The following is a 53912-nucleotide window of genomic DNA, read 5'->3' as shown; positions in this document are numbered from 1 at the left end:
CTGCGGCAACGTCGGCACTAGGACGTCCTGTCCGTCGAAGGGCCTGACAGTGAAGTCGTTCTTTGACTTCATTGGCAAGAGCGAAGCGACTCGAGGGGCTAAGCGCTGACACTGGACCAGCTCCACTGACACTGACGCCCCGCGGAAAGCGAAATCAACACCCAGGTTTAACAGAGCCTTTACAAAAAGCTCGAAAGTTCCCCTTTCACCCCTTTCCATCTTCTGTTCCCAGCCTGAAATAGAAATCCCCTGCCAATTTATATACTTAAACTCATTGTAACAATCCTGTTCTTTTCCTGAAAAATTTCAATGCTATGATGTTATCGTCTCCATCTGTGCAAATGACCAATTTAATCAAAGAGAGTGGAACGAATGCTGAATTTAAAAGAAGCTGTTGAACAATTATCTGGATATGGCATTTCGGCCAGCGAAAAGGATGTCATTCGCTGGATAGAGGATGGCCATATGAATGCCGAAATAAATAAACAGAGAAGAAATACTACCTACAAATTAAATATTAAAGACCTGACAGATTTCGTGATCAAAAAATATGCAGATGACTTTTCTAAAAGAATGGAAGCCTCAAATCGGGAAAAGCGGGAGCTAGAAGAGAAAATAGATTTAATCCATACCCGTTTGCAGATTGAACAGTCCAAAGTCCGTACGTTGAAAAAACTTCTGAATAGCCAAATTGAGTCATCAGGACCGGACATTATCCACTTTAGTGAACTGCTTGGTTTAAAGCAAGATTCAAACAGCCAGTCAATAAAAAAAGAATTCAAAAAGCTGCTGAAAGCCCTCCATCCTGACAGAGGCGGTGATGAAAGGCTGTTCAAAGTATTCCATGAACATTACGAGAACCTGAAATCGTGATAGATGTTTGGTTTTATCCCGATTGGGCTTTTAAAAAAGCGAAATAATCCTAGGTGGAGTCATTATAATTCTAGTTGGGGTTATTTTAATGCTAGTTGGAGTCAATATTATGCTTGTTGAACTCAATATAATGCTAGTTGAACTCAATATAATACTAGTTGAACTCAATTAATGCTAGTTGGAGTCATTATAATCCCAGTTGAACTCAATATATTCCTTGTTGAGGTCCTTATAATCCCAGTTGAACTCAATATAATCCTTGTTGGACTCATTATAATCCCAGTTGAACTCAATATAATCCTTGTTGAGGTCATTATAATCCTTGTTGGACTCAATTTAATGCGTTGGAGCCAATTTAATGCTAGTTGAACTCAATTAATGCTAGTTGGAGTCATTATAATCCCAGTTGAACTCAATATAATCCTTGTTGGAGTGATTATAATCCTCGTTGAACTCAATATAATCCCAGTTGAACTCAATATAATCCTTGTTGGACTCAATTTAATGCGTTGGAGCCAATTTAATGCTAGTTGAACTCAATTAATGCTAGTTGGAGTCATTATAATCCCAGTTGAACTCAATATAATCCTTGTTGGAGTGATTATAATCCTCGTTGAACTCAATATAATCCCAGTTGAACTCAATATAATCCTTGTTGGACTCAATATAATGCTAGTTGAGGGTAAACAAACCAATTCGGAAAACTTAACCCTGTTTGTGCACAATAAAAATAACTTTATTGATGGTTGGGGTAAAATATTGACGGTTGCCCTATTTTAAAAACAAAGAATCAGCGGAAAACCCGCTGATTCTTTATTTTTTGCTATAAAATCTGTCCCTCACCCTCTTCAGCCTTGCATGATAATTTAGAATATCAAGCCGGGCCTTTTCTGCTTCGGGTGCGATAGGACGTAGGTTTTCGATGTCCCAATAATCGATGATGACATCAAGAACCTGATCGAAATACTCAAGCGGACCATAGTTCGCTTCCTTTGCAATGATTGACATCCGGTCTTCGAAATCGGGCATAACAGCGCCTGGCATCTGGAAATTCATGATGACCTTCCCTAGATAGTAACAATAATTCGGTTCAAGCTGCAGGTGGTACCTGATCACTTCACGGTAAAAAGCATAGTGCAGGGTTTCATCCTTCGCAAGCCTGCGCAGCAATGTCGAGAGATCCCGATCATAAGGGCCTGCCACCTTTGCAACGTTATTATAGAAGACCATTGTCGCCAGCTCTTGCATCGATGTGTACACCATCGTCTCAAAAGGCGTATGGAAGTCAGGGTCCCAGCCGTTTTCAAGTGTCTGCTTATGGAGCTGATGCAATCGCTTCGGGTCGACATTCCTTGTCAGCAATAAATACGTTTCCAGCAGGTTTGAATGCTGGTCTTCCTCGGCCGTCCATGTATGTACAAAATCCTTGATGACAGTCAAAGAACCTTTGAAAGTTTGATCAAGGTAAGAAGTGAACCACGGCAAATTGACCTCTGTCAGCAAAGCTGTCTCGATTGCGGTAACCACCGATGGCGGCAGCGTTACCTGGCTCTTATCCCATGGAACGCGGCGGAAATCGATTCCCTTATCCCATGGCAAAAATTCATGATAACCCCAATCGATTTTTTCAGACCGTTTCTTGTGCTCTTCATATAACTCAATAATCCTCGGCTCCAGTCGAAAATCCAAATGATTCGTTAACATCCAGTGTCCCCTCTCCTTTTTAGATACTGATTTCAACCGAAATATAACTTGGTATTATGACCTGTTCCTAATTACTATTCTAGCATTTTTCCCACTATCTATCGCCTCTAAACACTCAAGTAAACAGAATTGGTCCCTTTGTCATAATCGAATCGCTACAAATTCTCCATAAATAAAACAGGAAATTAAACATTTTACACTATATACTTAGGAGTATAAGAAGGAGGGACGTCATGAAGAAACTCATTTTCCTAATCATGTTCATCATGATTGGCGCATTCGTCAGCGGCTGCGGCAATGAAAAAACAGAATCCGCCGGATTATCTCTGCCTGATACCCAGGGTAAGGATATCGCTTTTGAAAAAATGGAGCAACCAGCCCTTGTATTTTTCTTTACAGGCATTGAATGAGACTACTGTAAATCGCAGCTGGTCGAGCTGCAAAACCACAAAGATTCATTCAGCAAGTTCCCGGGGAACATATACGCCTTGAGCGTTTCATCTGTAAAAGAACATAAGGATCTGAAAGAGAAATTAGGCTTAGATTATCCAGTGGTATCGGATGAGGATTTAGAGCTGATCAGAAAAGCGAAGCTAGTGGATCCACAGGCTCCTAAATCTGTACGCGGTTTCGCTGTCCTTGATAAAGATGGCAAAGTGCTGCACTCCCAACAGCTGGATCCATTCGGTGAAGAAGCCGCGGGTATCATCCCTTATGCTGCTGATATCGTAAATGGAAAAACAGAACAAAAATAAAACCACCCGATTGGGTGGTTTTCACGTTAATAAGGCTTTTCCTGATAAAAATAATTGGGAAAAACGGTCTTATTGTTATAGGACTGATGAAAAATATGGGTGGCAGCAGGTGAAACTGGAGGGATCAGCCATGTCCAATCACCGGTAGTCTCCCGGCCGGCTCCTTTTTCTTTTTCCTCAAATACCTTGAATTGATTCGCGGCAGTATGATGGTCCACGATCGTCACTTTTTCCTCATTGAAGGAATGCAGGACGCTCGTGTTCAATTCAACCAGCGCACGGTCTTTCCATAAAGAGGAGTTCTTTTTCATGTTGAGACCCATTCTGTCAGCAATCAGTGGCAGCATATTGTATCTGTTATCATCTGCCAGGTTCCTCGCGCCAATTTCTGTTCCCATATACCAGCCATTGAAAGGTGCTGCCGTGTACTCTATCCCTCCGATTTCAAGCTTCATATCAGAAATGAATGGAACTGCATACCACTTTAAACCAAGAGACTGGAACCATTCATACTCCGGGTGCCTGAGCGAGACTTCAAGGAGAATACCATCCGGAATGTCAAACAGGCTGGGAGTACCTCCATCAATTTGGATCACTAGGGGCAGGACATCGAAGTTTGTCCCCTCCCCTTTCCATCCCATTCTTTCACAGACTCTGGTAAATTCCAGGGAATGAGGATCACCCAAGGATCCATGTTCTGTTTTGTACCCAGCATACCTGACTAATTGATGATTCCAGATCCGCACCGAATGCCCGTTCATTTTTTGCCGAAAGATCGTAATCGTCGGGCGGATTTTCCCTTTGTTGGAAGCATAATCGATATGATGGAACAATGCATCCCTCATATCTTCAGCAGTCTCCAGCTCCCTCGCGTCAAAAACTTCAAGACTATCCCAGAACAAGCGCCCGATACAGCGATTGCTGTTCCGCCACGCCATTTTCGCGCCGTGTTTCAGTTCTTCATAAGTATGTATGTAATAACCCTCTTCTTTTATTTCTTCTTTAATTTCGTGAATCCTTTTCTCTATCTCAGTTTCAGGTTTATTCAATTCTGTATAACATGCCCGAATAAACCGTTCAGCCTCAGAAATTAAGCCATTTTCCATTCCGTTACCTCCCGGGGGACTTCATCAGGACAATTGTACCACAAAAAAATACTTAACTTCAGTCCATGGACTAGCCAACCTGCAGTGGCAACTTACAAAAATCGCGATTTTGGATTTTGTCAGCTACTTTTTCACCATCCAAACACGTGGCGCTTCTCTGATTTGGCCGGATTATACAACCTTCGAAGCAATTTGATCATTCTAAAACTGTTCAAAAAGGAGACCACACTCGATTTGGAATGAAACTTTTCGTATGCGGCAAAGAACTTTAAACAGATACAAGCTTGGCAAAAAAGCAAAAGCACTGATGGCCCCAGTGCTTTTGCTTCGTTTCATTTCTCATGAATGCTGGTATTATTTTTCAACAACATTCACTGCAAACAACTGTTTATTCCTATAGACGATGACAGTTATCAAGCCTAGCAGCAGGCCTGAAAGGACAAAGATGCCCCTGACTCCTGACAAGTCTGCCAGTATGCCCATAAGCAAAGATCCAACACCAAAAATTCCTGTCCCAATGGCTCCTAAAGAAGAATAAACCTTAGGAAGCTGTTCTTTGTAAACACTGGATTGGATTACTGTTTGCTGGGGAATGCCTTTTATTTGGCTGAATATCCCCACACTGAAAGATAAAAGCAAGGCAATGAAAGGATCATGGACGAGACCGAATAGTAATGTGACGATGAAACCTGCGAATGAACCTGCTAATATAAATGCTGCCAACCTTCTCTCGACAAACGCAGAATATCTCCAACAAAAGACACTTCCTGCAATCATTCCAAAAAAGAAAGCCCCGTTGATAAATCCCCACCACTTTTCATCTGCATGCAAAGCTTCATTGACAAAGACTAAGAGGATGGCGGAAATCCACACCGTCGTAGCAATGGTTTCGAAAAAGTCAATCCAGGCAATCCTTTTTAACACCGGTGTTCTGAATAATACTTGCCAGCCCTCCATGATCTGTGCCCACTTTCCTTTTGGCGCATGAGAACGACACCTGACATTTTCAAGCAAACATACCAGGAAACTGGATAGTACGAACAAGCTGCACGCTAGCCATATGATTTGCTGAGGATGTAACACGATTAAGAGCAAACTCCCTACAAACCACATCAATGCCTGGATCATTTGCAGAACGGTTTCAGTAACAGCATTCGCTTTCAATAAATGTTCTGGTTCTACATAAAAAGGAACCAAAGCCTTCATGACCGGATTTGCACACCCATCGAGAAGAGCGATCAATCCTATGAAGAAAAAAATCAAGTAATAATTTGTTTCCGTTAGATGGGTGAACATCAACCCCATTATGATTAGCAATAGAGTTTTACCAATCTGAGACCCTGCCATCATCCATTTCAAGCTTAGTTTTTCCATTAAAAGCGGTGTCAGCAAACTGGAAATAAACATAGCAGTAGTTATGGTGAACGGTACCATTGAGGATGAAGCTGCAGATCCTGTCAGCTCAAAGATCGTCTTAATCACACTGACAATATAAAGCACATCGCCGATGTTAGCGAGAGACTGCCCTACCACCAATAAAGCAAAATTCCTATTCAATTTTATATTATCCCCCTATCAATTCAATTGATGATTGATTGAATAGGAAGATATCAGATTGGATTATTCATACAAAGATTCCCCTTCCATCACGCTGATCAATCCGGGGGATATGGATTCATCACAAATTTCCCAGGAAGCATGCTTTTCCGGATTCATGCTTCTTTAACATAGTTTTTTAAATTATACCATCATAAGCCAGGCGGACCGAGTAATAGCGGACTATAGAACATCTGATCGTGATCGATTGAATATTCTTTGCGTCGAGAAGCACAGCCAGTCTCTTCCACCAGGTTTTCATCTCGCTGAAAGCTGGTTCCAGCTGCGGGGAAAGGACGCACCTAAGATTTATGGCTGCTCCTGACACCCTCACCTGGTGCCTTAATATCCAGCTGCCCGAAGATCAATATGAGAGAGGAAGTCATCCTCTCTTTGCCAACTTGTTTTCATCGAGTTTCAACCGTACGTGTCCAGATAAGCTTTCAAGTATTTTCCGGTGATGGAGTCCTCACAACTCAAAAGATTCCTCGGGACTCCCTCAAATATAATCTTGCCCCCATCTTTTCCGGCACCGGGTCCCATATCTATGATCCAATCGGCTTGACACATGACATCCAAATTATGTTCTATGACAATCAATGTGCTTCCATTCGCCAATAGCTTGTCGAACACATCCAGCAGCCTGTCAACATCTGATAAATGCAACCCTGTGGTTGGTTCATCCAAAATGTATACTTTGCTGGGGGCATCCAATTCAACCGCTAATTTGAGCCTTTGGAGTTCACCGCCTGATAGAGTGGATAAAGGCTGGCCCAGCGAAAGATATCCCAATCCAACATCCTGTAATTTTTTCAAAACAGAAACGATCGGCTGGCCAGAAAAAAAATCGAGTGCCTCATCAACGCTTGATGATAAAATATCACTAATATTTTCCCCTTGATAAAAGTAACCCAGAACTTTTTGTGTAAAGCGTTTTCCGTTACAAACTTCACATACACTCGTTATTGGGTCCATGAAAGCGAGATCCAGCTCTACTGCACCCAACCCCTTGCAATTCGGGCAAGCTCCCTTTGAATTAAAACTGAAAAGTGATTCCTCGCAATTATTTTCCTTCGAGAAAATTTTGCGTATCTCATCAAAAATACCGGAAAAGGTTGCGATGTTCGAACGTTTAGATGCAGTTATGGCCTTTTGGTCAATTACAACGCAATCAGGGTAATGTTTAGGCAAAATGCGATTGATAAGTGTACTTTTCCCTGATCCCGCGACACCTGTAACAACAGTCATCACATTATGGGGTATCTTGACGCTGATATCAACAAGATTGTGCAGCGAAGCGTTTTTTATGGTAAGCCAGTCTCTTGGGCTCCTAATATGGTCTTTTAAAGTATGTCTGCGCTGTAAATATCTCGCTGTCAGGGTATTGGAACAAAGTAATTGTTCTAAATTGCCTTTAAACATGACTTGTCCGCCATTCTGTCCAGACTCAGGTCCAATTTCAATCACCCAGTCAGCATTTTTAATAATATCTGGGTCATGTTCGACAATGAGGATTGTGTTTCCTTTTTCTTTAAGGGTTTCGATGATTTTATTTATCCTGTTAATGTCATGCGGATGAAGGCCAATGCTTGGTTCATCGAATATGTAGATTAATCCTGTAAGGCTGCTTCCCAACTGGCGTACCATTTTAATCCGCTGTGACTCACCACCGGAGAGACTGGAAGTTGCACGGTCCAGTGTCAGATACCCTAATCCAATGCTGACCATGTACGATAATTGAAGTGAAATGGAGTTTTTAACCGTCTGTACCTCTGATTGATTTACGTTTTTTATGAAATCGATTAAGTCCGTTATAGGCATTTTCGCGCATTCCGAAATGTTCTTGCCATTTATCCTGCAGCTCAACGTTTTCGGATTCAGGCGACTGCCTGAACAGGCTGGACATTCATCCTCAAAAATAACCCGTCCGAGATCATTTTGGTATCGTTTGGAATCACGTGAAACCTTTGAAGAGAACGTTCTCTTAATTCGTGGTATCACTCCTTCATAAAGAGACGTAGGCGGCCAATCTTTTGTCGGATTTGATGGTTTGAATCCAGATTCATAAAGCAAAGTATCCAGTTCATCCTGTGTGTAATGCTTCAATTTCTTATCATTATCAAAAAGTCCAGTATGGACATAACGTTTCCAGCGAACACCTCCAGGATAAAAAGTAGGAAACAGTATAGCTCCCTCATTTAAAGACTTTTCCATATCCAATAATTGATCGATCCTGAAGTTTTGTACCTTACCTAACCCCTGGCACCTTTCACACATCCCTTTTGGATTGTTGAAAGAGAAAACATCAGAATACCCGACAAACGGGATACCTGCTCTCGAAAATAACAGCCTCAGCAAGGCATACAAGTCTGTAACAGTGCCAACAGTTGATCGAATATGTTCCCCTAGCCTTTTTTGGTTGATAACGATGGAGACAGACAAATTTTCAATCGAGTCAACATCAGGCTGGCCATAGTGAGGGAGGCGATTCCGGATGAAACTCGAGTACGTTTCATTCAACTGTCTTTGTGATTCTGCTGCTACAGTGTCAATTGCCAGTGCTGATTTACCAGAGCCAGATACACCAACAACTGCAGTGATTTTGTTCTTGGGTATTTTAATGTTTACATTTTTTAAATTTTTCTCTCTTGCTCCGATGATTTTGATTTCCTCTTGATCTTGTGGCATATCTTTTCCTCCTTGTATCCGCCTTAACTTAAGTATATAGTGAAATCATGACAGAATTTGTCAAGGTTTATGGGAAGGGATATGAAATGAAAAAGACGAGGATCCTATTTAATTTACTCTTTTATGTAAATGAAAAACGACGATTTACAGCAAAGGATGTTGCACAAGAATTTGGCATTTCGATCAGGACAGCCCATCGATATTTATTGGAACTTGAAGAGATGGGAGTGCCGCTATATACAGAGCCAGGCAGGTATGGCGGCTATCGTGTGCTGCCTGAGAGAACGCTCCCACCCGTATTTTTGAATGAAAATGAAGTCCTATCCATATTTTTTGCATTTCAATCACTTAAATTCTATCAATCACTTCCATTTGAAGTCGATATAGAATCCGCTTCAAGAAAGCTTTTTTCCGGCCTTCCCGCTGACAGGAAAGAACAAATAAGACAAGTCGATTCCAGGTTGATTTTTTGGAACCGTAAACGGGATGCGGAAACTCCGTTGTTGAAAGATCTGATTGAACATACTATCCAGAAGTCGATCATAGAGATCGTCTACTCAATGACAAAGGGAACGACTTCCAGGAAAATCGCACCTCTTGGACTATATTCCTATGATGGCTTCTGGTATGTGCCGGCATATGATTATAAAAAAAGAGAAATTCGTCAATTTCGTGCAGACCGCATACTTGACATAGAGGATACTGTGGAACTTCACGATTTAAAATTCAACTTATATGACTGGCTTCACTCTTACGAATTGACCAACCCTGTCCATCTCTATGTAGAACTTACAGACGAAGGGGTCCGCCAAAGTAGGAACAATCCCTTTATGGAAACGGAAATCCGGGAAAATCAGGAAGGGAACGGAGGGTTTATCGATACGACCATTGATTACGCAGATATTGAATTTACCGGAAAATTCTTTCTCCAGTTAGGAACCCACGCCAAAGTAATCGAACCGGCTGAGATGAAAAAATATATTTGCCGGGAAGCCGAGAACATATTGAAACTATATAATCAGAAGTGATGTCTTGTGCCAAATCTCCCATCACACCCCCAGAGATTAAAATGAATAAAAGCCATGATAAAAACATGGGTGGATAACCTCTCAAGATTGCAGAGAATTCCCCTTCAAAACACACTCTTATCAACAGGATAATAAGGACCTTCGATCTTAAAGATACTGTCGGAATGGAACGGTTTGAGGAAAATTCTAATGAATCCTTCGTTGACAAGGATTCTTAATTTATGGCTGTTTTTTAAAGATTGTAGTTCTCTTCATCATTTTAAGAGAAGCAAATAATTCGAATAATTGATTGGAACGAAGGAGCGAGGTTCTTCGAAAATGGGAAAGCATTTTCTTCGTGAGTGGGTGAATGCACAGTAGCTCACTAAGTATATATCCGGATCAGCGGAAAAGTTGAGGGTCTTACAGGCGGATTTCGCAGTGGAAGCTTAACTCACGCCCAGCGGAAAGCAAAGCACCTGAAATGGAAATCAACGGCTCCGTTACACCTCCAGCCAATATAAAAAACTGTAAACAACCCGAGTTCCATCGTGGCTGTCTACAGTCTGAGGCATCAGCAGGTACTGATGCCATTGCAATCATTCAAAAAGTGGTTGAAGCCTCGTTCAATTGTTCGGCAGATAAAGTAACACGTTCAGTCGCTTGTCCTATTTCTTCAATAACGGCTACCAGATGTTTCATCTTCTGGTCGACCTCTGCTGTACCGGTGAGGTTCTCATCCATTGAGGCAACGATTTCAAGGAAGGCTCCCTTTGTTGAAGTGGATTCCTCCTTCCCCATCTGGACGGCGTCCTGGACATTCCTGAGCGATTTCACGACAACGTCCATGTATTGATTTGATGTGGTCACAATGGCGTCAATTTCGCTGATGGACGTTTTGGTCTGGTCTGCCAGTTTCCTTACCTCGTTTGCAACAACAGCAAATCCTTTGCCATGTTCACCGGCTCGGGCCGCCTCAATCGCAGAGTTCAATGATAATAGGTTCGTCTGGTCTGCAATTTTATGGACAAGTTTTACAAACTCGGTGATCTGCTTCAGGGATTGGTTGAGCATATTGATGCTTTCCTCTGCTTGCTTGGTCAAATGATCGATTTCGCCGATATGCCCCGACAAAGTAAACATCCTTTTCTCACCCTGGTCAGCCAGTTCTTTTGTTTCGATTGTTTTCCCATTGTTAACGGATACTGTCTTATTGACATCATGGCTGTCCCGTACAAGGACGTTGACGGAAGCGTTTGTCTGCTCACTCAGGGCAAGCAGCTCTTCACTGATGAGCAAAATTTTATCTTTTACTTCTTGTTTGACTCGTCCATATTGTGCCTCGCGTTCCCGGATGTTCTCGTTTTCATATGCCTCAAGGACTAGCTGGGTCTCAAAGCTAAGCACCCTTGTAATTGAACGCAGGAGCTGCTGCTGTTCATCCGGCTCCTCAATATTCTTGAATACAAGAGAAAACAAACTGTTCTGGAGGTTCTGGAATGCGGACAAATACCAGCGCGGCTGCAGCCCGATCATGAAATGTCTCTTTGCCACCTGCTTACGGATTGTGAGGAAGTCGTCATCAATCTTGCCTGCGAACAATTCTATCAGATGCTTCTCCAGGGTGCTCCTTAATCGATCGACCGTGCTGTGCGACTTGATGATCTTTCCAAGCTCCTCCACTTGCAAAATGGTGTCATAAAAAGCTGTGACAACGTCAGTGATGCTCTCTTTGACGACAGGCTGGAACTTTGCGATTGTCCTTAAATCTCTTTCCTGAAGGTCGATCATCTTCAATTGCTTTAGGGTGTCGGGTTCTGTTACTGTTATTCTGTCTTCAAGGCCAACGCCCGCTTCATCTGCTGTCGATGTCCCTTTTTTACTGAATACAAAAAATTTCAATGCTACTCCCCACTTCTTCTATAGTTAACAAACTGCCCTCTATCAAAATAGTACTTTTTCCCTATGTTTTTGTCGACTTATAATGTGCAGAACTTAAGTGATTTCACACTATTGTCGAATTTCACAAAAAAATAAAGAAGAAATGATGTGATCACTTCTCCTTAAGCTATTCCCTCTATATAATGGATTACCTCGAGTTTGCGTACTCAGTCCTTTTTGCTTCTACTTTATTGCCTCCGACAGACAGCCATGTCACGAAAATCAGCATGAGCACCACACCGAGCAGTTGGTAGATTTCCAGCATCCTTTCGAACCAGATGACGGATATAACCATCACAGTTAATGGCTCCATGCTTGAAAGGATACTTGTCTCAACAGCAGTGATGTATTTCATGCTGCTAAGGAACAGGACGAAAGCAATCGTGCTGAACAAAATCATCACCAAGAGGATAAAGCTCAGTTTTGGATCGCCAAGCATCTGCCATTCTGCCGACTTCCAGACCTGATTCATAATCCCAAGCATGACACCGCCTATGATCATGCTCCAGCCGACGATGATGAGAATGCTCCACTCCTTCATCAGTCTCGCAGGATATAAAGTATAGAAAGCAAAGGTTAGACCCACTGCCACTCCCCACATCAGCGCTTGCGGACTCACCAGCAAAGTTCCCAAAGAACCGTTCGTCAGCAATAAGAAAAGACCAGCCAGTGTACCAGCGATGCCGATGACCTGATAACGAGGCGGCATTTTTTTATTTACCAGCGAAACATAAAGGGCAACAAAGATCGGAGCTGAAAATTGCAGCAAGGTTGCTACAACTGCATTGCTCGTTTCAATCGCATAAAAGAAAGTGTATTGCAGGCCGACCATGCCGAAAATGCTGAACACTATCAGCTGATTGCGCCAATACGCCGTCTTCCACAGCGCAAAAATATCTTCTTTTTTATATGCCAGATAGACTAATAGGCCAATTCCGGCAATCACCAAACGAATCACCAGGATAAAAGGTACCGAGAATTCAGTATTCCCCAATATCCATTCAACGATTGAGCCAGTCATCCCCCATAGCATCGAACCAATGACAATCATCAGGATTCCCTTTAAACGCAGCATGACTCCGTCACCCTCCTTTTCTGCGATTCTCGTTGACTACTATCCTATCATATCAGTAAATCATAGTGCTTTCTATCAGAAAAATCCAATGATAATTCCGTTGAAATCCAACTTTAATTCGAAGCAGTATCCAATCAGTAGGTGATCCATGCGCCTTCTTGAATCCCTTGAAATTTCATGTCCATCCACCTGCCTCTCTATCGCTGAACCTAGCAAGATACATGACATCCCCTTCTCAATCCCCATTTATTCAGCTGGATGGTTTTTCAACCTGCCGTCAATTGGGTAATATAAAATCGACAAACACAAGAGGTGATAAAATGCTGAATAGCTATTATTCTGAAGTAGCAGTACCAATTGAGGCGCCTTATGGTTTCAGCCCAGTAAATGGAAAGGGACAGGATTTCACTTTCGACAGAGACGATCGATTTAAGGACTATCAGATAAAGAAAGATGGCAGGACCTATACCGTCACTCTCGATGATCAGGGACAATGGCATTTCATCACATCATTTGTTTGTGATTCGCTTGATGAATTAAAGCTTTCGCGACAAATACTCCGGCCGCGATATTTAAAAGAAGAGCAGCTTCCCTTAGTAGATTTGCTTAACGAATTGGATCTCACCCCGAACTATGAGGGACATGATAAAGCATATGGACATGTACTGGCACTTGCCGAAAAGCTGGATCTGATCCCGGCATACGAACAGGCAAGGATAGCCAACTATGATGGCAACGACGACCCGACAATCATCAAGAAAATCCATTTTATCGAAAATGACTTTAACGGAGAGAAAACAAGGTTCATATCCGGCTTTGAAACCCGCTCATTCGCGACGCTAACAGAAAACGAATACTATGCGAGGGAAATTCACCTGCCCGGCAACGCAAGGAATTACCTGAAGCTTTTCCTCTATTTTTCAAGGTACGGCAGTTTGCCTTCCCAGCAGATGATGCCCAGATTCCTTGCGAATCTGTGGGCATCTACGCAAAGCTTGAATACGGATGCCAATCCCGCCCTCTACAAAGAAGAATCAATCCACCTCCATAACGAAAATAATAGCAGCAACGAATGATAGGATTGGGATTTTTCAATATGAAAGAATAATGTTGTTTTAACAATAAAGCAGGGAACTCTGTTAGATTTGGAGTTCCCTTGTTTAAGAAAAGCTTTGACTGTTGAAGAAGGTTACATTGAGTTCTTGTAATGAACTAAATGGCCAGTCCTCTCTGGTTAAGAAAACCACCCCAACTCAAATAACTTGCTCTTTCATTTTTGAGTCAATTATAGAACTGACGGCATATTTTGCGAAGATTGCTTGTAAAAAAACCTTTAGGAAAGGATGTGTTAAATTTGATATTCCTCTCCCGGCATGCCGGGAATACCCTTTGCTCCCGCTAGAGTCTTCGTGCCCTCCTTTTCACACTCACAAAGAATCAAAATCGATATTCTTCTTTAACATAGCTTCAGGGAAAAGCAGATCGTGATTAACAATGGGGCTCCCTCGAATAAAAACCATTCAAAATGCGCACCTTATGTTTGTTCGATCATCAAACAAGGGGTGTTCATTATTGGAGTGGTTCGGCCGCAGCAACCAGTCTTTTGTTTTTGAGATGTTTTCAGCAAGCCATTTGATCGTATTAGCCATCTTCATCTTCGTTTCAGCAGTCCTCTTTCTCTATCGGAAAAAATTGAAGGGGAACAAATGGAGAAAAACAGAAGTGGCAGTTTGCTTCTCACTTATTTTGTTTGAAGTGATGAACCAGACATGGATGTATATGAATGGGGTGTGGAAACTGGGTCGCTCCTTGCCGCTTGAACTGTGCAACCTTGCCCTCATTCTATCAATCATCTTGCTATTGACTAGAAAAAAGCCGATTTTTGAATTATTATTTTTCATAGCCATTCTAGGCGCTACACAAGCAATCCTGACTCCGGCGCTCACATATGACTTTCCCCACTTCCGGTTTTTTCACTTTTTCTATGCGCATATGATGGTCGTGTGGGTGAGCTTGTATTTCACATGGGCAAAAGGCTTCTACCCTACATTCCAATCTGTATTGAAACTGCTTGTCTTCATAAATCTGCTTCTTCCTGTTATCTTGTTCATTAATAAAGCCGCAGATGGAAACTATTGGTTTTTGCGGCATAAACCGCAAAGTCCAAGTTTACTGGATTTACTTGGCCCCTATCCTTGGTACATCTTTTCTTTGGAAAGCCTGTTAGTGATTTTTACCATGGTCACATGGAGGGTTTTACGGAAATGGGAGAAATGGAACCGTGGCCGTTCGTATGCTGATTATTAAGCTGCCGGTTTTCCTGCCAACATAAAAAGAAAAAGCACCGGCTGGTGCTTTTTCTTTAACAGTTACTTCCTGTTTTCCAATGCTTTCACTAGTTCCACGCCCATCAGCTCTGAAGAAAACGGATCGCGTGCTGTGACGAGTTGCTCGTCTCCCCAGACAACATGCCCGGTTTTTTCAAGATCTCCTCGGTCGTATTTTGCAATCCTACTCAATTCCTGTTCAAGGCTGAAAGGAAGGTTCTCCAACAATCCTTCTGGTTCCATGGCATCAGGAAAGCCAGTTACCTTTTTGCCTGCGATCAGGTACTCGCCATTATCCCGCTTCAGGAATGCCAGCGGAGCAGGCCCATGGCATTCCGCTGCCACGATTCCACCGTTGTCATACAGAAAGTTGAGGATGCGATGAAGGTCCTCGTCTTCAGCAAGATCGTACATAGCCCCGTGGCCGCCAACAACGAGAACAACATCATAGTGTGCCGGATCGATATTGGAAAGCTTCATTGTATGATCTGCTTTTCCAGAATCATATATTTTTTTGTACTCGCCAGATGGATCGTATTGCTCACTGATGCTCACTTTATCCAGGACCGGCTTGCCTCCAAGCGGTGAAGCAAGGTCGACCTGATGCCCTGCCTCCTCCAGCGCAAGCATCGGGGCGAATAACTCCTCAGCCCACCAGCCGGTTTCATAGTGATCGTCTTTATAGCCGCTTGATAGAACAGCCAATACTTTTGCCATCTAAAAAACCTCCTTCTGTTTTTCACAATGAACTTTTCCCCTATAAAGCGGTTTTTACTCGTGACAATTTTTTTCAAATAATACATGATGAGACCTTGGCAGTAAGATTCTCCTTTTCATTCGTATTCACATTGCTTCGGGACTGTAAAACCTGGTAAAGTGCTGCTTATTCTTTCATATGTCGAGAAAGCCCATCCATATCGGCAGGAAATCTTCATCGCATCCTGGAAGATAAAATCCGTCCAATGTAAAAACATATGGAGCGGCACCATTGAATGCAAATGGGGCAAAACCTCCAGCATCAGGATTTGAGTCATAGTATCTTTTTGGCAACTATCCAACTTCTATATCCACTTTCCCTACCACCTTTATAAAAGGGCAGTAACAACTATCTGCACGATACCATCAAATACTTCAAAAAAGAGGCACCTGATGCTGATTCATGTAGTATATTGTTTGGATTCTTGCAACTTTACAAATTCCGATAAATTATGCGATTAATTAAAAAGAAAGTCAAATCCTGCGCTTTCCCGAGAAATAATTTATTTCATGTTCAACAAAATCAAGAAGTCAATAAAAAGAGCAAATCAATATAGATTTGCTCTTCGTCCATCATTTTCGGTGCTCAAGTGATGCTTCTGCAACAAGTTTTCTTTGGTCCTCCGAGATTTCCACGATGGTCAGGCTTGTGCCATCGATATACGGCGGATTCCAAATTTCCCGGATCGATGCCCCCCTGCAAAGAAGATACAGGGTTTTAATCACAACTCCATGGGTGACGATTAGCACGTTCCCATCCGGGATGTTTTTTTCAAGATCATCAAGGAATAATGCCAGCCTGTTTTTAACATCCGCGAACGTTTCCCCGAGCTTAGTTACATAAGCATCGGGCTGATTCCAATATAAATCGAACTCTTCTGGAAATTTTTCTTTGATTTCGCTTTCCGTCATCCCCTGCCATGGTCCAAGGTGGATTTCCATCAGCCGCTCGTCTGTCGACAAAGGAATCTGCCGCCCTCCTTTGATCAGTTTCGCCGTTTCCATTGTCCTCAGGCTTGGAGAGGAAATAATCTGGCTGAACTCGGTATCATCCAGCCACTCTCCCAGCAAAACCGCATCGTTGATTCCTTTTTCCGTGAGGCTGGAATCAAGGCGTCCCTGGCTTCTTTTTTCGACATTCCATTCTGTTTGACCGTGTCTTACCACATATAAATGAAGCATACCCTCACTCCAAACATCCTATTTCATGAAAAAAACTTCCGGCTATAGATTCCATCGTGGGTCTCATTCTGCGGGGATACAAGGCAATGAAGCATGTCGAGGGGCCGGAAGATTTACGAAGGTCGATCACCGGATTCAGTATGACGAAGTTTTTTTCCGAGAACAAATTGTTCAACTCCGAGAGAATCCCCTTGGAACCAACAGGAATAATGACCACATCTTCAAGGCGGCAAATCTGGTCAAAAAGTGATAACGGGGCAATGTCCCCTTCCCTTTCGATGAGCTCCTGTCCAACAAGCGGAGAGCCAATTACGGCAATATCTGTTTGCTCATGCATAGTGATCCTGCGTTTTCCCAAGCTGTTTTTCCTTTTGCCCAACACAGTGATTCCCAGCGCAGACTGGTCAAGGGGAAAATTGCTTTCCGTGCTCCCGGTTATCTTCAAATCCTTTCTTCCCAGTTCATCCATCCCAGTATGTATCCCTTTCAGAAGAAGCTTCCAGGCATCTTCGCCGTTAAAATTCTGTACAGTGACGGCAAATGGTTCAGCTCCCGCGGACAGGCATTCCATTGCCGCCACCCTGAAAGAATAATAGGCAACCGTTTCGTAAGGGACACGGACCGCATCCCTCTCCTTCTTCCCGATGGCACCGCTGTTGTCGCAAGCAACTACAATCGATTCATCTTCATTCATCTGGATTTCTATTATATCTCTCATTTGATCCTCACTTTTATTTAAATTTTACCAATATATCCCTTTTTTTCAGAAGTGTGTTTTCCACGATCCTTGCAATCTTTGGAATGACCACAAACGCCAGTACAGCATTCAAGGTTGATCCAAGCAAAAGCGAAGGAACAATTGCCAGATAAAAAGCTTCCCCCAGGATGAACATAAATGGAACGGGAGCGGCAATGCTGTTTCCAGCAATGAACAAAAGGCTAGCCAGCCAACGTCTCCCTTTACGATACAAATGGGAATACAGGAATGCCAGCAGTGCCATTTCCATTGCGACCAGGAAATGGAGCGGGCCAAGAGGCATCCCGCCAAACAAAGCAGACAGCAGGTGGCCTAGCCCCCCAGCTGCTGCTCCAGCCGGTCCGCCAAGGAGTGCAGCGGCAAGCAATGCCGGGAATGAATCGAGAGCCACGCTTCCAATGATGGCAGGAACCTTGATTGCGGCTCCGACAGCTGAGAGAGCGGTCAGCATCGCAATCCAGGCGATTTTCTTATTGCTCACCGGCTTTTTCCTCCTTGCGCTTTCCTTCCCTGAAAACCTTTGCGCTTCGAACGTATTCGACATCATTGACATTCAGGCGGAAGTTGATGACCCTCGCAAGAGCGAAGAAATAATCCGATAGGCGGTTCAGGTATTGAAGCGCAGTTTCAGATGCATCCGGATCCGCTTTCTTTAAAGAAACGACTAATCGTTCGGCTCTCCTTGTGACAGTGCGGGCAAGGTGAATGGACGCGGACGCAGGGGAGCCGCCTGGCAGGATGAACCGTTCAAGCTCCGGAGCCTCCGCGATCAACTCGTCAATTTTCCTTTCCAGGTATTCCACCGACTGCTTTTCAAGCTTCTTTTCCCGCTTTTTCGAGACATTCGCTAAATCCCCGCCACAGTCGAACAATTCATGCTGGATTTTTTCCAGGTCCTCCAGTACATCCTCAAAAAGCGAAGGGTCCAGCTGTGTGATGGCCTGGCCGACAAAACAGTTCACCTCGTCCACAGTCCCGTAAGCATCGACACGGACATCATCCTTATCAACCCTTCCGCCAATGATACTCGTTTTTCCTTTGTCTCCTGTCCTCGTATACAACCTCATTTCAAGCACCTCTTTATTTTAATTTTTGACGGATTCCATACCAGATGATATCCGCCTGTTCTGAAGCTGCCACCATATCCTGATAAATCCATCCCGCGAGATCGCGCCATTTACGATCACCAGCGGACACTGGGACAATCCCCTTTGACATATCCGTCCCGATCAAGACAACCCTCCGCCCGCTTAGCCCCCTTTCCCATTGGGACAATGCTTCCAGCCTGGCTTGCCACTCCTCCCTGATATGCTGCAGGCCGGCCTGGGTCGCCTGCTGCTCCAGCCAGGCTTCAACTCCTTCATAAACAACGATGGGTTCCGGTCCTGGTTCCTGGATGGAATCTCCCTTATAAGCCGAAATCCATCTATGTTTTTCCCTCTCTAGCTGATAGACTTCCCTGACCCATTTGGCTTTGCCGTTAAAGGCACCTCCCGTAACGAAATGCAACGCTCTCCCCTCCTTAGGCCATCTCTCTTCCAGATTAATTCATATCCATGCCCATGAGGGATGCTCCATTCCCAAAAAACTTTTTCTTCTGGAGCATACCGGACCAGCAAATGGCGGATCACTCCGCCATGTGTGACGACAGCAGACCGTTCCAAGCCAGCGGAGAGACAAATGGCAGCTACTTTTGAAAAGCCTTGATCCACCCTGTCAGAAAACTCGGTGAACGACTCACCACACGGGAGTCTGGTCTGGAATGGAGCATGCAGCCATTTTTGATAGGCCCGATCATCCTTCAATTCCTCATAGGTCTTTCCCTCCCAGTCGCCAAAATTCATTTCCCTCAGTTCCGTCAGAGCCTCAAGAGTACAACCGGGAAAAAGGATCTTTGCTGTTTCCAGGCACCTGCCCAGATCACTGGAAAAAACATGTTCATAGTACTCTGGGCACTCCCAAAGATTCCCTTCCGGACAAAGAGGGGAATCCGTCCAGCCAAGATATGCTTTTCGCTTATTTTGCACGGTCATCCCATGACGGAATAGTGCAATAGCCACAATGTCATCCAAAGCAACACCTCCGCTCCTTCTGTACTGGCGCCAAGAAGGTCCCCTGTCATGCCGCCAAACCAACTAACGATCTTTTTCCGTAAGAACAGCACAATAAGGACTATCGCAAGGATAAAAGATCCCGCAGGCACCAGCTGGCCGCCAGCCGCCGCGAACGCAAGATAGACAAGCAAATACGCAGGATATATGAGCAGCGTCCTTCCTGAAGCGGCATTCCTGAAAAGGACCCCGAGGCCCTCGTTTCTAGCAGGTTTTACGGTGACAAGTAGAAAACCCATCGCAAGCTTACCGAAAACAGGGATCATGGCGACAAGCAGGTAGCTTTCTGTTTGGATCTTAAGGACGATCTCATAAATGAAAAAGAACTTCATGCTCAGCAGAACAAGGACGGATAAGACCCCAAAAGCGCCGACCCTTGGATCCTTCATGATTTCAAGCCTTTTTTCATGGCTGCGGTAGGAAAAAAACGCATCGCTGGCATCCATCCATCCATCAAGATGGATCCCCCCTGTCAGGATGATGGCAGCAAGCCAAACTGCAAATGCGGCTGCAAGCGAAGTGAATGGAGTCCACTCCAGGACGGCATAAAGCAGGAAAGCATAAATACCGCCCTGCAGCAGGCCGAGCAGCGGGAAGGTCCTGATGCTTTTATCCAGATGTTCCTTGTCCATCGGCAAAGCAACGTTCACCGGGATGGATGAGAAAAACTGCAGATTGATCAGGAATCCATTAAGCCATTTCATGGTGCTTCCTCCAGCTGAAGACAATCTCTTTCAGCCTTTCCCAATCGAGATGGTTTTGTAAATGTTCCGCAAGCTCGTCGTACTTTAGCTCCTTCAAGCTCCTGATGTGGATCGTGTCCTGCAAAGGGAGCCCTTTTTCCTCACGAATCCAGTTCAGCCAGCAGTTCCTCCATTCATCATTATGAAAAAGATGATGAAGATAAGTGCCGATTACACGTCCGTCTTTTCCATAATACCCTTCCTCAGTTCCATCCTCTAAAAGGAGGAGGCTTTGCCCGCCATGAGGGTGGGTAGCGGCGGTCCTTCCCAAATGGATTTCATAGCCTTGCACGATTATGTCCCTGCCAATGGAAGGAACCAGCTTTGCCACAGTTCTGACCGTCTTTTTGTCTGCTGAAAAGGTTGTCTCCGCAGGGATGATCCCAATACCATCTTCCCGGCAATGAACGGACCCCGTATCGCTCCCGAGTGGATCGGCCAGCTGCTCGCCAAGCATTTGATAGCCGCCGCATATCCCGGCAATATAGCCGCCCCTCCTGGCAAAGGACCGCATCCAATTATCGAGTCCTTCCCGTTTGAAATACTGTAAATCCCGGATTGTGCTTTTCGTCCCTGGAATGATCACCGCATCCGGGCTTCCGATTTCAGATAGCCGGGCTGCCCAGCGGATGGAAACATCCGGCTCGAAATAAAAAGGCTCGATGTCACTGTAATTGGAGATATAAGGAGGCTTGAGCACAACGATCTCGAGTCCGTCCTTATAGGCGGATGGCGGAAGAGACAGGGAGTCTTCGCCGTCAATCATGTGATTTTCCAGGAAAGGAAGCACTCCCAGAACCGGGATTCCCGTCCTGTCTTCAAGCCATTCGACTCCCTCCTCGAATAAAGAAAGATCGCCCCTGAACTTATTGATGATCACTCCCTGCACTCTCTCCCTCTCTTCCGGTGGCAGCAGCTCCAATGTTCCGACAATGCTGGCGAAAACGCCGCCCCTGTCGATGTCAGCGACGAGGACTGCCGGAATATCCGCGAGTTCAGCGACTTTCATGTTCACAAGTTCGCGTTCCTTCAGATTAATCTCGACCGGGCTGCCCGCTCCCTCCATGACAACCACTTCGAACTCTTCGGCGAGCCGGCCAAGAGCCAACCGGATCGTTTCGATTCCCTTCTCGTAAAAAGAATCCCGATATCCCCTGCCAGACAAAATCTCTTGCGCTTTTCCAAGCAGGACCACTTCTGATTGCTGATCGGATTTCGGTTTCAATAGGATCGGGTTCATCCAGACGGTTGCTTCGATTCCCGCGGCCTCTGCCTGGATACCCTGGGCTCTCCCGATTTCCTTTCCGTCCATGGTCACATAGGAGTTATTGGACATATTCTGTGACTTGAAAGGGGCTGCCTTGATGCCTTCGTTGGCGAAGGCACGGCAAATCGCGGTAGCAATCAGGCTCTTGCCTGAATCCGAAGCCGTACCAAGTACCATGATTCCTTTCACGGGGTTTCCCTTCCTTTCTTTAAAATCGGAATCCCAGATTCAACGATATAGGCGAATTTCGATTTTCGGACGATCGTTTGATGGATCTGGCCAAGCAGCCTCATGTACGTGAACACCATTTCATGATCCGCCACCGTCCCATTGAGTACCTCGTTGCTGACAACAATAAGCGTATGAGTTCTGCCGGCTATTCCTTCGATTGCGCCGGCAATTCCATTATGGACCTGCAACTGGAAATCCTCGTGTCTCCACCGATCACCGCCATGGAAAAATTCATTATTCAACAAAGTTGTCAGGCAATCAAGAAGGACCACATCGCCACATGAAAAGGAGCTGGAGAGCTCAGCCAGGTTCCTTGGCTGTTCCCATGTCGTCCAGTTTCGCCCGCTGTCCCTGCGGTCCTGTTTATGACGGATGATCCGTTCCTCCATCTCACGGTCACTCGACTGGCCTGTTGCAACATAATGGAGCTGCACGCAGCACCGCTCCGCAATATCGATGGCAAGCTTTTCGGCGAAGCTGCTCTTGCCGCTGCGGACACCTCCGCTGATGAAAATCAAAGCCGACTGCCCAGCCATCCTTCCACCTCCTCCATCAGTCTTTTGTTATCTTCAGGACTTTTGACTGCAAACCTCAGCCAGGCACCATCAAGTCCCGGAAAGTTCATAGTATGCCGTGGAATGATCCCTTGCTGCAGCAGGAACTGAAAGAAAGGCAGCTGGTCTCCCAGTGCTGGATCCTTCAATAAATAAAAGTTCGCCTTGGATGGCGAGACCTTAAGCCCTCTTTTCCTGTAAAAGTCAAAAAGCCTCTGTTTTTCTGATTCAATCAATTGAATGGTCCTTGCTATATATTGTTCACTATCAAGGCACCATTCACCTGCCTTCAATGCTATTGAATTCATGCCCCACTGCGGCTGCCAGCGGGCTAGTTCCCTTATGACCTCCGGAGCGGCCAGCAGGTAGCCAAGCCTTAATCCAGGGATAGCGAACATCTTGGTCATCGACCGGATCACCAGCAGGTTCTCATATTCTTTTATGTATGGGACAATTGGTTCGTAGCCGGGAACGAAGTCGTAGAATGCTTCATCCACGATCAGCAGGCAATCATGCTTCCTGCATTCCTCCACTAGATGCAGGATTACTCGCCGCGGAAAATAAACGCCTGTCGGGTTATTCGGGTTGCATAGGAAGAGAGCATCTGAGTTTTGGAGTTTGCTCGATAGGACACTTTCCTCCAACTCCCAGCTGCCAAGGTCCAGCTGGTGATAATGGACCTCACAGCCATTGACACTGCATGCTTCTTCATATTCCGAAAAGGCTGGCTGGACGATTACCGCCCTTTTCCCAGCAAGCAGCCTGCCGACAAGCGAAATCAGCTCCGCACCGCCATTCCCGATCAATATCCAGCTTTCCTCCAATCCTTCCTTCACAGCAATCTTCTGCCTCAGTCCAGCTCCCTTTGGATCAGGATAATCTGAGATGCGATCGAATAGCCCGACCCAATTCTTCTTTAAAAGAGCCGGCGGTCCGAGCGGATTGATATTCGCGCTGAAATCCACGTATTCCTCAGGCATCCCAAGTTTCATTGCTGCATATAAGTATTGAGGATTAGAGCCATGAGACGGCCATTTCATACAACATCCCTCCCAGCCATAACAGACTTAAAAAGATTGGCACTGTGGCATCGACAATCTCATTCACTTTTAAAATATGTTGTTTATTCAATGGGACGATTTCGTCTCCCATCACAGCCCTGATCGAAACGATGCCTTTATAATAATTCACGCCTCCGAGCTGCACACCCAAGATCGCCGCAGCCGCTGCTTCCCCCCAGCCGCTGTTCGGGCTCAGGTGTTTCTTCGCGTCCCGCAGGACTATTGTCCATGCATCGTTTCGGCTAAAATATACTGGCCGTTTGCCAATCAGCATACAGACTGCGGTCATCCTCCCCGGAATCCAATTCACCGCATCATCAAGGCGGGCGGATGCCCAGCCAAATTCAAGGTATCTTTCATTTTTGTATCCTACCATCGAATCACAAGTATTAATCGCCCGGTAAATCAAGGCAAGCGGTGCCCCACCGAGAAGCGCCCAGAAAAGCGGCGCGGTAATCCCGTCACTCGTGTTCTCGGCAACAGTTTCCACTGTCGCACGGACAATTCCCTGTTCATCCAGCCGATCGGTATCCCTGCCAACGATATAGGAAAGGTTTTGCCTTGCGTTCTCCATCTCGCCTTTTTCCAGTGGCACATATACAGTGATGGCCGCATCCTTAAGGCTTTTTTGGGCAATCGCAGTCGATGTGAGGATGGCTTCCGCGAGGATTCCTGCAACAGGATGGATTTGGAAGAAGAAGGATACCAGCAGGAAAGTCAGTCCGCCAACCGTAAACAAAACAACTGCAAGCATCGCAATGCCCTTCGTTTTTTTATGCTTCCCTTTGTTCCACATCCCCTCGAGCCGATGGATCAATGAGCCCATCCATTTAACAGGATGAGGCCAGTCCGGTGGATCGCCAATGAAAAAATCAAGGATGACTGCAATCGTGAGGGCTGCCAGATGACTGAGGATCATTTCATTCGCCTCTTCATGCTTTTCCTGATGGATTCATGTGTGCACGTAAACACACCTCTTCCAATCACCCTGCCCAGCTCTGTGATCGTTCCGGCGTAAGGAAGTTCTTTGCCACTCTGTGTAGCGGCAATCAAGATGCTGTCGGTGGAAGTGCCGGTCGCCACAGTCCCGGTCACCCGGTCAATGACTTTTAGTTCAGCCAGAGCCTTTGTCTTTGCTTCCGTCGCCGTCATAATGCTCTGGACGAAAGCCTCATCAGCCAGGGTGCCATTCACGAACACCCAGGTATTGATCGTTCCCGGAGTGAGATGGAGCGGATGCGAGTCACTATTTGACGCATCGACCGCGTTGCCTACGCCTGCGGTCACAACGATCAATACTGAAAAACCATTTCCTTCATAGAATCGATAGCTTACATCCTTAGGGAAGACAGCCGTCATCATGCCCACCGTTTCCTCCGGTTCAAAGCCACGACTCCGTAAATACTCGGCCAGTTCGCGCTGGTGGTCACTGCAGCAGTAATTCTTATTCACATGCCTGTTCACGAAGGCACTGTACAAGCCGGTTCCCGAGCCGACTACCGCAGAGGATAGCGTTTTTAAAGGGATTGGTGACGTTAAGGCAATGAATTCCTCCGACTCCTGCAGGAAGGACTCATTAATTTCAAAATGTGGCAGGCCTCCGGACTGCGTGAAAGTTCCTTTTTTCATTTCAGGCATGTTTTTACCCTTCTTTCCCGGTGATGGACCCCATACTAGTGGATCCGAATCACCAAAGCTTTTACAAAAAGGCAGAAGATACCGATCTTCTGCCATGCGGAAAATTCCTGCACCTGTTTAATCCCAGTTTTAGTAGTCTTGAACCGTGTTGGGGCTGGTTCAATCCCAGTCGGGCCATCTTTATTCATTCAATCCAGCAAAACTCTATTTAAAGACGTCTGGGTAAACGGCCTTTGCCATCTCTTCAAGTCCTTCGACAAGTCTTGGCCCTGTGCGGGTTACCTTGTCAGAATGGACATCGATGACCCTGTTTTCCTTGACAGCCTTGATTCCCTGCCAGCCTTCACGGCTCGTCACGTTCTTCACGGGATCGTTCGTGTAATAGCCGTGTGTCGTCACAATGACGTCAGGGTTGCTTTTCACGACGGCTTCAGAGTCCAACTTTGGCCAGCCATCCTGGGTCACGCTATTTTCTGCGTGAATAATCTGCAGCATTTCGTCGATGAAGTTGTTTTTACCTGCAGCATAAATCTCAGGCGCGGGTGCGACTTCGACAAATACAGACTTTTTATCTTCTTCCTTGATTCCCTTTGCTTTCGATTCAATTTCAGCAACTTTTTCCTTCATGTCGGCAACAAGCTTTTCCGCCTTTTCTTTTTCACCTGTGGCTGTACCGATCATTTCGATTGATTCGTAGACTTCTTCAAAATTTTTCGCGTCGTTCACGACCAGCACCTTGATTCCAGCATCCTCAAGCTGCTTGAAACCATCCTTGGCACTATTCATGCCTGATGCATTGCCTAGAACAAGGTCTGGCTTCAAGGAAATGACTTTCTCTATATTAAACTCCAGTCCGCCGATTTTCTCTTTTTCTGCCACTTCTTCCGGGTAGTTATCGAAATCGGAGACACCGACGATTTCTTTCTCCAGACCCAATTCATACGCGATTTCTGTGTTGCTTGGGATGACCGAAACGATTTTTTCAGGCTTCGAATCAAGGGAGATTTCCTGGCCGCGGGCATCCGTGACCGTTACCGGGAATACGCTCTTTTCTTCTTGAGCTGTTTGTTTTTCCTTGTTATCCTTCGGTTCACCGGCAGTTGAATCCCCGCAGCCAGCGAGGGCAAAAACCGCCACCAATAAAGCAATTAATAATGCATTCAGCTTCTTCATCCGACATTCCTCCAACATTCTGTTTTCATCATTCCTTATGTAGTTCCATTCCTGAAAATTAAAAAAACACCTCCATCATTATGGAGATGTTTGAATCGGTTTCCTGGAAAAATGCCAGAATCCAGCCAAACACCTCCTATCCTCGTAGGTTTGATGGTGCGAAGAATCGGGCAGGTCTCCTGGCTCATGGTCATTGCTTTCAAGCGCCTTCCCATACATACGTACAGTGGCCGATGCTTAAAGCTCCCATTCACAGTGGCGGGACCGCGTTGGAATTTCACCAACTTCCCTATTAAGTCTTCAATCCAGCTAAAGATAGATTGATAGACACCAGATCCTTAATCTATGAAATTTTCCGCTGCTGTTTATTATACACGAATGAAAAACGAACGGTATATCTTTTTGCCAATTTTATAAATAATTCTTTTAAAACAAGCAGCTTCCCAGAATTGCATCGTGTCGGTCGGAATGCTGAAAATGCCGATCCGTACTTATTTGCTGCGACTGCATTCATCAATCCGGTGGGTTAGCAAGAGTCCCCTTTCATCTTGAAGGCTGGGGCCATTGATGGGTGCCAGAGGCACTCTGTTTTTTGCAGCGGAAAACGATATGATTGATTCTATCAGGCATTTGGGTAACCCTAAGTGAAAAGGCAATCACCTTTTTCGATAGGCAGCTCAGTCCTTTTTATCGGTCTGCCGGTAAGCCGCCGAAGGAAGGTTGGGATTCACTTTCTGTTCTTTATTTTATATAGGACTGTTGCAAATAGATTGGCTAAGATAAATAATGGATTGCCTTGTGCATTGTAATGCAACTGTTGTCTTTCAAAGGGCATTCTATCGTATAGTTCATTCTGGGTGATTCCTTGTTGCACTCTTTCCTCTTCCAATTTCCTTAACTCTTTAATGTACAAGTATTGCATAGGTATCAATAACAGGGATAACAAGACATAGCCACACAACACGATCACAGAGACAGATTGAAACATGCCTTTTTCCTCCCCTTCCTTTTTTTCGGTCGCTTTTTTTACAAATATTTGTAACTTTTAATACGGAAAAGGGAGAAAGATAGTTTCGTTTTTTAATTCATGTCACAGCTTTCTTTAAAAAAACTGGGAATACACTGAATTATTTTTCTGTGATCTACTTGCTTCCATAATAACTAACCAACGTCAGGATCGGATTGATGAATATCGGTGATGGCGAAAACAAACGCTCATGTCAAACAGCAGCACTGCTTTCAGCGAATGCTGCAACCTGCATGGTCGACCTTGCGCAAAAACCCACCCACTGCCGATAGATACTCCTCCGGCTCCTCGATATAGGCCATATGGGCGCTGTTCTCGAAGACATAGAAGCTGGAGCCCTGAGTAAGGCTGCTGTAATACTTCGTTGTTTCCGGCGTTGCCTCGTCATAGCGGCCGCATGCATAGAGCGTCGGACAGACAATCTCATTCAGACGGTCTGTGCAATCGAATGTTTTCAAATTTCCCTGCACGGTAAATTCAGATGGACCCCACATGGTCTCATAAACGACCGGATTCCGATAGCTCGCGCCCTCTTGCCTCCACTTAGGGTCCATTTCTCCGCGGAAGACAAATTCCTTGCTGAAAACCTTGATTGCCCGCTTGAATTCCTCTGAATCAGTTGTGCCCTCAGCTTCGCAGCGGAGGATGGTTTCCTGGATATCTTGCGGAAGCTTTTTGATATTCCGCTTCTGATCCTGTTCCCATAAAGGCGCACTCAGGCAGGGGCTGGAAAAAACGACGCTCTTGACGCCCTCTGGATTTTCCAGTACATAGGATGCTGCAAGAGTCGTTCCCCATGAATGACCGAGAAGATGGACATTTCCGAGTCCCAAAGCTGCCCTCACCTGACCAAGTTCCTCCACAAACCGTTCAAGCTGCCAGAGGGAAAGGTCGTCCGGCCTTTCCGATTTCCCACAGCCAAGCTGATCATAAAGGATTACCGGCCGATCGGCACTCAGCTCCTTCAATCCCTTCATCGAATAAGTTGACGATCCCGGACCGCCATGGAGAACGATTACCGGAATCCCTTCAGCACCTTTATTATAGTATTCATACCAGACTCTTCCGCCTTTGACATCGATGCAGCCTTCTTCATACATCAGTATTCCCCCTCAATATCCCTTGGTTTCTTCCACCATTTGCACTGACCTCTTTTTTGATAAAGAAGAAATGAAAAGCCCTGAAAATACAAGAAGTCCTCCAACCATCTGCGGAACTGTAATCACCTCTCCAAGCCAGAAAAAAGCAAACATTGCCCCAAAAACGGGAATCAAATTCAGGAAGATGGAGGACTTTGCGGGACCGATCAGGGCGACCGCGCGGTTCCAGAGCAAGAACGAACAGACTGAGGGAAAGACACCTATGTAGAACAATGCCAGCCACTCTCCCGTATCGATTCCCTTCACCGGAACGTAGGATAGCTCGATCGCAGCTGCCGGAATCATCAGGATGAAGCCAATCGTCAAGGTGAAACCAAAAATGGCAAAGGAAGACAGCTTCCCGGATATTTTTTTGATGAAGATTGAGTATAAAGCCCACGAAATAACCGCAAGCACCATAATCAAATCACCAGTATTGAATTGCAAGGACACTAGCCGCTCGACTGATCCTTCCGTGATAACAAACAGGACGCCGGTAAAAGAAATAGCCAGTGATGCAAAATCCTTCAGTTCCAACTTGTCACCAATCAATAAGAAGGATAGGAGGAAAATGAATAGAGGACTCGTGCTGTTCAGCAAAGCCGAATTAATGGCCGTCGTATAATTGAGGGCCCAGTACAGCAAGAGATTAAAGCCGATGACCCCTGTAATCGACAGGAACAAAAGCAGTTTGAAGTGTTTCCTGAAAGCAGGCATTTCCTCCTTGAATAGCCTGATCAAAAAAGGGGAAACTATGAGAACCGAAATGGCCAGCCTGATGAAGGAAATGGTCACTGGAGGGAGAGCACCGGAAAGGAACTTCCCGGCCACCGCATTCCCGCCCCAGAACAATGAAGCTCCAACCAAAAGCAGATATGGAAAATTGCTGAGTTTTTTCATTGGATTTGTACCTCCTTCCCTTCATGTTTTTTACCGCTTTTAAACAACCGGCATAAACGCTATGGACTAAACTTGCGGCAATAAGGATCCCAAGAACAACGGAATCCGATCCCGCTTAATGAAAATGAGCTTATGGAAAAAAGCGCGGAATGGCAGAAGTCCTAAATCAGCCTAATACGAACCAGAGCAAATCACGCTGTGCACGCGGTTACCCCATCCACGTTTCCGCCAATCCCAATACCCCTGCAGCGACAAGAATGAAACGGGACGACAGCAAATGGATTGCTGTTTAAAATGGCTTCGCCGATCCGAAACATCTATCCTGCCACAAGCCTTCCGACAAGCATTATAAACATTCTAGCATAAATATCCATACTTGCAGCACGGCAATAAAAAAAGAAGCCTTACCGCAAGGAAGGCTTCTTGGAAATCGAATTAATGAACGCGAATGGTCTCATGGATGTCCTGATCATGATGAACCCTGGTATGCTTAGACTCAATCCTTTCAAACTCATTCATCTCTTCTACAGGATACATGTCACCAAACAGCCAGTTCTTCACTTCAAAAATAAAATCGGTAAACATCATGATTCCTCCCACTAGGGTAATAACTTTCTACACTTTCATTATACATGTGAAACTCTTCACATGGAAGCGTTTGCTAAATAGGCGGAATAGCAAAAGTATACAGAATATAGAAACGTCTTAATTCGTTTATTCCCCCCTTTCCTTTTCAGTAAAAAATGCACCATGCCATCCACCAAAGGAGCATTTTCACTATAAGCTAAGCGGGTGAAACTTAGTCCCCACGACAATTATTTTAAAAGCTATTTTCGTAAACTTTGTTGCGGTAATTGCTGCTCCAGGCTGCCCCTTTCCTCGGGGCGGGTTGAGCCTCCCCTGCGTGGGATCTCAATTTCCCAGCCGATCATGCCGGATTACCGCACCTTCCATACCGATCAATCTTTTCGAACTGAATGGTTCCGAAAATAACAATCTTTTAGAAAACAACCCTTTCAAAAGAATCCATCGTCTAGGGAGAATGATCGCGAACACCTTTGGAGACGCGGTGAGTGGTGAAAGGTAAGGCAAGAGCAGGATGCGATCCCTTTGGGGGTGCTAGAAGCAGTAGAAGGTAACGCAAGCGCGGGATGCACTCCCTTTGGATGTGCTGTGAGTAGTGAAAGGTAACGAATGAGCAGGATGCACTCCCTTTGGAGACGCCGGGAGTGGTGAAAGGTAACGAATGAGCAGGATGCACTCCCTTTGGAGGTGCTGGAAGCAGTGAAAGGTAACGCAAGCGCTGGATGCACTCCCTTTGGAGGTGCTGTGAGTAGTGAAAGGTAACGAATGAGCGCGATGCACTCCCTTTGGAGGTGCTGTAAGTAGTGAAAGGTAACGAATGAGCAGGATGCACTCCCTTTGGAGGTGCTGGAAGCAGTGAAAGGTAACGCAAGAGCAGGATGCACTCCCTTTGGGGACGCGGTGAGTGGTGAAAGGTAACGCAAGAGCGCGACGCACTCCCTTTGGGGACGCGGTGAGTGGTGAAAGGTAACGAATGAGCCGTATGCACTCCCTTTGGAGGTGCTGGAAGCAGTGAAAGGTAACGCAAGCGCTGGATGCACTCCCTTTGGAGGTGCTGTGAGTAGTGAAAGGTAACGAATGAGCGCGATGCACTCCCTTTGGAGGTGCTGTAAGTAGTGAAAGGTAACGAATGAGCAGGATGCACTCCCTTTGGAGGTGCTGGAAGCAGTGAAAGGTAACGCAAGAGCAGGATGCACTCCCTTTGGAGGTGCTGTGAGTAGTGAAAGGTAACGAATGAGCGCGATGCACTCCCTTTGGAGGTGCTGTAAGTAGTGAAAGGTAACGAATGAGCAGGTTGCACTCCCTTTGGAGGTGCTGGAAGCAGTGAAAGGTAACGAATGAGCAGGATGCACTCCCTTTGGAGACGCTGGAAGCAGTGAAAGGTAACGCAAGAGCGCGATGCACTCCCTTTGGAGGTGCTGGAAGCAGTGAAAGGTAACGCAAGAGCCGTATGCACTCCCTTTGGAGGTGCTGGAAGCAGTGAAAGGTAACGCATGAGCGCGATGCACTCCCTTTGGAGGTGCTGGAAGCAGTGAAAGGTAACGCATGAGCAGGATGCACTCCCTTTGGAGCTGCTGGAAGCAGTGAAAGGTAACGAAAGCGCAGGATGCACTCCCTTTGGAGGTGCCGGGAGTGGTGAAAGGTAGCGAATGAGCAGGATGCACTCCCTTTGGAGCTGCTGGAAGCAGTGAAAGGTAACGCATGAGCGGGATGCACTCCCTTTGGAGCCGCCGGGAGTAGTGAAAGGTAACAGAAGAGCAGGATGCACTCCCTTTGGAGCCGCTGTAAGCAGTGAAAGGTAACGAATGAGCAGGTTGCACTCCCTTTGGAGGTGCTGGAAGCAGTGAAAGGTAACGAATGAGCGCGATGCACTCCCTTTGGAGACGCCGGGAGTGGTGAAAGGTAACGAATGAGCAGGATGCACTCCCTTTGGAGACGCTGTAAGTGGTGAAAGGTAACGCATGAGCCGTATGCACTCCCTTTGGAGACGCTGGAAGCAGTGAAAGGTAACGCAAGAGCGCGATGCACTCCCTTTGGAGACGCTGGAAGCAGTGGAAGGTAACGAATGAGCGCGATGCACTCCCTTTGGAGACGCTGGAAGCAGTGAAAGGTAACGCAAGCGCAGGATGCACTCCCTTTGGAGGTGTATACAATACATAACCCCACATAACCCTCTTTTAGTATTGATATTTCAACGACTATAAGAAATTCACTACAAACCGATCAGATGCATCATAGGAAATTTGTCTGGGTAACGCGTTATATTGAAAACGTTTTCATGGTATAACTAAGCAGATAAGCCTATAATGAAGGAAGGAACAAAAAATTCGGAAAGGATGAATAGTTGTGAAAGAAGCTCAGCAAACGGTTTATGTGAATGAATTTACAAATGGTATTCTTGATCCGGAACAGGAGATGCTTGGTCCTGTAAAAAATGGCGGCCACATTATTGCCAACACAACACCAGGGTGTTGGGGCCCGATGATCACACCTTGCATCCGAGGGGGACATGAGGTAACAAAGCCGGTGTTTGTCGAAGGAGCGGAAGTTGGGGATGCGGTCGCGATCAGGATAAAATCCATCCAGGTCACCTCCCTCGGCACTTCATCGGGAAATGATAAGCCGGTCGAAGGCAGGTTTGTTGGAGATCCATTTGTTGCCGTAAAATGTCCTGGCTGCGGAGAGCTTTACCCTGATACTAAAGTTGTCGGCACTGGCCCAGAATCAGTTCGCTGCAGCAAATGCGACACGGATGTCACTCCTTTTGTCTTTACAAATGGCTATACGATTGCGTTCGACTCCAACAGACAGGTAGGTGTGACCCTGCATAAGGAAGCGGCGGAAGAAGCCGCCATGCAAGGACGTTCCTTTATGAACACTCCGGAAAAATCGGTTCAGAATCCGATTGTAGCCTTCGCCCCTCATGATCTTGTCGGCACGGTCGCAAGGCTGCGTCCGTTTCTTGGCCAGCTGGGCACAACTCCTGGGAGGGCATTGCCAGATTCCCATAACGCGGGAGACTTTGGCCAATTCCTGATTGATGCTCCTCACGAATACGGCATTACAAAAGAGCAGCTTCAAGACCGCACCGATGGCCATATGGACATTAACAGAGTCCGGGAAGGAGCGATCCTGATTTGTCCTGTTAAAGTAAAAGGCGGCGGAGTCTATATCGGGGACATGCATGCGATGCAAGGGGACGGGGAGATCGCAGGCCATACAGCGGATGTTGCAGGCATTGTCACCCTGCAGACAATCGTCTTGAAAGGGCTGGACATTGAAGGTCCGATCCTGCTTCCTGTCGGCGAGGACCTTCCTTACCTGGCAAAACCAATTACGAAAAAAGAAAAGGAATCGGCACTGAATGTTGCCGGACAATGGGGTGTCCGCAAACTGGAAGAATCACTGCCGATCTCTTTCGTTGGCACCGGGGCAAACCTGAATGAAGCAACTGAAAATGGCTTGAAACGTGCTGCTGACCTTTTCGGGATATCCGTGCCAGAAGTCATGAACAGAGCCACCATTACAGGTTCCATCGAAATCGGGCGCCATCCAGGTGTGGTTACGGTTACCTTCCTCGCCCCAGTCAGCTACCTGGATCAATTGGGGTTAACGGATTTAGTCAGGAGCCAATATCTTGACCTTTTGGAAAAATAGAACTAAGAAAAACGGACAGGTGGGCTTTCATGCTCCCTGTCTGTTTTCTTAGTCATGAATTCCATTCCGTTTCATTTCTGCATGATCAGCCGTTCGCTTGAAATCCTACAATAACAGCTCGTACACTTTACGCGGCCTTCCACGCTGGCCAGGCTGTTCCTCTCCGACAACCTTCGCCAACCCGAGCCGCTCGAGTTCGGCAAGGATCCTTCTGGAATTGCGTTCGGTTCTTTTTAGCCATCTCGAAATTTCCTGAGCTGTCACGTTGTTTTTTTTGTAATGTCTTGCAAGGTATTCGATTTTGGCAACGACTGCAAGGCTAATCTTTGCATCTTTGAACCGTTCTTCCCATTCCTCACCCCATTTACGCTGCCCGAAGGATAGATTCAGATTTCCGCTTTCCTCGTTGTGTTCTTGAATCTGCTTTTTTTCATCGACACTGATCACCGTGGATGAATGATGATCTCTGGCATACTGAAGGGCAAGCCTGACATTTTGTTCTGCGTCGTATGCTGTCAGTCCGTATCCAATTCCAATCCGGACCTTCAGCTTGCTATTGATTTCCGCTTCATTTATGAGCGAGTACACGGAGGACTCCTGAAAATGGATATCCATTTCTCCTCTAGTCGTATAGATAAAAAACAATCCGTCCCCGATTTGGACAAATGATCCTTGCACTTTTTCAGCGTGATCAAGCATTACCTGCTTAATCTCCAATTCCTGCCGTTTCATTTCATAAGTGAAATACCGCTCTTCAAGGGAACTGGTTGAATGGATGACTTCAAGGCCCATGATGGCAATCTGTGATCTCTTATAAAAATCGGATTGGCCTCTTTCCCTTAAATAGCGTAAAACCAGCTTAATGGCAATTGGAGAGGGAATGACACGGTAACAAGGAATCCCCTTTTCCTTCAGCGACTCGCATACCTCCTGTAAACAGGTAAACGCGATCTCTGTCTTTCCTTCTTCATACAACTTTTGATGAAACCCGATGATTTCCTTTGCTGGTTTATATTCATCATAAGAATAAGAATAAATGTTCAAATCGCCTAAAAAATAGGTGTTTCTCAGTGCGTCCAGCTCTGACTGCTTAATGGTATCCAGGCTGGCATTTTTAAATCCGCCTGTCTTTATATATGCTTCAAGGAGGATGCCCAGCAAGCTTGAGCCGTACAGTGGGGGATACTGGGCATTTTCTTCACTGATCAATCCTCTAGAACGGGCATAATAGTATGGGGCTTGCCCTGAAAAAAACCACAAATCGGTATCTGCTTCATGTTCCCTAATGATCTCTTCTGTTTCTTTCGTCTCTTTGTAAATGTACGGGATCATTTCCAGCCCTTCATGTTCATGACCCTGTGCGAGTATATGCCCGACAGAGTCCTCTGGACCCACTACCCCTACGCGGATTTTCATTCTTTTTCACCTGCTTCTCTTTATATGCTTGCTTCATTTTCTATATATTGCGCGATCATTCCTGTCCCCATTTGTATGTCTTCAAGTATGACGTCTTTTCTTGGTGGTGGCTAATGCCATTGCGGCACGGAATGAATAATAGTTCTGCTGGCCATTTTACCGGCATGTTCATGACATCATGGCAGGACTGCATTTTTTAATAAAAGTGCTTTAAAACCCAAGGGCTCTCCCATATTCCGCAGCCTAATCCCTCACTTCATTCTCCAGGAAGAGGAATGGTTTATTGACAAGTGTCACCACTTCTATTTTAACACCAAAGGAACTTAAGAGCTGATTGCATTTTCCCCGATCCATTCTTTTGCAAGATTGAAAAATGAGGCAGATCTCTCTGCCTCATTCTTGATTCCCATTTAATTCCCTGATCGATTCAAAAAGGACATTAATGGCTGCCATCATGGCACTTTCGTTGAAATCAAATTTCTCATTGTGATGGCCGGCTGCAAGCTCTGTTCCAAACACACAGTAGGTTGCCTGCCCGCCGTTTTGCTGTACTCTTTCAATGAAGAAGGTTGCGTCCTCTGAACCTGCAGAAGAATGGTCTTCAAGGATGCTCTTTTTCAAATATGGGGATTCCTGTGCACAAGCATGCAGGACCTCCGCCAGTTCTGTCGACCCTTTGGCACTGATTGCCTCGCCTACAGTCTCGATCTCGTAATCTACCCCAAACATTTGAGCCGCCCCGGCGATTACGGCTTCCGCCTGGGACTTGACGTATTCGTTGATTTTCGTCGTTTCCCCGCGTGTTTCAACCTTTAAAAATGCTTTGTCAGCAATGATGTTACGGCCGGAACCAGCATGCATTTCCCCCACATTCATACGGGTCGCCCCTTCTGAGTGCCGTGGAATGGCATATATATTCAATGCAGCTGAAGCAGCTGCCAGCAGCGCATTTTTTCCTTCTTCCGGCTTTCCACCAGCATGTGAAGCAACTCCTCTAAAAGTAATGTCAAGTTTAGAAGTGGCTAAAAATCCATTCTTTGAAGCAACAAAATGCCCATCTGGTACTCCTATGCCAACATGAATTGCGATAAAATAATCGACATCGTCCACAACATTTGCCTCCACCATCGAACGCGCGCCACGGGTTCCCTCCTCTGCCGGCTGGAAGATCAATTTGATTTTACCCTTGAGGCTGTCCTTATTCCCAGCAATCAATTCTGCCAGTCCCAGCCCGATGCTTGTATGGGCATCATGGCCGCAGGCATGCATTTTAGATGGAATGATGGATCTGAATCCCTCCCTTTGCGGAACATGGCTGTCTTCGTTTGATTCATTTATATCCAAGGCATCCATATCCACACGCACTGCGGTGGTCGGCCCTTCCTTCCCCGTATCCATTGTGGCCACAATGCCGGTAAACCCTTCTGAAAAAGGTTGGATATATTCTTTTTTCGCTCCATTTTCAAGTGCCCACTGATAGTGCGCCACTATCTCTGCTTTTTCAGGCTTTCCCATGCAATGTGCCTCTGACATCACCTCTTTGCCCATGGCAAGCTCATAGCCAAGTTCATCAAGGATTGAAGCAACAATGGAAGCTGTCCTCATTTCCAGGAAGCCTCCTTCAGGATAGCGGTGAAAATCGCGGCGCCATTCGATTAATTTACTTTCAATGTTATCCATCTATTATCACATCCTGGCTGCTATTAGAGATAAGGACCGATTCCAGGCCCAAACGGAATATTAAAGAAGACAAAGATTAAAATCATGATGATCCAGGTCAGCAAGAAACTGATCGAATAAGGAAGCATCAAGGCAATGAATGTCCCGATTCCAGCTTTTTTGTCATACTTTTGCATGAATGACAGCGTGATCACCATATATGGCATCAGCGGAGTCACGATATTCGTGGATGAATCCGCCACACGGTAAGCCACCTGTGTAAAGGCAGGATGGTAGCCAAGTTGCATGAACATTGGCACGAAAACCGGCGCTTCAAGAGCCCATTTTGCCGAACCAGAGGTAATCAGGAAGTTGAGTGCTGCCGTGAAGACAATATAGGCAAGGATCAGCCCGATTCCGGTGAACTCTATATCTTTTAAGAATTCTGCACCGTTCACCGCAACCCATGTCGCAATATTGGACCAGCTGAAGTAAGCGATAAATTGTGAAATGGCGAAGATCAAGACAATATAAGATGATAGATCCTTCATCGATTCAGCCATGTAATGGGAAAGATCCCTGCTGCTCTTAATCTTTCCAACTGTAATTCCATACACGGTACCGACGGTGATAAAGAAGAACAGGATAATCGGGATAATGCCATCAAGGAATGGAGATGGAACAAGACCGCCATCCTCATTGGTAAGCGGGCTATCCGGAATCAGGATCGCCCCGATAATCACGGCAATGTATATGGCCCCTGCAATGGTGGCATTCAGGAAAGCCCTTCCAGCATTCGGCGGATTCTCGGATACAGCTTCCTCAACCTCTTCCCCTTTATACTCGCCCAGCCGCGGCTCAATGAATCTCGTTGTGATCAGTCCGCCAACGATGGTAAGGACAAAGACGGAAACGATATTAAAATACCAGTTATCGACCGGTGTTACGACAAGATCATCATTGATGATCTGCGCGGCCTCTGTCGAAATGCCTGCCAGCAAGGCGTCTGTGCCTGCAATCAGCAGGTTTGCCGTGAAGCCTGCACCCGCTGCTGCGTATCCTGCAGCCAAACCAGCAATTGGATTGCGGCCAACTTTATAAAAGACCATTGCGGCAAGCGGAGGAATAAGAACCATCGCTGCATCTGAAGCAATATTTCCCATGATACCGACAAATACAACAGAATAGGTGATTAAGGCCGGCGGTGATTTTAAAATGGTTTTCTTGATCGCATAATCCAGCATGCCGACTTTCTCCGCTAGGCCAATCCCAAGCATCATGGAAAGGACGAGACCCAGCGGCGCAAATCCAGTAAAGTTCTCGAGCATGGATGTCAAGATATACTGTAAACCTTCTCCCGATGCCAGGTTTTTGACTGGCATCTCCTTGCCTGTTCCCGGGTGTACAACGGTCGCATCAAACATGCTGAAAATAGCTGAAACAATGATAATCAGGACTGCAAGGGCTGCAAACAAAATAACTGGGTCCGGAAGCTTGTTTCCGACAGTTTCAATCCCATTGAGGAATCGCTCGGCGAATCCCCTTTTCTTTTTTTCTCCTGCCATATTCTCCCTCCTATTTTAAAGTTGATGGCTTCACATCTTCAGGTATCGGACATGTGTAAGGATTGGCCTTCCTAAATTCATTGAATTCATGTTTAACAGAATCCAGCACTACCTTGTCAGTCAGAAGTTTAATAGCTGTCAAAGCCATCGCTTCCGCTGCGCGAAGCATTCCTTTATGGGCGTAGCTGCTGATCCCCTGCGTGGTCATTTGCCAAGTGTGCAGTGGCGTTCCCAAGGCCGAAGTCGATGCGGTCAACTGAGCAGTCGGAACAACCCAGCTGACATCGGATACGTCTGTCGATCCGGCAAAAATTTCATCAGAAGGTTCATATGGCGAAATGGTTTCGGCCAGATATTTACCTTCAAATTCCTTTCCGTCGCCCTTGTATCCAAACCCTTTTAAAATCTCCAAATAGCTTTCTTTTTCACCCTCTGACAGCGAGGACCAAATTTTCTGGGCAAATTCACTTTCTTCAACGGCCGGTTTTTCGATGCCAGCTTCCAGGAAACTTTCATAGAGAACTTTTTCAAGGCTCCGATTCGGGATATAATTCGAACAGGCTTTATCGAACTCAATCGAAAGCTCTGTCTCCGTCATCAAAGCTGCACCTTCGGCAATCTTGCAAACCCGTCTGTAAATCTCATCCACTTGTTGGACCTTTGGCGCCCGAATGAGATACAGCACTTCAGCATTTGCCTGGACGACATTTGGCGAGTTGCCGCCTGTATTCGTGATCGCGTAGTGAATTCTTGCTTCCTGGATGATATGCTCCCGAAGATAGTTCACGCCAACGTTCATCAACTCAACTGCATCAAGGGCACTCCGTCCGAGGTGAGGCGAGTTTGCGGCATGTGAAGACAAGCCTTTGAACCTGAAATAAATTTGATAGTTTGCCAGACTTGTAAGGCTCATAATGCTGTTCCCAGGCGACGGATGCCAGGTTAACGCGGCATCCACCCCGGCAAACACCCCTGCCCGGACCATGAATGTCTTTCCGGAACCGCCTTCTTCTCCCGGACATCCAAAAAACTTAACAGTCCCAGGGAGCTTGTGCTCTTCAAGATACTTTTTTGCGGCACATGCAGCAGCAAAAGCGCCTGCTCCCAACAGATTATGGCCGCAGCCATGGCCCACATCCAGTTCTGTTGGTTCGAATGAGGTCTTGTTTGGCACCTGCCCCAAACCGGATAATGCATCAAACTCCCCCAGGAACCCGATTACCGGGTAAGCGCTTCCAAAAGTCGCTACAAAGGCTGTCTCCATATTCCCTGCGTTTCTTTCAACATGGAACCCCGCTTTTTCACACTCGGTAGCTAAAAACTCCGCACATGAATACTCTTCGAATCTAGTTTCCGGATGACCGTATACATACTCGCTAATACCTTCAAAAACCCCTTTGTTTTCTTCCAGGTATGCTTTCGCAAAGTTGTTTGGCATAGAGTCCTCCTTAAAAAATTCTGTTTCGCTCTGATACATGACCAATTATCAGTAACAACTCAGCACTGGCAATAACCAGATTTTCAGGTAAAACTTTATTTCGGAATTTTTCCGTTTATTTACCTTAAATATTATTATACAAATGTTATTAGAAAATTCAAACAAAATTTCATGCTACTAAACTCCTGTTTTAGGGAACTTTATGATATTAACGTAACCAGCAGAACTCAAAATGGAGAAAGTCGAGATGGATGGGTAGCTGAGGGGTAATGTGGGTAAGAAAGAGGAATGGAAATGGACTGGTTATCCCCCGACTTTTGCTCTAATTCTTCGTTGAATACAACAAGAACCTCAAAAGAGTTCTTTTTCCCATTCGTTTTATCTATTACCTTTCACCAGCTAACCTTCTCGCGAACTCCCTCTTCCTTCTTTCCGTTTCGTTATTTTTCCTCTCGTGATCATCGACAGACCGTGATAGACCAGCTCAGGCATATCTCCAAAAAATCAGCCAGTTCTTCACACTTTAAGTATTCATGCAGCACCTCAAAGAGTGTCATGCTTATCTTCCCGATACAAACTGTTTTGGCGGGATGTATATTAAATCTATATTTTAAAAATTTTATATTTGCATACTTGTATGACAGTCTTTCTTGAACTAATTGTTCAAAAAGGTTCAGCTGAAAAAGTTGAATGAATAACCACTCATTCCTGTGTTATAATCAATAGACAGAAAATTTAAAATACGGAGTGTTTTTGGATAAAAACTGGTGATGTTTACACATGGGAAAGAACTTTTACAAAAGATGAGGTAGTAGAGTTCGGGATAATTTCCGGAGATCAAGGCAGGCATCATATTGAACCCGATGAAAATGGACGGTTAATGGTTCAAGGGTTATTAACTGCAAGCATAGGAACGAAGATTGGCGGGGATTTAAACTATATTGACAGAGAGATGGTAAGTGAATTTATTCGACCGGTTATTACGGGAGATACTATTACATGTAAAATAATCCTTACAAAAGTTGAGCAATCTGAAGGGTTTAAAACTGTGGCTATGGAGACGGTATATCATAATCAAAATGGAAATGTTGTACTTAAGGGTTCAAGCCATGGAATCATCAGAGATTAAGAAAAATAATCATTTCAGACTTGATAACAAACAGTCTTTTTAACTACATGCTCACCCGCTGTTTTAAACCATCTCTGAGATCCGGTTGCGGGTGAGCTTATTATATTTTGTTGCCTGTTTGGTTATCAGTCACTTTCTCTCCCCTCCCCTTTTTGACTTCATCCCTCGAATTGTAATGAAAATTCTGTTAATATTTAAAAACTCAATTTTCCACACCCCCTTTCCAAATAATTGATATAATTATCCTAGAAAAAGAAAAAAAGGGGGAAAAGAAAATTAGGATTCTTAAATTCATCTTCCTGATCATTGGCCTTTTATTTCTGTTGTTATTGACCATCGTAACCCCGATCGGATTAATTGGCTTGGCGATTTACCTTATTGGCTTCTGGCTGTCCAGTCAAAAAAGCAAAGGGAAATCTTTTTCTGGAAAGCCATGGATGTTTATCACCGCTGGGATTGTCGCTACCCTTTCCCTTGTAATATTCTTTTCAGAACCTGAGGAAGATAAAACAAAGGCAGATACGAAATCTACACAGGTAGTAAAGAAGGACCAGGAACAAGTTGAAAGCGCGAAGATAGAAAAAGAGAAGGAAGTCAAAGAACTGGCTGAGAAGAAAGAAATGGAAGAGGCAGCTGCCAAAGCCAAGCAAGAAGCTGAAGCGAAAGAAAAAGCGGAAGCAGAAGCCAAGACTGGTGAAGAATCAAAAGCAAAAGCGGAAGCTGAGTCAAAGGCAAAGGAAGAAGCGCGAATTGCTGAACTCGGACTGGAGGCTGTTACAGTTGGCCGTGTCGTCGATGGCGATACAATTGTGACGACGGATGGCCGCAAAGTTAGATTAATTGGCGTCAATACGCCGGAGTCAACCACAAGGAATGAAACTTACGGGAAAGAAGCTAGCAACTACACGAAATCCAAGCTTTCCGGGAAGAAAATCTGGATGCAAAGGGATGTAAGTGAAACAGACAGATATGGGCGTTACCTGAGAATCATCTGGCTAGCAATCCCCGCCAACGATATGAACGAAAATGAAATCCGTGCAAAAATGTTCAATGCTCATCTTGTGTTGAACGGGTACGCAGAACCATCCACCTATCCGCCAGATGTGAAGTACAGCGACTTTTTCGTGAAATTTGCCAGGGAAGCGCGTGAAGCTGGCACAGGTCTCTGGGCATATGGAACTGAAGGAACCACAAAAGGTGATCTCGATTCCCAAAGAACAGCCAATACAACATCCAGGCAATCCACTTCAGGATCAAAGTCAGGGGCTACACCATCAAAGCCGGCATCTACAGCACCTGCGACAAATAATCAAACAGAAATTTTTGCTAACTGCACAGAACTGAGGACGAAGTATCCGAACGGTGTCCCTGCTGACCATCCGGCATACCAGCCGAAGATGGACCGCGACAAAGACAATTATGCATGTGAGCGATAAGGAAAAGGCCTGCTATTTTGCAGGCCTTTTTTGATAGCTATAATTTATTCTCATCATGCCCGTAAAAGCGTAAAGAATCTTGATGGGTGCTTTGGGGCGCTGGTCGCAATGCCAACGTATATCAATTCACTGTCGTAGATTTCAAGCAATTCTTGTTTTCAATTTATCAGATTGCTTTTGTGAAAACTGTTTTCAGGGACTTTTAAGACATACTTGCCAGATGCTCCTCCAGACGATCCATCATCTGTTCGGCACCTGGGACGGCATATGTTTTCACCTTATCGAATACGGCGGTATTTTCTTCAAAAACTGCACTATAAGTAAGTTTGGTCTTACCATCCAGATCCTCAAAGGTGGCTGTCGCCAGATAATGGGGAAACACAGTATGGTTGATAACGATTCTCTCGTGTTTAACAACTTCGACAATGACGTTGGTGTTGGAAAAATCAACGCCATCAGGACCGTGCGTGATAAACTGCCAAGTACCGCCCGGTTTCATATCAAACTTCTAAAAAGTCGTCGTAAAACCTTGAGGTCCCCACCACTTCGACAGATACTCCTCCTTCGACCAAGCTTTAAACACAAGATCACGTGGAGCATCATATACGCGTGTGATCACAATCTCGCGTTCACCTACTCGCGTAGCGTTTTTGTTTGTTGCGTTGTTTTGGTTCATGTCTATCCCTCTAAAATGACTTGCATAGCATTCGCCATTGACCATTCTCCACTTTTGACTCATTCTGCAGATACATGCCAAGTTTCTCTAGTGAATTTTCGTTCCCTTTTCTATCTTGACCCTGCTCAGCATTCTCAAAAGGTTAATTACATCCGTAAATTGCATTAATAACTCTGGAATTTCCTTTGCCTCGGTTTGTCCATATGGCACATTCAAGCATTTCATCTATTCTCATAATACTGATTTTACGGCTAACTGATCAATCAAATTCAATACCCAATGCATTTCTGGATGCTTGTATAGACGAACCATTTCCCAATATACTTCTTCACTATCATCCCAATCTTCAACCCTCGCAGTGTTTGAATACAAGCGAGTATATCTTGCCGATTGTTGTTTGGAATGAGCGGAAAAGGACAAACCCATTTCCTCCAGCCTTTCGATCAGTTGCAATCGTTTATCTGCCTGTAAAGGGCCAAGCTCTAATGTTAGCTTCAGTCTCCCGTCATGGAGCCGGTCAAACCATAAAACAAAGGTACTATCGTGCCACCACCACTTTTCCCTTGTTGTTCCGTAGATTTTCTCCAACTCCTTGAAACCATTCAGTATAAAGGAAGCATTGCGGTTTCCGATACGGAAATCGGTCTCCAGGATCCCATGATCCGCTGCAAACCTTATAAATGGCCTTTTCGGAAAAATACCAGCCGATTTGCTATGCTGTCTGATTGCTTGCTCCATTTCAACTTCATTGTCTTCTTCAAGCGATTCCAGAGCCAAGCCCATTTTCTTGAAGAAATCCATTGTTCCTTTATCATGGAACAAAGATTCCATCTTATCCACGATTTCTTGTTTACTTGACCAATCAGCAACCGGTATAGTTTGCGTGAAAACCCTTGTATATTTCTTCCCCTCGATCTTCGCAGCTGGACGTATATGGATTCCCTGCTGCTCGAGTGCATTTAATATTTTGAGACGCTGGTCATATGGAACGGGGCCAACTTCAATGGTGATTTTCAGCCTTTCATCCCAAGTCCTTTCATACCAGATAATCAGACCATGTCCGAGCCAATAACCATGTTCTGGCTCCCCGATCGTCTCTTTATATTCAAGCCATTCTGGTAAAATGAAGCTCGGAAACTGAACGTGTGCTCTATAGACTTCAGCGGGAATCTCTTCAAGCTGGACAAAGGACAAGAACGCTTCCCTGAGAACGTTACTTCCAATCGTGAATATGAAATCGATTGTCTTCCTCTTTTTCTCGTAAACCCTCCTTAGACCTTCCTGCTGCTTCAATGACAGGGTATCCAGCAACTGATAATGGTCTTCGTATCTCGGCTGTTTTCGATAATCCCCATGCTGGCTCAAATAGAGCAAATCAATCGCTGGTTTATTAGCTTGGTAAACGTCAAGTGCGAGCTGGGCAGCCTCATCGTCATGAACCAGTTCCTCTTTCAAAACTTCACAATAATACAATAAAAACTCATAGATATTATCTGAAATGGCATCCCTATTCAATTCAATATGTAAAAGGATGATCTCCAGAACATCGTTATAATCCAGAACCATATATTCATTATGGGTTGGTGCATCACTTCTTAAAGTTAAAAAGACAGGAACGACTTGATAGCCCTGATATATACTTTTGACGTGATTCAGGTAATCATCCAACTGGCCCACGGACTCAGCAGCATGGAACTTATTTTCTATCAAAATGACCATCTTTTGTGATGGCACTGCCACAACCAAGTCGATATAACGATTGGTATCCGTTTTGACCTCACGATATACTTCAACGTCTGAAAAACTAGCATACATATTGGCCAGGAAATCAAAGTCCGTGTATTTCTCCTCATTCTCTGTCCTCGTTAAAAGGCGGGTCAATAGTTTTTTCAGAAACGTACTCCCAAGCTGGTGATTCTCATGAGGATCAAGCAGCCAGGCAAGTACATTGGAATGACGGATTTCAAACTGATCCACTCTTAGAACCTTCAAGGGATTGAATTTGTGAAATTTTTGATGCAGCTTCGCAAATTCCTTCGAATGATCCAACTGAGCAATACTTTCAAATAGAATGGCCATGAAAAACAGCTCTCCTTCTTCTCTATTTAATAAGCTGATATAATCCTAAAACTTGTTGTTTGATTTCTTCTGAATCTGTACCAGGCACCATCCCAAATCCGTTGAAGTGTGCTTCTCTGAAAAAAGCAACTCTTGTAAAACCTGGTCAGTAGTGTTTTCTTCTAATGGCCAACTTACGTTACGTTCATCAGCTCTCTTAACCACTTCCCGTATTGTGGTCCTGGAATTCGAAGGGCTTGAGGCAATGGCCCTTTGACTAATCCCCTGGGCGTGAAGCCTCAAGGTTTCCCGATATTTAATCACAAAAAAACCGCCTAAATAATTGATGCGCACCAGCAGGTGCATCTCAATTATATAGAAGGGTGGTCCTGTGCATGACTGAGGTGGAACAATAACTTGTCCGGAGTGGGCCAAAAACATGGCAAATGTAGTATAAATCAATGGCTGTATTCATAGAAGCTTTCAGCAAAATTTTTCCGTTTGACACTCTAGAATGTCCAGAAACTGACGGCTCATTTTGTCCTAAACTTGACGGATTTATTGCCGTTTAAAGATAGCTGAGGAGGCTTGTCAGTCCTCCCCAATATAATTCTATAAATCTATCTGGTATAATCATTTACAACAATCATATTGGTTGAAGGACGTCTTCTGTCGTGCCACTGGTAATGGCCGACATTATGGAAGGCGTCTTCTCCTTTCTTCAGGGTGATTAATGACATTATATCCGTCAACCCCTGGACAGACAATACCGTCAATATATGGACGTTTTTAAACAGCATTAACATGCAATAATCACCGTTTGCTAGCCAGATCAACCTTAACCATTTTAGAACAGGATAGTTATCATTCTAATTTCCTTTAGAAAGGAGCCAAGACTAAGGTCGAATAATACATATAACTTTGCAAATTTTTGGAATCACTTAAAAAAAGGACAGAATCCATACAACAATAAATTCTGTACCCCTTTTATTCACTCAACATTTTCACTAAGATTCTGAACACACCTGAAGGGTTTTTTTGTAATTCCTGAACTGGCAAGATTACTGGGGAACCACCACTTCTCAAAAAAGTTAATTCCCTTCTGCTTTTATTTATCTTTGCAGTGATCCCTTTAATATTGTATTCATGAACACTTGTTGCCTCATCCAAAAATTCAGAGTCAAGATCCACTTTAATTCGATCCGATACCCTTCTCAGCATCCTCCAGATGGTCATTTCCTCTGTGGATTTCATAAACAACTCGGGCAGTTCCTTCGCTTCTTTCAACAAATCCAATGTGGTCATCATATAATTGGCGATTCCGTAATGCACTGGAACGATCCTTTGCTGCAGCGACTGCCAGACATGAATACGGAATTGGATGTATTCTCTGCCTTCTGCCATGACTGGTTGTACCTCATGAATTTTTCCGTAAAAGCGTATGCCATTTTTCTCCGTTTGTCCGCCAGGTACATATAAAGCTACATACTTTGCTTCCTGCCAGCCTTTTCTCAAATTCTCTGCAGGAATTCGATAGGATAGCCCTTTAAAGAACTCCTGATAATCTGATTCGCCCCGCACAAGTCCAACCAGAACATATTCATCAAGGCTCGACTTCCACTCTTCAAGTGCTCCTCTAGGCAAAATTCCTTCCTCTTGGATTTCTTCAGGGCTTTTATCAATCAGCCTTTCTACAAACCGCTCTACCAAAGTTGTGGCATTCGGTAAAAATGGCAAGCCGCCGATGTTTACTTTTTCTATGCTTTCATAAAATGGATGCTTTTGATATTCTGTTTCATCAAACCAAGGAAACAGTACATAGGCTCCAAACGCTGTGCGCTCGTACGGTCCGCCATTTGTTGCAACAATCGAATCACGGTAGCGGTGCATGGTATTAATATCATCTTCCATCGGTCCGGGAGTTTTGTACCTTCTTTGATAATAGCTGTCCGCCTGTGCATAATCGATTCGGTACTTGGCATCAAAAATATAATGGTATTGATAGTCCTTGCCCTTCTTTTCAATACTCAGCATCGTATCTGGAACCTGGGATACCGTTGGCAAGCCGCTTTCTTTTTTCTGATAAGCCAGGGTGATTTCCTCATGGGTGATTGGATGCCTATACACCCGTTTCGCCATCTTATTGGCCTCGAGATTAACGAATAACCCTTCCCTGTTCACCTGGACAATGTCCTGGCTGACGAGAGTATATTTCCGGTCCAGCAGCTGGCCCAGCTTTAAAAAGGTCCAATACTCATAAAGCGTTGCAACATCTTTTACGGACATACGATACAGTTTTCCTTGAAGCATCAATCCTTTTGAGACGGTCAGATAGATCTGGAAAGCATCCCGGTAGCCGGGTGCCATCTGTAGAACAAGGCTCATAACCGAACGGTCAAGCCGTCCAATACCACGCCAAAAAGAAGACCTTATTCGAGTGTCCAATTGATGGATCATGGCTGCAATTTTATCAAGAAGCTCTTGATCGGGCTTTTCCCGAAACCTGATGTTTTGGTTTTTTACGGCACCTGATAAGTCTTCCAACTTATGTTTGATTCGCTGCATCATCCATTTAACATACCGATTTTCATGCGTGTCGTAGGTCAGCTCTTTCTTTATTTTCAAACCTTCCATCGGCATGACATGTCGGTTCTGAACTTGTATCCCGTTCGGCACATCCACAAAGAGGCTGCCGTGTTTCCTTAAATAATTCCTGCTTGTGGAATCAAGCTTACTGAGCTGATCCCCTCTAGCTCGTTCATATGTTTTCTGCAATTGATGGTGCGGCTGCTGTTCTATTCTTGCAACCGCCTGTAAAAAATGCTTGAAATGCTCGCTGATTAGCCGGTAAAACTCAGCCTTTGATGGATTCCCCTCCAGCTTAAGCCTGGCTCCCAAATACGTCTTACGGATAAAATGGAACGCCAGATTATAAATCTCATCATTTACTTCTTCCAGCAACTTTTGATAATCGTTTTTATAATCAAGCTTGACCGGAAAAATCTCTAAAGTAACTTCCAATAATGTGGCTGTACCAGACCTGATCTCGAATGAGGTAAACCCAACTTCATTTTGAAACTGAAGATTCCCCATCAGAATGTCCTGGTTTCCGATTTTAACAGGTGAAACTGCCTGCCTTAACAGCGGGTATTCATGGTAAAAAGACAACTCGATATTATTCTTAGGCACCACGATCAGCTGGTAGACACCGTTCTCGAAAAAGATGGGCCTGAAATCATCTGGTTTGGATAATTGCTGCCGGCTAATATCATAAACCAAAACATCTTCAATACCTTTAGGAGATACGGTAAAACCCATCACATCATGGCGATCCATCAGCCTGTATTGCTTCAGCCCCTCGTATCGTTCATGGAATGGCTTCCCCTTGATCACTAATGAGAGGTCTCTCGTTTCCACCTTGACCAGTTCCACATCCTCACGAGATCCAGAAGGAAGTAAAGCCATCTCTTAACCTCCCGAGCATTTCAACAACCTTGGCAGCACTTAATGGATAGATGGCACCTTCGGGATTAAGATTGTAGTCGTCTTGCCCTTCTGCGTAATCCTTATTTGCAAACTGACTGTACAGACTCTTTAGCAACTGCTCTACTCTTATGTCACTGCCAGCCACTCTCGGTAAAATCTTTTGCAAAATGCAGTGATCAAACGCCTGCTCAAAAGGCATTAAGTCTCCTTCTTCGTTGTAGGCCAGATAAAAACAGATCTCATCCCGAACCCGATAGCCCACATGCGCATTCAGGAGCTGCAAAGCACCATTGATCTTCACCAGTTCGGCAGTGGCCCTCTCAACGACATCCTTATGAGTAAGATAAACATCTTTTAAGTGAAGATATTTTGACTCAAATTGATGCTGGGAAATAGCGATTGGCTCAACCTCATCGGTCTCTGCCAAAAACGCAAGGTTAGCTAGATCAACACGATTAAACTCAATCGTATTAGCCCGGTCCAACACCTTCTTGCTAAAAGGATGGGTCGTTTCATCCATATTGACCGTACCGATCATATAAAGGTTATTCGGCAACGTAATCTCCTCGCCAAGCATATCCTCCGTCAAAAGTGGCGAAGAAACCATTTGCCCATCCTTCCATTTCCGGCTCTCCATCACGCTGAGAATATCGCTAAAATAATACTCCACCCGAGCCAGGTTCATTTCATCCAATAGCACAAAATAAGGCTTATCCGGATTTTCCTTCGCTTTTAAAATGACTTCAGTTAATGGTCCTCTTATGAAGTCCCCCTTTATATCCTTATAGCCCAGCAAATCCGAACCATCATTCCAATCAGGACGAATCGGAATCAAGCTGAATTGCCCATTCTCCTCATTCGCTCCCACACTTTCAGCAAACCACTGGACAATCTTTGTTTTACCCGTGCCTGAAATGCCGGAGATGATCACGAAGGGTTTAGTTTTTAATGACAAGAATAAATTGATTACTTCTTCTTTTTGGTAATAAAAGCCTTTGCTTTTAATGTAGGAATCTATATGGTTGATTAATTCTTTAACAGACAAGTAAACTGGTTTCTTTTCACTTATTTGGAGACTTTGAGCTGCACTTTCATATTCATTCAATATAGACTTTACCTCCACTGGAAATCTCTCTTCAAAAAGATTAAAAAGTTTTTGAGCAAATTCCTTAGATAAAGAAAAAAAGTAGCCCTGCTTCAGATTTCCATTAACATCAAATGGACCACCTTCTTTTAGTCTCCATTCTACTGGTATCTCTTCTTTCTCAATTGGAGGAATGAAGTCAAAATAATCTAGTTTCAATAAGTATCCTTCTTCCAGCCATTCGTGATTAGAGATTTCATTAGGCTTTGGTGCTTCGATAGCTGTATCCTGTACTACACCGATAGATTTTATTTCTCTTGCTGAATAACAAAATACAATGTCACCAGGTCGAGGATTTACTAAATTAACATGGTGTGGTAGTGGCCTACCTTGTTTCGATTTTTGAGGTGCCCAAAGAAAGCTCCCTTCTTTTTCTTGTTTATAGGTCTGCCCTTGGTTAACCCACCAGTATTTTATTTCCTGAACAGCAAGACCTTTAATAAAAAGCTCCTCACGATATTCTTTATCAAATATTGCTCTGGCTAGTTGAGCATTGTTACTCTCTTTATATTGAGTTTTAAACTGCTTCTCAAATCTTTGTTTGATAAACTCAAGCGTACGATGAAACTCATTCCAGATTTCTTCATTTTCTTTAATTTTTTGATAATCAAAAATCACAGTAAATACCTGTATTCCTTCATCTTTTCTTTTAAAAAATGCTTGCTTTGATTCATAATCAAGTTCACTTAGAGTTTCAATATAACTCTTAAACAAAGGGATTCTATATTTAAATCTTCCATCTTGAGAGCGGTAAAACCCTAATATTATCCAACTACAAAAATTAATATGTAATCCGCTTCTCTCTTTTCTATATGTTACTGAAAACCTTTCATCATTATTTGAATCGACTCCAAGCTTTTGTAAAGTTTCATTGACAAAATCGAAAGATTGTTCAGCAACATTATATGTCTTAAAAATTTTCCTAAAAGGCTCAGCAAGCACTTTTTCATCACGAGTTATAAATTCTACTCTATACACAAATGGTCTCTCTGTCTTATAGAACTCGATGTATTCAGCTTCCTCATCTGGAAGAACAATTGTTTTTTTCTCATTTCTTAACCGATGACTGTTAATTCTGTTGTAGGAATAGTCAAAAGTATTTAAAAGTAACTCTTTTAAATCTTTATTTTGGTCATAACGTAATTGAAGAGAATCAGAGGCGATTTCCTTACGATCCACGTTAACTAATTGTGCTTCATATTCTTTGTCACTAATTTTCAAATAAATCTTTTGTCTTTCTCCACGATTAAGATGTTTACCATTGTTTGCTTCTTCAAAATCCACATGAAATTCTATAGGTATATGAGAGCCATTTAAAAATATAGACCAGTCAACTTTTTTTCGTGCTATCATTCCCAGGGTATCTATTTTTGACCAACTTCTAACCTGTTTTAACATCTTCTCACCGCTTCTATTCTACTTTTATACTTTATGGTAATTATATTACACTTTGGTATTTAACCCAACATTGTGTATTTTAGAATTGTTTTCAAATGAAAAGTTTAAAAACAGTCCTCCCTAAAAAATATCATTAAATTATAGATTCTAGTTTAACCGTAATTTTTCTTAATCAAGTTCTGTTCAACTAAACTGCCCTGTTCGCAATAACCACTAAGCAGAAGCAAAATTCTCATTCGTCTTTTTTGTTCTTATCAGGTGGTTTCAAAAATGCATTCTCTCCAGGTTCATATCCTTCTGGTTCCCAGTAGTGTTCTTCATATTTTGCTTGTTCAAATAAATCACGTAAAAAGCTTATTGCTTCTTCCCAAGTCGTAAAAACCTTGAAAGAATATGGCTGCTGACCTTCATCATTCCATACTGCCCAACTCTTATTGGGTAGCTCTGTTGCATTCCATTGAGCATCTTCGGGAATATGGAATATAAAAAAAGTATTGTCATAGGCTGCCTTCCAATCTCGGAAGCCCATCTCCGAAGCAAATTCATCATATTTTTTAAAGATTAATCCCCTAATGAACTTTTTCATGCCGATCTTTGAACACCACTTCTCTTTGTTAAACTTAAATGGCTTAAGGATCAAGGGGTTGCCTAACCTTAGCGAGTAAGATGTTCCCTGAATATCTTTTAAAATACGGTTTAAAATCTATCTCAACAGATTGCTCAGCATCCTCAATATCTATTGTAAGCAGCACCCTTTTGCAGTACTTCCTATCTTCCGTTATTTCAAACTTCTTTTACCGCTTTAGCTCCAAGAGAGATATCAATCTATTTGAAAGAAGTTCTTTCACTTGTATCTTCACTTCACCATATGAAGGGGACAGCTTAACTAAAAAGTCTTCCTTCCCATTCGAGAAACAGTAGGTTGCTTCGTTAAAATAAAATGGTAAGTCGTTTGATGTGGAATCCAATAATTGCGGTTCTGTTTCAAATAAGGAAAGAAATCAATTGCATCTGGGAATATCGGCATTTTCATATCACCTTTTCAACGGCTGTTTTAACTTCGTCTTATTAAATATTTCTGCCATATTAATTTATTAAGAAATTCAACAAAAACGGGCTTAAACCCTTTAATAATATTAAGGTTATAAATTGTCTAACAAAACAAAAGGACCAAATCGTTGCTTAGCAATGGTCCAAAAAACATTATTATTAATAACAACTATAACCTTAAATGCAGAAAAGATTTTTTGCGATATCTATCTGCATTTAGGGAAACGTATCACCGTCCTTACATTACGTTGTTCACCGTTACGACAATGGAATAAAACCCACCCGTGAGAGAACGGGTGGGTTTCTCTACGGCTGAAAACCTTTGTTACTGACCAAAACCTAAAGGGCTACTGAAGGGTTCGCCAATTGTACTACTTCTACTGGCCAGACCTCAAAGGCCTTCTCCCCTTCTAACTTCGTTTCTTTTTCTTCACTTCTTCTCCTGTGAAAGGATCAATGTATTCCATCATCGTTAACTGCTCTGCGACTATATCACCTTGTATTTGATTTCGAATATATTCTTCTATCACCTTTATGTTTCTTCCAGTTGTATTTGACATTGTACGCTGTACACCAGAATTTCTGATTTCCATATCTTTTTTTCAGGTTTACGTGCCGATCAAATATCATGAAACTGCTTTCCCCTTTTAAGTAACCGACAAAAGAGGACACACTTATTTGGGCGGTATACTCACTAACAAATGAATGTAATCCATACACGCGGTTGCTTCAATTATTTCTACAGCATTTCTTTCACATAATTTGCGCAGTAGTTCCCCAATCTCCTGTTTGATCTTCTTATAAATGATCTGTCTCCGGTACTTTGGGGCAAATACAATGTGATACTTACAATTTCAGGTAGTGTGTTGTGCTAAACTGTTATTGTCTTTAGACTTAGGACTTCCTCCGGGCTTTTTTTTTTAGTTGGCGAACCAAAAAATATTTTGGCACCGTGGGGAAGTTTTTTTATTACCACGCTGAAAGCTTTTTGGAAACCCGGGCATAGCCCGAGGTTTTCATTTCCACAAAAAGGGTGCGTAATCCTTCTTGGATTGACGCACCCGTTTGTCGGAGAAGAAATTTAGTTTAAGGTTACTACACCATCTGGCCTTCAAGGCAGCAAAGTCAACACCGCAAAAAAGTGCATAACCGAAGCGGCGATGACAAACAGATGCCAGATGGCGTGGTGGTAATGAAATCCTCGCCATACATAAAAGATGGCTCCTAGTGTATAAAGGACTCCACCTATCACGAGGAATTGCAGCCCTTCTGGTGATACATTCTGGGTTAAAGGCCTCCACGCGAATACCATCAGCCAGCCCATGACGACATATAGCGCTGTTGATGTATGCAGGAAGCGTTTGACGAACAGGGATTTGAAGACCGTTCCTGCAATGGAGAGTCCCCAGACGATCCCGAATAGCGTCCACCCAAGTGTTCCTTTTATAGCAATGAACAGGAATGGTGTGTAAGTGCCCGCGATGAAGAAATAGATGGATGAATGGTCGAATATTTCAAAGATGTCTTTTGCTTTGCCGGCAGGAAAGCCGTGAACGAGCGTGGAGGATGTGTATAGGAGAAGCATGGTTGCTCCGAATAGCGTA

Annotated in this window: 42 protein-coding genes, 4 pseudogenes and 1 riboswitch (1 of these 47 only partly in view); of the genes and pseudogenes, 9 read left to right on the top strand and 37 right to left on the bottom strand. The window is 44.4% G+C overall.

What is annotated here, in order from left to right:
• The first annotated feature begins 372 nt into the window (after window positions 1–372).
• A complete protein-coding gene (locus JJQ88_RS14155) occupies window positions 373–873 on the top strand; it encodes a DnaJ domain-containing protein (protein ID WP_246861185.1) in 501 nt (166 codons plus the stop codon).
• An 813-nt stretch (window positions 874–1686) separates the two neighbouring features.
• Here the strand turns inward: JJQ88_RS14155 and JJQ88_RS14150 are convergent.
• Window positions 1687–2577 carry an acyl-ACP desaturase gene (locus tag JJQ88_RS14150; RefSeq protein WP_210366690.1) on the bottom strand — a complete coding sequence of 297 codons (891 nt, stop codon included), beginning with the start codon at window positions 2575–2577 and terminating at the stop codon, window positions 1687–1689.
• A gap of 233 nt (window positions 2578–2810) precedes the next feature.
• Between JJQ88_RS14150 and JJQ88_RS14145 the strand changes: the two genes are divergently transcribed.
• A complete protein-coding gene (locus JJQ88_RS14145) occupies window positions 2811–2987 on the top strand; it encodes a hypothetical protein (protein WP_210366689.1) in 177 nt (58 codons plus the stop codon).
• A 15-nt stretch (window positions 2988–3002) separates the two neighbouring features.
• Window positions 3003–3332 (top strand): annotated as a pseudogene (locus tag JJQ88_RS14140) (redoxin domain-containing protein); the annotation flags it as partial.
• Between the two features lie 26 nt (window positions 3333–3358).
• Here JJQ88_RS14140 and JJQ88_RS14135 read toward each other — a convergent pair.
• From JJQ88_RS14135 to JJQ88_RS14125, 3 genes are all read right to left on the bottom strand, one after another.
• On the bottom strand, window positions 3359–4438 hold the full coding sequence (locus JJQ88_RS14135; RefSeq protein ID WP_210366688.1) for a nitric oxide synthase oxygenase: 1080 nt from the start codon (window positions 4436–4438) through the stop codon (window positions 3359–3361).
• A gap of 354 nt (window positions 4439–4792) precedes the next feature.
• Window positions 4793–5995: an MFS transporter gene (locus tag JJQ88_RS14130; RefSeq protein WP_246861184.1), complete on the bottom strand. Its 1203-nt coding sequence runs from the start codon at window positions 5993–5995 to the stop codon at window positions 4793–4795.
• A 456-nt stretch (window positions 5996–6451) separates the two neighbouring features.
• Window positions 6452–8722, bottom strand: coding sequence for an ATP-binding cassette domain-containing protein (locus JJQ88_RS14125; protein WP_210366687.1), 2271 nt, complete (start codon window positions 8720–8722; stop codon window positions 6452–6454).
• 86 nt (window positions 8723–8808) lie between these two features.
• On the opposite strand from JJQ88_RS14125, the gene JJQ88_RS14120 reads away from it, so the two are divergent.
• A complete protein-coding gene (locus JJQ88_RS14120; RefSeq protein WP_210366686.1) occupies window positions 8809–9750 on the top strand; it encodes a helix-turn-helix transcriptional regulator in 942 nt (313 codons plus the stop codon).
• 582 nt (window positions 9751–10332) lie between these two features.
• Here JJQ88_RS14120 and JJQ88_RS21905 read toward each other — a convergent pair.
• From JJQ88_RS21905 to JJQ88_RS14110, 3 genes and pseudogenes are all read right to left on the bottom strand, one after another.
• A complete protein-coding gene (locus tag JJQ88_RS21905) occupies window positions 10333–10872 on the bottom strand; it encodes a methyl-accepting chemotaxis protein (protein WP_481748308.1) in 540 nt (179 codons plus the stop codon).
• 225 nt (window positions 10873–11097) lie between these two features.
• Window positions 11098–11526: pseudogene (locus tag JJQ88_RS21900) on the bottom strand (protoglobin domain-containing protein); the annotation flags it as partial.
• Window positions 11527–11818: 292 nt separating this feature from the next.
• Window positions 11819–12745, bottom strand: a complete 927-nt coding sequence (locus JJQ88_RS14110) for a DMT family transporter (RefSeq protein ID WP_210366684.1) — start codon at window positions 12743–12745, stop codon at window positions 11819–11821.
• 320 nt (window positions 12746–13065) lie between these two features.
• Between JJQ88_RS14110 and JJQ88_RS14105 the strand changes: the two genes are divergently transcribed.
• A complete protein-coding gene (locus JJQ88_RS14105) occupies window positions 13066–13821 on the top strand; it encodes a hypothetical protein (RefSeq protein WP_210366683.1) in 756 nt (251 codons plus the stop codon).
• A gap of 496 nt (window positions 13822–14317) precedes the next feature.
• Window positions 14318–15052, top strand: coding sequence for a YwaF family protein (locus tag JJQ88_RS14100; RefSeq protein ID WP_210366682.1), 735 nt, complete (start codon window positions 14318–14320; stop codon window positions 15050–15052).
• Between the two features lie 62 nt (window positions 15053–15114).
• On the opposite strand, the gene JJQ88_RS14095 is transcribed toward JJQ88_RS14100, so the two are convergent.
• From JJQ88_RS14095 to JJQ88_RS14010, 18 genes are all read right to left on the bottom strand, one after another.
• Entirely contained in the window at window positions 15115–15789 is a 675-nt protein-coding gene (locus JJQ88_RS14095) for a type 1 glutamine amidotransferase domain-containing protein (RefSeq protein ID WP_210366681.1), read from the bottom strand.
• Between the two features lie 612 nt (window positions 15790–16401).
• Window positions 16402–17010, bottom strand: coding sequence for a histidine phosphatase family protein (locus JJQ88_RS14090; protein ID WP_210366680.1), 609 nt, complete (start codon window positions 17008–17010; stop codon window positions 16402–16404).
• A 4-nt stretch (window positions 17011–17014) separates the two neighbouring features.
• The gene (locus JJQ88_RS14085) at window positions 17015–17728 is read right to left on the bottom strand and encodes an ATP-binding protein (protein WP_210366679.1); all 714 of its coding nucleotides are present in this window, start codon (window positions 17726–17728) and stop codon (window positions 17015–17017) included.
• A gap of 13 nt (window positions 17729–17741) precedes the next feature.
• Window positions 17742–18248: an ECF transporter S component gene (locus tag JJQ88_RS14080; protein WP_349237140.1), complete on the bottom strand. Its 507-nt coding sequence runs from the start codon at window positions 18246–18248 to the stop codon at window positions 17742–17744.
• Window positions 18238–18834, bottom strand: a complete 597-nt coding sequence (locus JJQ88_RS14075) for a cob(I)yrinic acid a,c-diamide adenosyltransferase (protein ID WP_210366677.1) — start codon at window positions 18832–18834, stop codon at window positions 18238–18240. The genes JJQ88_RS14080 and JJQ88_RS14075 overlap by 11 nt, the downstream gene beginning before the upstream one ends.
• A gap of 13 nt (window positions 18835–18847) precedes the next feature.
• Complete coding sequence (locus JJQ88_RS14070) at window positions 18848–19276, bottom strand: bifunctional adenosylcobinamide kinase/adenosylcobinamide-phosphate guanylyltransferase (protein ID WP_210366676.1); 429 nt, start codon at window positions 19274–19276, stop codon at window positions 18848–18850.
• Entirely contained in the window at window positions 19210–19839 is a 630-nt protein-coding gene (locus JJQ88_RS14065) for a histidine phosphatase family protein (protein WP_210366675.1), read from the bottom strand. Before JJQ88_RS14065 ends, JJQ88_RS14070 begins: the two co-directional genes overlap by 67 nt.
• On the bottom strand, window positions 19797–20582 hold the full coding sequence (gene cobS / locus JJQ88_RS14060; RefSeq protein WP_210366674.1) for an adenosylcobinamide-GDP ribazoletransferase: 786 nt from the start codon (window positions 20580–20582) through the stop codon (window positions 19797–19799). Before cobS ends, JJQ88_RS14065 begins: the two co-directional genes overlap by 43 nt.
• On the bottom strand, window positions 20569–22077 hold the full coding sequence (locus tag JJQ88_RS14055) for a cobyric acid synthase (RefSeq protein ID WP_210366673.1): 1509 nt from the start codon (window positions 22075–22077) through the stop codon (window positions 20569–20571). The genes cobS and JJQ88_RS14055 overlap by 14 nt, the downstream gene beginning before the upstream one ends.
• Window positions 22074–22655 carry a bifunctional adenosylcobinamide kinase/adenosylcobinamide-phosphate guanylyltransferase gene (locus tag JJQ88_RS14050; protein ID WP_210366672.1) on the bottom strand — a complete coding sequence of 194 codons (582 nt, stop codon included), beginning with the start codon at window positions 22653–22655 and terminating at the stop codon, window positions 22074–22076. The genes JJQ88_RS14055 and JJQ88_RS14050 overlap by 4 nt, the downstream gene beginning before the upstream one ends.
• Entirely contained in the window at window positions 22634–23713 is a 1080-nt protein-coding gene (gene cobD, locus JJQ88_RS14045) for a threonine-phosphate decarboxylase CobD (protein ID WP_210366671.1), read from the bottom strand. The genes JJQ88_RS14050 and cobD overlap by 22 nt, the downstream gene beginning before the upstream one ends.
• Entirely contained in the window at window positions 23688–24653 is a 966-nt protein-coding gene (cbiB, locus tag JJQ88_RS14040; protein ID WP_210366670.1) for an adenosylcobinamide-phosphate synthase CbiB, read from the bottom strand. Before cbiB ends, cobD begins: the two co-directional genes overlap by 26 nt.
• Window positions 24650–25372 (bottom strand): adenosylcobinamide amidohydrolase, encoded by a 723-nt coding sequence (locus tag JJQ88_RS14035; RefSeq protein WP_246861183.1) that lies wholly within the window; start codon window positions 25370–25372, stop codon window positions 24650–24652. The genes cbiB and JJQ88_RS14035 overlap by 4 nt, the downstream gene beginning before the upstream one ends.
• A gap of 204 nt (window positions 25373–25576) precedes the next feature.
• Window positions 25577–26545, bottom strand: a complete 969-nt coding sequence (locus JJQ88_RS14030; protein ID WP_210366668.1) for an ABC transporter substrate-binding protein — start codon at window positions 26543–26545, stop codon at window positions 25577–25579.
• 152 nt (window positions 26546–26697) lie between these two features.
• A riboswitch (cobalamin riboswitch) is annotated at window positions 26698–26895 on the bottom strand.
• 377 nt (window positions 26896–27272) lie between these two features.
• On the bottom strand, window positions 27273–27467 hold the full coding sequence (locus tag JJQ88_RS14025) for a DUF3949 domain-containing protein (RefSeq protein WP_246861190.1): 195 nt from the start codon (window positions 27465–27467) through the stop codon (window positions 27273–27275).
• 317 nt (window positions 27468–27784) lie between these two features.
• Window positions 27785–28672: a proline iminopeptidase-family hydrolase gene (locus tag JJQ88_RS14020; protein ID WP_210366666.1), complete on the bottom strand. Its 888-nt coding sequence runs from the start codon at window positions 28670–28672 to the stop codon at window positions 27785–27787.
• Window positions 28673–28684: 12 nt separating this feature from the next.
• Complete coding sequence (locus JJQ88_RS14015) at window positions 28685–29611, bottom strand: DMT family transporter (protein WP_210366665.1); 927 nt, start codon at window positions 29609–29611, stop codon at window positions 28685–28687.
• Between the two features lie 435 nt (window positions 29612–30046).
• Window positions 30047–30196, bottom strand: coding sequence for a hypothetical protein (locus JJQ88_RS14010; protein WP_210366664.1), 150 nt, complete (start codon window positions 30194–30196; stop codon window positions 30047–30049).
• A gap of 2340 nt (window positions 30197–32536) precedes the next feature.
• Between JJQ88_RS14010 and JJQ88_RS14005 the strand changes: the two genes are divergently transcribed.
• Window positions 32537–33853, top strand: coding sequence for an acetamidase/formamidase family protein (locus tag JJQ88_RS14005; RefSeq protein ID WP_210366697.1), 1317 nt, complete (start codon window positions 32537–32539; stop codon window positions 33851–33853).
• Window positions 33854–33958: 105 nt separating this feature from the next.
• Here the strand turns inward: JJQ88_RS14005 and JJQ88_RS14000 are convergent, their stop codons facing one another.
• From JJQ88_RS14000 to JJQ88_RS13985, 4 genes are all read right to left on the bottom strand, one after another.
• Entirely contained in the window at window positions 33959–35269 is a 1311-nt protein-coding gene (locus JJQ88_RS14000) for a helix-turn-helix domain-containing protein (protein WP_210366663.1), read from the bottom strand.
• Window positions 35270–35662: 393 nt separating this feature from the next.
• Window positions 35663–36949, bottom strand: a complete 1287-nt coding sequence (locus JJQ88_RS13995) for a M20 family metallo-hydrolase (protein ID WP_210366662.1) — start codon at window positions 36947–36949, stop codon at window positions 35663–35665.
• A gap of 23 nt (window positions 36950–36972) precedes the next feature.
• On the bottom strand, window positions 36973–38493 hold the full coding sequence (locus JJQ88_RS13990) for an AbgT family transporter (protein ID WP_210366661.1): 1521 nt from the start codon (window positions 38491–38493) through the stop codon (window positions 36973–36975).
• A 10-nt stretch (window positions 38494–38503) separates the two neighbouring features.
• Window positions 38504–39931 (bottom strand): M20 family metallopeptidase, encoded by a 1428-nt coding sequence (locus tag JJQ88_RS13985; RefSeq protein ID WP_210366660.1) that lies wholly within the window; start codon window positions 39929–39931, stop codon window positions 38504–38506.
• 757 nt (window positions 39932–40688) lie between these two features.
• Between JJQ88_RS13985 and JJQ88_RS13980 the strand changes: the two genes are divergently transcribed.
• Window positions 40689–41060: an FAS1-like dehydratase domain-containing protein gene (locus JJQ88_RS13980; protein WP_210366696.1), complete on the top strand. Its 372-nt coding sequence runs from the start codon at window positions 40689–40691 to the stop codon at window positions 41058–41060.
• Window positions 41061–41497: 437 nt separating this feature from the next.
• Window positions 41498–42496 (top strand): thermonuclease family protein, encoded by a 999-nt coding sequence (locus JJQ88_RS13975; protein ID WP_246861182.1) that lies wholly within the window; start codon window positions 41498–41500, stop codon window positions 42494–42496.
• A 202-nt stretch (window positions 42497–42698) separates the two neighbouring features.
• Here the strand turns inward: JJQ88_RS13975 and JJQ88_RS13970 are convergent.
• From JJQ88_RS13970 to trhA, 8 genes and pseudogenes are all read right to left on the bottom strand, one after another.
• A pseudogene (locus JJQ88_RS13970) lies at window positions 42699–43172 on the bottom strand (SRPBCC family protein).
• A gap of 231 nt (window positions 43173–43403) precedes the next feature.
• Window positions 43404–45251, bottom strand: coding sequence for a PDDEXK-like family protein (locus tag JJQ88_RS13965; RefSeq protein ID WP_210366659.1), 1848 nt, complete (start codon window positions 45249–45251; stop codon window positions 43404–43406).
• Window positions 45252–45850: 599 nt separating this feature from the next.
• Window positions 45851–46036 (bottom strand): hypothetical protein, encoded by a 186-nt coding sequence (locus tag JJQ88_RS13960; protein ID WP_210366658.1) that lies wholly within the window; start codon window positions 46034–46036, stop codon window positions 45851–45853.
• Window positions 46037–46217: 181 nt separating this feature from the next.
• A complete protein-coding gene (locus JJQ88_RS13955) occupies window positions 46218–48695 on the bottom strand; it encodes a restriction endonuclease-like protein (protein WP_210366657.1) in 2478 nt (825 codons plus the stop codon).
• Window positions 48667–51258, bottom strand: a complete 2592-nt coding sequence (locus JJQ88_RS13950) for an McrB family protein (protein WP_210366656.1) — start codon at window positions 51256–51258, stop codon at window positions 48667–48669. The genes JJQ88_RS13955 and JJQ88_RS13950 overlap by 29 nt, the downstream gene beginning before the upstream one ends.
• Window positions 51259–51490: 232 nt before the next feature.
• Window positions 51491–51844, bottom strand: a complete 354-nt coding sequence (locus JJQ88_RS13945) for a hypothetical protein (protein WP_246861181.1) — start codon at window positions 51842–51844, stop codon at window positions 51491–51493.
• An 874-nt stretch (window positions 51845–52718) separates the two neighbouring features.
• A pseudogene (gene tnpA, locus JJQ88_RS13940) lies at window positions 52719–53198 on the bottom strand (IS200/IS605 family transposase); the annotation flags it as partial.
• 221 nt (window positions 53199–53419) lie between these two features.
• Window positions 53420–53912, bottom strand: partial view of a PAQR family membrane homeostasis protein TrhA gene (gene trhA / locus JJQ88_RS13935; protein ID WP_210366655.1) — the 3' portion only. Its footprint extends 146 nt past the window's final position; only the last 493 of its 639 coding nucleotides appear in the window; its start codon lies off the right edge, out of view; it ends in the stop codon at window positions 53420–53422.

It is taken from the genome of Bacillus sp. REN3 (assembly GCF_017912555.1).
Taxonomy (GTDB): Bacteria; Bacillota; Bacilli; order Bacillales; family Cytobacillaceae; genus Mesobacillus.
This window is presented reverse-complemented; position numbering and strand designations above follow the sequence as displayed.

Excerpts from the sequence above, each read along its gene's own strand:
- JJQ88_RS14090 (WP_210366680.1), bottom strand. The coding sequence starts at position 17,010 with ATGCTTCATTTATATGTGGTAAGACACGGTCAAACAGAATGGAATGTC.
- JJQ88_RS13965 (WP_210366659.1), bottom strand. The coding sequence starts at position 45,251 with ATGGCCATTCTATTTGAAAGTATTGCTCAGTTGGATCATTCGAAGGAA.
- JJQ88_RS13945 (WP_246861181.1), bottom strand. The coding sequence starts at position 51,844 with ATGAAAAAGTTCATTAGGGGATTAATCTTTAAAAAATATGATGAATTT.
- JJQ88_RS14085 (WP_210366679.1), bottom strand. The coding sequence starts at position 17,728 with ATGAGAGATATAATAGAAATCCAGATGAATGAAGATGAATCGATTGTA.
- JJQ88_RS14035 (WP_246861183.1), bottom strand. The coding sequence starts at position 25,372 with ATGCCTGAAATGAAAAAAGGAACTTTCACGCAGTCCGGAGGCCTGCCA.
- cobD (WP_210366671.1), bottom strand. The coding sequence starts at position 23,713 with ATGAAATGGCCGTCTCATGGCTCTAATCCTCAATACTTATATGCAGCA.
- JJQ88_RS14020 (WP_210366666.1), bottom strand. The coding sequence starts at position 28,672 with ATGTATGAAGAAGGCTGCATCGATGTCAAAGGCGGAAGAGTCTGGTAT.
- JJQ88_RS14120 (WP_210366686.1), top strand. The coding sequence starts at position 8,809 with ATGAAAAAGACGAGGATCCTATTTAATTTACTCTTTTATGTAAATGAA.
- JJQ88_RS14050 (WP_210366672.1), bottom strand. The coding sequence starts at position 22,655 with ATGGCTGGGCAGTCGGCTTTGATTTTCATCAGCGGAGGTGTCCGCAGC.
- JJQ88_RS14105 (WP_210366683.1), top strand. The coding sequence starts at position 13,066 with ATGCTGAATAGCTATTATTCTGAAGTAGCAGTACCAATTGAGGCGCCT.
- JJQ88_RS13975 (WP_246861182.1), top strand. The coding sequence starts at position 41,498 with ATGTTTATCACCGCTGGGATTGTCGCTACCCTTTCCCTTGTAATATTC.
- JJQ88_RS13985 (WP_210366660.1), bottom strand. The coding sequence starts at position 39,931 with ATGCCAAACAACTTTGCGAAAGCATACCTGGAAGAAAACAAAGGGGTT.
- JJQ88_RS14150 (WP_210366690.1), bottom strand. The coding sequence starts at position 2,577 with ATGTTAACGAATCATTTGGATTTTCGACTGGAGCCGAGGATTATTGAG.
- JJQ88_RS13990 (WP_210366661.1), bottom strand. The coding sequence starts at position 38,493 with ATGGCAGGAGAAAAAAAGAAAAGGGGATTCGCCGAGCGATTCCTCAAT.
- JJQ88_RS14015 (WP_210366665.1), bottom strand. The coding sequence starts at position 29,611 with ATGAAAAAACTCAGCAATTTTCCATATCTGCTTTTGGTTGGAGCTTCA.
- JJQ88_RS13950 (WP_210366656.1), bottom strand. The coding sequence starts at position 51,258 with ATGTTAAAACAGGTTAGAAGTTGGTCAAAAATAGATACCCTGGGAATG.
- JJQ88_RS14110 (WP_210366684.1), bottom strand. The coding sequence starts at position 12,745 with ATGCTGCGTTTAAAGGGAATCCTGATGATTGTCATTGGTTCGATGCTA.
- JJQ88_RS14135 (WP_210366688.1), bottom strand. The coding sequence starts at position 4,438 with ATGGAAAATGGCTTAATTTCTGAGGCTGAACGGTTTATTCGGGCATGT.
- JJQ88_RS13955 (WP_210366657.1), bottom strand. The coding sequence starts at position 48,695 with ATGGCTTTACTTCCTTCTGGATCTCGTGAGGATGTGGAACTGGTCAAG.
- cobS (WP_210366674.1), bottom strand. The coding sequence starts at position 20,582 with ATGAAATGGCTTAATGGATTCCTGATCAATCTGCAGTTTTTCTCATCC.
- cbiB (WP_210366670.1), bottom strand. The coding sequence starts at position 24,653 with ATGATCCTCAGTCATCTGGCAGCCCTCACGATTGCAGTCATCCTTGAT.
- JJQ88_RS14025 (WP_246861190.1), bottom strand. The coding sequence starts at position 27,467 with ATGCAATACTTGTACATTAAAGAGTTAAGGAAATTGGAAGAGGAAAGA.
- JJQ88_RS14095 (WP_210366681.1), bottom strand. The coding sequence starts at position 15,789 with ATGGCAAAAGTATTGGCTGTTCTATCAAGCGGCTATAAAGACGATCAC.
- JJQ88_RS13995 (WP_210366662.1), bottom strand. The coding sequence starts at position 36,949 with ATGGATAACATTGAAAGTAAATTAATCGAATGGCGCCGCGATTTTCAC.
- JJQ88_RS13960 (WP_210366658.1), bottom strand. The coding sequence starts at position 46,036 with ATGTTAATGCTGTTTAAAAACGTCCATATATTGACGGTATTGTCTGTC.
- JJQ88_RS21905 (WP_481748308.1), bottom strand. The coding sequence starts at position 10,872 with ATGTTTACTTTGTCGGGGCATATCGGCGAAATCGATCATTTGACCAAG.
- JJQ88_RS14030 (WP_210366668.1), bottom strand. The coding sequence starts at position 26,545 with ATGAAGAAGCTGAATGCATTATTAATTGCTTTATTGGTGGCGGTTTTT.
- JJQ88_RS14145 (WP_210366689.1), top strand. The coding sequence starts at position 2,811 with ATGAAGAAACTCATTTTCCTAATCATGTTCATCATGATTGGCGCATTC.
- JJQ88_RS14075 (WP_210366677.1), bottom strand. The coding sequence starts at position 18,834 with ATGAGGTTGTATACGAGGACAGGAGACAAAGGAAAAACGAGTATCATT.
- JJQ88_RS14010 (WP_210366664.1), bottom strand. The coding sequence starts at position 30,196 with ATGTTTACCGATTTTATTTTTGAAGTGAAGAACTGGCTGTTTGGTGAC.
- JJQ88_RS14155 (WP_246861185.1), top strand. The coding sequence starts at position 373 with ATGCTGAATTTAAAAGAAGCTGTTGAACAATTATCTGGATATGGCATT.
- JJQ88_RS14000 (WP_210366663.1), bottom strand. The coding sequence starts at position 35,269 with ATGAAAATCCGCGTAGGGGTAGTGGGTCCAGAGGACTCTGTCGGGCAT.
- JJQ88_RS14125 (WP_210366687.1), bottom strand. The coding sequence starts at position 8,722 with ATGCCACAAGATCAAGAGGAAATCAAAATCATCGGAGCAAGAGAGAAA.